55 protein-coding genes (1 of these 55 cut by a window edge) are annotated in these 55,504 nt (G+C 71.3%); 34 read left to right on the top strand and 21 right to left on the bottom strand.

From position 1 onward, the window contains the following. Nucleotides 1-41 precede the first annotated feature (41 nt). The 4 genes from ISP_RS41415 to manA all read left to right on the top strand — a co-directional run bounded on the left by ISP_RS41415 (nucleotide 42) and on the right by manA (nucleotide 4,065). A complete protein-coding gene (locus ISP_RS41415) occupies nucleotides 42-1,397 on the top strand; it encodes a phosphomannomutase/phosphoglucomutase (protein ID WP_013229751.1) in 1,356 nt (451 codons plus the stop codon). An 81-nt stretch (nucleotides 1,398-1,478) separates the two neighbouring features. After that, nucleotides 1,479-1,700 (top strand): Trm112 family protein, encoded by a 222-nt coding sequence (locus ISP_RS41410; protein WP_013229750.1) that lies wholly within the window; start codon nucleotides 1,479-1,481, stop codon nucleotides 1,698-1,700. Beyond that, nucleotides 1,684-2,781 carry a hypothetical protein gene (locus ISP_RS41405; RefSeq protein WP_034283989.1) on the top strand — a complete coding sequence of 366 codons (1,098 nt, stop codon included), beginning with the start codon at nucleotides 1,684-1,686 and terminating at the stop codon, nucleotides 2,779-2,781. Before ISP_RS41410 ends, ISP_RS41405 begins: the two co-directional genes overlap by 17 nt. A 54-nt stretch (nucleotides 2,782-2,835) precedes the next feature. Continuing rightward, entirely contained in the window at nucleotides 2,836-4,065 is a 1,230-nt protein-coding gene (gene manA / locus ISP_RS41400) for a mannose-6-phosphate isomerase, class I (protein WP_013229748.1), read from the top strand. Nucleotides 4,066-4,776: 711 nt separating this feature from the next. Here manA and ISP_RS41395 read toward each other — a convergent pair. Beyond that, nucleotides 4,777-7,704, bottom strand: coding sequence for an AfsR/SARP family transcriptional regulator (locus tag ISP_RS41395; RefSeq protein WP_013229747.1), 2,928 nt, complete (start codon nucleotides 7,702-7,704; stop codon nucleotides 4,777-4,779). Nucleotides 7,705-7,857: 153 nt separating this feature from the next. On the opposite strand from ISP_RS41395, the gene ISP_RS41390 reads away from it, so the two are divergent. From ISP_RS41390 to ISP_RS41380, 3 genes are all read left to right on the top strand, one after another. Then, nucleotides 7,858-8,775 carry a cation diffusion facilitator family transporter gene (locus ISP_RS41390; RefSeq protein ID WP_013229746.1) on the top strand — a complete coding sequence of 306 codons (918 nt, stop codon included), beginning with the start codon at nucleotides 7,858-7,860 and terminating at the stop codon, nucleotides 8,773-8,775. 97 nt (nucleotides 8,776-8,872) lie between these two features. Beyond that, nucleotides 8,873-10,399: an amino acid permease gene (locus ISP_RS41385; protein ID WP_013229745.1), complete on the top strand. Its 1,527-nt coding sequence runs from the start codon at nucleotides 8,873-8,875 to the stop codon at nucleotides 10,397-10,399. A gap of 269 nt (nucleotides 10,400-10,668) precedes the next feature. Then, nucleotides 10,669-11,355: an LPXTG cell wall anchor domain-containing protein gene (locus ISP_RS41380; protein ID WP_176742216.1), complete on the top strand. Its 687-nt coding sequence runs from the start codon at nucleotides 10,669-10,671 to the stop codon at nucleotides 11,353-11,355. 50 nt (nucleotides 11,356-11,405) lie between these two features. Here ISP_RS41380 and ISP_RS41375 read toward each other — a convergent pair whose 3' ends face one another. Further along, nucleotides 11,406-13,676 (bottom strand): membrane protein, encoded by a 2,271-nt coding sequence (locus ISP_RS41375; RefSeq protein ID WP_013229743.1) that lies wholly within the window; start codon nucleotides 13,674-13,676, stop codon nucleotides 11,406-11,408. A 94-nt stretch (nucleotides 13,677-13,770) separates the two neighbouring features. Between ISP_RS41375 and ahcY the strand changes: the two genes are divergently transcribed. The 4 genes from ahcY to ISP_RS41355 all read left to right on the top strand — a co-directional run bounded on the left by ahcY (nucleotide 13,771) and on the right by ISP_RS41355 (nucleotide 16,653). After that, complete coding sequence (ahcY, locus tag ISP_RS41370; RefSeq protein WP_013229742.1) at nucleotides 13,771-15,243, top strand: adenosylhomocysteinase; 1,473 nt, start codon at nucleotides 13,771-13,773, stop codon at nucleotides 15,241-15,243. Between the two features lie 110 nt (nucleotides 15,244-15,353). Further along, on the top strand, nucleotides 15,354-15,641 hold the full coding sequence (locus ISP_RS41365) for a toxin-antitoxin system HicB family antitoxin (protein WP_013229741.1): 288 nt from the start codon (nucleotides 15,354-15,356) through the stop codon (nucleotides 15,639-15,641). Next, on the top strand, nucleotides 15,635-16,078 hold the full coding sequence (locus ISP_RS41360; protein WP_013229740.1) for a type II toxin-antitoxin system VapC family toxin: 444 nt from the start codon (nucleotides 15,635-15,637) through the stop codon (nucleotides 16,076-16,078). The genes ISP_RS41365 and ISP_RS41360 overlap by 7 nt, the downstream gene beginning before the upstream one ends. A 149-nt stretch (nucleotides 16,079-16,227) precedes the next feature. Further along, a complete protein-coding gene (locus ISP_RS41355) occupies nucleotides 16,228-16,653 on the top strand; it encodes a YjdF family protein (protein ID WP_013229739.1) in 426 nt (141 codons plus the stop codon). A 311-nt stretch (nucleotides 16,654-16,964) separates the two neighbouring features. Here the strand turns inward: ISP_RS41355 and ISP_RS41350 are convergent, their stop codons facing one another. Next, nucleotides 16,965-17,963 (bottom strand): hypothetical protein, encoded by a 999-nt coding sequence (locus tag ISP_RS41350; protein WP_003085563.1) that lies wholly within the window; start codon nucleotides 17,961-17,963, stop codon nucleotides 16,965-16,967. Between the two features lie 247 nt (nucleotides 17,964-18,210). Here ISP_RS41350 and ISP_RS41345 point away from each other — a divergent pair, with 247 nt between their 5' ends. The 3 genes from ISP_RS41345 to ISP_RS41335 all read left to right on the top strand — a co-directional run bounded on the left by ISP_RS41345 (nucleotide 18,211) and on the right by ISP_RS41335 (nucleotide 20,384). Then, nucleotides 18,211-18,813 (top strand): papain-like cysteine protease family protein, encoded by a 603-nt coding sequence (locus tag ISP_RS41345; RefSeq protein WP_013229738.1) that lies wholly within the window; start codon nucleotides 18,211-18,213, stop codon nucleotides 18,811-18,813. After that, nucleotides 18,810-19,565, top strand: a complete 756-nt coding sequence (locus ISP_RS41340) for a hypothetical protein (protein WP_013229737.1) — start codon at nucleotides 18,810-18,812, stop codon at nucleotides 19,563-19,565. The genes ISP_RS41345 and ISP_RS41340 overlap by 4 nt, the downstream gene beginning before the upstream one ends. Before the next feature lie 165 nt (nucleotides 19,566-19,730). Beyond that, nucleotides 19,731-20,384, top strand: coding sequence for a dTMP kinase (locus tag ISP_RS41335; RefSeq protein WP_013229736.1), 654 nt, complete (start codon nucleotides 19,731-19,733; stop codon nucleotides 20,382-20,384). Nucleotides 20,385-20,412: 28 nt separating this feature from the next. Here ISP_RS41335 and ISP_RS41330 read toward each other — a convergent pair whose 3' ends face one another. Then, nucleotides 20,413-22,464 (bottom strand): FAD-dependent oxidoreductase, encoded by a 2,052-nt coding sequence (locus tag ISP_RS41330; protein ID WP_013229735.1) that lies wholly within the window; start codon nucleotides 22,462-22,464, stop codon nucleotides 20,413-20,415. An 87-nt stretch (nucleotides 22,465-22,551) separates the two neighbouring features. Further along, nucleotides 22,552-23,001 (bottom strand): hypothetical protein, encoded by a 450-nt coding sequence (locus tag ISP_RS41325; protein ID WP_013229734.1) that lies wholly within the window; start codon nucleotides 22,999-23,001, stop codon nucleotides 22,552-22,554. Nucleotides 23,002-23,065: 64 nt separating this feature from the next. Here ISP_RS41325 and ISP_RS41320 point away from each other — a divergent pair, with 64 nt between their 5' ends. Next, nucleotides 23,066-24,034 (top strand): helix-turn-helix transcriptional regulator, encoded by a 969-nt coding sequence (locus ISP_RS41320; RefSeq protein WP_013229733.1) that lies wholly within the window; start codon nucleotides 23,066-23,068, stop codon nucleotides 24,032-24,034. Here the strand turns inward: ISP_RS41320 and ISP_RS41315 are convergent. Further along, on the bottom strand, nucleotides 24,031-24,816 hold the full coding sequence (locus ISP_RS41315; protein ID WP_013229732.1) for an IclR family transcriptional regulator: 786 nt from the start codon (nucleotides 24,814-24,816) through the stop codon (nucleotides 24,031-24,033). The two genes, ISP_RS41320 and ISP_RS41315, sit on opposite strands and share 4 nt — an antisense overlap. 165 nt (nucleotides 24,817-24,981) lie before the next feature. On the opposite strand from ISP_RS41315, the gene ISP_RS41310 reads away from it, so the two are divergent. From ISP_RS41310 to ISP_RS41275, 8 genes are all read left to right on the top strand, one after another. Then, nucleotides 24,982-25,296, top strand: coding sequence for a bifunctional 3-phenylpropionate/cinnamic acid dioxygenase ferredoxin subunit (locus ISP_RS41310; RefSeq protein WP_013229731.1), 315 nt, complete (start codon nucleotides 24,982-24,984; stop codon nucleotides 25,294-25,296). Between the two features lie 179 nt (nucleotides 25,297-25,475). After that, nucleotides 25,476-26,153, top strand: a complete 678-nt coding sequence (gene mtrA, locus ISP_RS41305) for an MtrAB system response regulator MtrA (protein WP_005150760.1) — start codon at nucleotides 25,476-25,478, stop codon at nucleotides 26,151-26,153. Nucleotides 26,154-26,160: 7 nt separating this feature from the next. Next, entirely contained in the window at nucleotides 26,161-27,885 is a 1,725-nt protein-coding gene (gene mtrB, locus ISP_RS41300; RefSeq protein ID WP_013229729.1) for an MtrAB system histidine kinase MtrB, read from the top strand. Further along, the gene (locus ISP_RS41295) at nucleotides 27,882-29,618 is read left to right on the top strand and encodes an LpqB family beta-propeller domain-containing protein (RefSeq protein ID WP_013229728.1); all 1,737 of its coding nucleotides are present in this window, start codon (nucleotides 27,882-27,884) and stop codon (nucleotides 29,616-29,618) included. Before mtrB ends, ISP_RS41295 begins: the two co-directional genes overlap by 4 nt. Before the next feature lie 713 nt (nucleotides 29,619-30,331). Continuing rightward, nucleotides 30,332-30,637, top strand: a complete 306-nt coding sequence (locus ISP_RS41290) for a hypothetical protein (RefSeq protein ID WP_014467715.1) — start codon at nucleotides 30,332-30,334, stop codon at nucleotides 30,635-30,637. A 907-nt stretch (nucleotides 30,638-31,544) separates the two neighbouring features. Beyond that, a complete protein-coding gene (gene hpf / locus ISP_RS41285; RefSeq protein WP_013229726.1) occupies nucleotides 31,545-32,231 on the top strand; it encodes a ribosome hibernation-promoting factor, HPF/YfiA family in 687 nt (228 codons plus the stop codon). A 206-nt stretch (nucleotides 32,232-32,437) separates the two neighbouring features. Beyond that, nucleotides 32,438-35,332 (top strand): preprotein translocase subunit SecA, encoded by a 2,895-nt coding sequence (gene secA, locus ISP_RS41280; RefSeq protein WP_013229725.1) that lies wholly within the window; start codon nucleotides 32,438-32,440, stop codon nucleotides 35,330-35,332. Between the two features lie 82 nt (nucleotides 35,333-35,414). Next, nucleotides 35,415-36,626: a cytochrome P450 gene (locus ISP_RS41275; RefSeq protein WP_013229724.1), complete on the top strand. Its 1,212-nt coding sequence runs from the start codon at nucleotides 35,415-35,417 to the stop codon at nucleotides 36,624-36,626. A 239-nt stretch (nucleotides 36,627-36,865) separates the two neighbouring features. On the opposite strand, the gene ISP_RS41270 is transcribed toward ISP_RS41275, so the two are convergent. After that, a complete protein-coding gene (locus tag ISP_RS41270; protein ID WP_013229723.1) occupies nucleotides 36,866-37,324 on the bottom strand; it encodes an Rv3235 family protein in 459 nt (152 codons plus the stop codon). A 188-nt stretch (nucleotides 37,325-37,512) separates the two neighbouring features. On the opposite strand from ISP_RS41270, the gene ISP_RS41265 reads away from it, so the two are divergent. Then, nucleotides 37,513-37,884, top strand: a complete 372-nt coding sequence (locus ISP_RS41265) for an HAD-IA family hydrolase (protein ID WP_013229722.1) — start codon at nucleotides 37,513-37,515, stop codon at nucleotides 37,882-37,884. Between the two features lie 3 nt (nucleotides 37,885-37,887). Here ISP_RS41265 and ISP_RS41260 read toward each other — a convergent pair whose 3' ends face one another. Beyond that, complete coding sequence (locus tag ISP_RS41260; RefSeq protein ID WP_013229721.1) at nucleotides 37,888-38,649, bottom strand: TrmH family RNA methyltransferase; 762 nt, start codon at nucleotides 38,647-38,649, stop codon at nucleotides 37,888-37,890. A gap of 34 nt (nucleotides 38,650-38,683) precedes the next feature. Between ISP_RS41260 and ISP_RS41255 the strand changes: the two genes are divergently transcribed. Then, complete coding sequence (locus ISP_RS41255; RefSeq protein ID WP_013229720.1) at nucleotides 38,684-40,090, top strand: WS/DGAT/MGAT family O-acyltransferase; 1,407 nt, start codon at nucleotides 38,684-38,686, stop codon at nucleotides 40,088-40,090. Further along, on the top strand, nucleotides 40,087-40,578 hold the full coding sequence (locus ISP_RS41250) for a DUF6912 family protein (RefSeq protein ID WP_013229719.1): 492 nt from the start codon (nucleotides 40,087-40,089) through the stop codon (nucleotides 40,576-40,578). The genes ISP_RS41255 and ISP_RS41250 overlap by 4 nt, the downstream gene beginning before the upstream one ends. On the opposite strand, the gene ISP_RS41245 is transcribed toward ISP_RS41250, so the two are convergent. The 3 genes from ISP_RS41245 to rsgA form a co-directional block, all read right to left on the bottom strand. After that, a complete protein-coding gene (locus tag ISP_RS41245; protein ID WP_013229718.1) occupies nucleotides 40,579-41,328 on the bottom strand; it encodes an SCO4651 family lipoprotein in 750 nt (249 codons plus the stop codon). 70 nt (nucleotides 41,329-41,398) lie between these two features. Then, complete coding sequence (locus tag ISP_RS41240) at nucleotides 41,399-42,283, bottom strand: SCO4651 family lipoprotein (RefSeq protein ID WP_013229717.1); 885 nt, start codon at nucleotides 42,281-42,283, stop codon at nucleotides 41,399-41,401. Nucleotides 42,284-42,384: 101 nt separating this feature from the next. Then, nucleotides 42,385-43,407: a ribosome small subunit-dependent GTPase A gene (gene rsgA, locus ISP_RS41235; protein WP_013229716.1), complete on the bottom strand. Its 1,023-nt coding sequence runs from the start codon at nucleotides 43,405-43,407 to the stop codon at nucleotides 42,385-42,387. 177 nt (nucleotides 43,408-43,584) lie between these two features. Between rsgA and ISP_RS41230 the strand changes: the two genes are divergently transcribed. Together ISP_RS41230 and ISP_RS41225 are read left to right on the top strand one after the other, a co-directional pair. Next, a complete protein-coding gene (locus tag ISP_RS41230; RefSeq protein WP_013229715.1) occupies nucleotides 43,585-44,343 on the top strand; it encodes an SOS response-associated peptidase in 759 nt (252 codons plus the stop codon). Next, nucleotides 44,340-44,948 (top strand): alpha/beta hydrolase family protein, encoded by a 609-nt coding sequence (locus ISP_RS41225; RefSeq protein WP_013229714.1) that lies wholly within the window; start codon nucleotides 44,340-44,342, stop codon nucleotides 44,946-44,948. Before ISP_RS41230 ends, ISP_RS41225 begins: the two co-directional genes overlap by 4 nt. Before the next feature lie 141 nt (nucleotides 44,949-45,089). On the opposite strand, the gene ybaK is transcribed toward ISP_RS41225, so the two are convergent. Continuing rightward, nucleotides 45,090-45,566, bottom strand: a complete 477-nt coding sequence (ybaK, locus tag ISP_RS41220) for a Cys-tRNA(Pro) deacylase (protein WP_013229713.1) — start codon at nucleotides 45,564-45,566, stop codon at nucleotides 45,090-45,092. A 192-nt stretch (nucleotides 45,567-45,758) separates the two neighbouring features. On the opposite strand from ybaK, the gene ISP_RS41215 reads away from it, so the two are divergent. Then, on the top strand, nucleotides 45,759-46,382 hold the full coding sequence (locus ISP_RS41215; protein WP_013229712.1) for a sigma-70 family RNA polymerase sigma factor: 624 nt from the start codon (nucleotides 45,759-45,761) through the stop codon (nucleotides 46,380-46,382). Continuing rightward, on the top strand, nucleotides 46,379-46,699 hold the full coding sequence (gene rsrA / locus ISP_RS41210) for a mycothiol system anti-sigma-R factor (RefSeq protein ID WP_013229711.1): 321 nt from the start codon (nucleotides 46,379-46,381) through the stop codon (nucleotides 46,697-46,699). The genes ISP_RS41215 and rsrA overlap by 4 nt, the downstream gene beginning before the upstream one ends. Nucleotides 46,700-46,766: 67 nt before the next feature. Here the strand turns inward: rsrA and ISP_RS48450 are convergent, their stop codons facing one another. Then, complete coding sequence (locus ISP_RS48450) at nucleotides 46,767-46,841, bottom strand: 50S ribosomal protein bL37 (RefSeq protein ID WP_098515123.1); 75 nt, start codon at nucleotides 46,839-46,841, stop codon at nucleotides 46,767-46,769. Between the two features lie 74 nt (nucleotides 46,842-46,915). Here ISP_RS48450 and ISP_RS41205 point away from each other — a divergent pair, with 74 nt between their 5' ends. Further along, the gene (locus ISP_RS41205) at nucleotides 46,916-48,436 is read left to right on the top strand and encodes a sensor histidine kinase (protein WP_013229710.1); all 1,521 of its coding nucleotides are present in this window, start codon (nucleotides 46,916-46,918) and stop codon (nucleotides 48,434-48,436) included. Nucleotides 48,437-48,791: 355 nt separating this feature from the next. On the opposite strand, the gene ISP_RS41200 is transcribed toward ISP_RS41205, so the two are convergent. Further along, nucleotides 48,792-49,046 carry a WhiB family transcriptional regulator gene (locus tag ISP_RS41200; protein WP_003059797.1) on the bottom strand — a complete coding sequence of 85 codons (255 nt, stop codon included), beginning with the start codon at nucleotides 49,044-49,046 and terminating at the stop codon, nucleotides 48,792-48,794. Between the two features lie 274 nt (nucleotides 49,047-49,320). Next, complete coding sequence (locus tag ISP_RS41195; RefSeq protein WP_013229709.1) at nucleotides 49,321-50,247, bottom strand: diacylglycerol/lipid kinase family protein; 927 nt, start codon at nucleotides 50,245-50,247, stop codon at nucleotides 49,321-49,323. Nucleotides 50,248-50,597: 350 nt separating this feature from the next. Between ISP_RS41195 and ISP_RS41190 the strand changes: the two genes are divergently transcribed. Beyond that, complete coding sequence (locus ISP_RS41190; RefSeq protein WP_013229708.1) at nucleotides 50,598-51,068, top strand: membrane protein; 471 nt, start codon at nucleotides 50,598-50,600, stop codon at nucleotides 51,066-51,068. Between the two features lies 1 nt (nucleotide 51,069). Here ISP_RS41190 and ISP_RS41185 read toward each other — a convergent pair whose 3' ends face one another. Further along, entirely contained in the window at nucleotides 51,070-51,552 is a 483-nt protein-coding gene (locus tag ISP_RS41185) for a GNAT family N-acetyltransferase (RefSeq protein ID WP_013229707.1), read from the bottom strand. A gap of 1 nt (nucleotide 51,553) precedes the next feature. Next, nucleotides 51,554-52,141, bottom strand: a complete 588-nt coding sequence (locus tag ISP_RS41180; protein ID WP_013229706.1) for an acid phosphatase — start codon at nucleotides 52,139-52,141, stop codon at nucleotides 51,554-51,556. Nucleotides 52,142-52,224: 83 nt separating this feature from the next. Between ISP_RS41180 and ISP_RS41175 the strand changes: the two genes are divergently transcribed. After that, nucleotides 52,225-52,698 (top strand): hotdog fold domain-containing protein, encoded by a 474-nt coding sequence (locus ISP_RS41175; protein WP_013229705.1) that lies wholly within the window; start codon nucleotides 52,225-52,227, stop codon nucleotides 52,696-52,698. Here the strand turns inward: ISP_RS41175 and ISP_RS41170 are convergent. The 4 genes from ISP_RS41170 to ISP_RS41155 form a co-directional block, all read right to left on the bottom strand. Next, nucleotides 52,695-53,357: a hypothetical protein gene (locus tag ISP_RS41170; RefSeq protein WP_013229704.1), complete on the bottom strand. Its 663-nt coding sequence runs from the start codon at nucleotides 53,355-53,357 to the stop codon at nucleotides 52,695-52,697. The two genes, ISP_RS41175 and ISP_RS41170, sit on opposite strands and share 4 nt — an antisense overlap. 69 nt (nucleotides 53,358-53,426) lie before the next feature. Further along, complete coding sequence (locus tag ISP_RS41165) at nucleotides 53,427-53,861, bottom strand: MarR family winged helix-turn-helix transcriptional regulator (RefSeq protein ID WP_013229703.1); 435 nt, start codon at nucleotides 53,859-53,861, stop codon at nucleotides 53,427-53,429. After that, the gene (locus ISP_RS41160) at nucleotides 53,858-54,334 is read right to left on the bottom strand and encodes an SRPBCC family protein (RefSeq protein ID WP_013229702.1); all 477 of its coding nucleotides are present in this window, start codon (nucleotides 54,332-54,334) and stop codon (nucleotides 53,858-53,860) included. The genes ISP_RS41165 and ISP_RS41160 overlap by 4 nt, the downstream gene beginning before the upstream one ends. A 59-nt stretch (nucleotides 54,335-54,393) precedes the next feature. Further along, nucleotides 54,394-54,999, bottom strand: coding sequence for a dTDP-4-dehydrorhamnose 3,5-epimerase family protein (locus tag ISP_RS41155; protein ID WP_013229701.1), 606 nt, complete (start codon nucleotides 54,997-54,999; stop codon nucleotides 54,394-54,396). A 360-nt stretch (nucleotides 55,000-55,359) separates the two neighbouring features. Between ISP_RS41155 and ISP_RS41150 the strand changes: the two genes are divergently transcribed. Continuing rightward, nucleotides 55,360-55,504 carry the start of an NAD(P)-dependent malic enzyme gene (locus tag ISP_RS41150; protein ID WP_013229700.1) on the top strand. The gene runs 1,037 nt beyond the window's last position, so only the first 145 of its 1,182 coding nucleotides appear in the window; it begins with the start codon at nucleotides 55,360-55,362; its stop codon lies beyond the right edge, outside the window.

Here is a 55,504-nt window from a genome sequence, read left to right as displayed (position 1 = left end):
GGCGCAGCGGGCGCCGGGACGACTATTCGCGGGGAGACGGCGTGCCAGACCTTTCGGGCATCGTGAAGGCCTACGACATTCGCGGCGTGGTCGGCGAGCAGCTCGACGCGGACCTCGTCCGCGACTTCGGCGCCGCGTTCGCCCTGCTCATCAAGCCGGAGGCGCCGTCGGTGGTGATCGGCCACGACATGCGCGACTCCTCACCGGCGCTGGCGGCCGCGTTCGCCGAGGGCGTCACCTCGCAGGGCCTCGACGTGGTCAGCATCGGGCTGGCCAGCACCGACCAGCTGTACTTCGCCTCGGGTTCGCTGAACATGCCGGGCGCGATGTTCACCGCCAGCCACAACCCGGCCAAGTACAACGGCATCAAGCTGTGCCGCGCCGGTGCTTCGCCGGTCGGCCAGGACACCGGGCTGGCCGAGATCCGCGACACCGTCGAGCAGGGCGTGCCCGGCTTCGAGGGCCAGCGCGGCTCGATCACCGAGCAGGACGTCCTCGCCGGCTACGCCGCCTACCTGCGCAACCTCGTCGACCTGTCCGGCAGCCGGCCGCTGAAGATCGTGGTCGACGCCGGCAACGGCATGGGCGGGCACACCGTCCCGACCGTGTTCGACGGGCTCCCGATCGACATCGTGCCGATGTACTTCGAGCTCGACGGCACCTTCCCGAACCACGAGGCCAACCCGCTCGACCCGGCGAACATCGTCGACCTGCAGGCGAAGGTGCGCGAGGTCGGCGCGGACGCCGGGGTCGCCTTCGACGGCGACGCCGACCGCTGCTTCATCGTCGACGAGCGCGGCGAGCCGGTTTCGCCGAGCGCGATCACCGCGCTGGTCGCCGTCCGCGAGCTGGCCAAGGACCCGGGCGGCACGATCATCCACAACCTGATCACGTCCAAGGGCGTCCCGGAGATCGTCGCCGAGCACGGCGGCAAGCCGGTCCGCACCCGCGTCGGGCACTCGTTCATCAAGGCCGAGATGGCCCGCACCGGCGCCATCTTCGGCGGCGAGCACTCCGCGCACTACTACTTCCGCGACTTCTGGCGCGCCGACACCGGCATGCTGGCGGCGCTGCACGTCCTCGCCGCCCTCGGCGAGCAGACCGGCCCGCTCTCCGAGCTGACCAGCGCGTATTCGCGCTACGCGGCTTCGGGGGAGATCAACTCCACGGTCGACGACCAGGTCGCCAAGATGATGGCCGTCAAGGACACCTTCGGCACCCGCTCCGGCGTCGAGATCGACGAGCTGGACGGCCTGACCGTGCAGCTGCCGGGCGGCGCCTGGTTCAACCTGCGCCCGTCGAACACCGAGCCGCTGCTCCGCCTGAACGTCGAGGCCGCGAACGCCGAGGCCGTGCAGAGCCTGGTGGACGACGTGCTCGCCATCATCCGCAACTGACCCGCCCGAAAAGGGCGCCTCGGGGCCGAACTGTGTCCTGAAGTGCTCTTCACCACAGTCCCCGCGTGGTATGGAGGAACCATGGCCATCACGCTCGACGCCCAGCTCCTCGAGATCTTGGCGTGCCCGTCGCCCGATCACGCCCCGCTCCGGCCGGGCGCGCCGGACGACCCCGAGGCCGACGCCCTGACCTGCACGGAGTGCGGTCGGGTGTACCCGGTCCGTGACGGCATCCCGGTGCTGCTCCTCGACGAGGCGACCGTGCCGGGTGACAACGGAAGCACCGATGCCGACAGTGCTTGACGACACGCTGCTCGACGACCCTGCGCGGCTGGCCGAGGCCGACAGCGCGGGGTTGCTCCGGGCCGCCGCGATGGCCGGCGCCCAAGTGCGGGCGACCGCCGAGCTCGCCGCGGAGCTGGAGCTGTCCGAGCGGCTCGACCTGGGTCGGCCGCGCGCGGTCGTGCTGATCGACCGGCCCGGGGTGAGCCGCACCCTCACGCGGCTGCTGGCCGCCCTGCTGGCGCCGTCGTGCCCGGTCCCGGTGGTCGTGGCCGAGGTGGTGCCGAGCTGGATCGGTGCGCTCGACGTCGTGTTCGCGCACACCGACGACCCCGGTGACCGCGAGCTCGCCGCGTCGCTGGAGCGGGCCGCGCGCTACGGGGCTTCGGTGGTGCTTTCGGGACCGTCGGAAGGGCCGGTGGCGGCCGCCGTGGCGGGCAAGGGCCTGCTGCTGGCGCCGCGGATCCCGGTGCCGCCGGAGCTCGCCTTCCCGCGCGGCCTGGCCGCCGGGCTGCTCACCGCGAACGCGCTGGGCCTGCTGATCTCCGACGTCCAGGTGCTCGCCGACCAGCTGGACCTCGAAGCCGAGAAGGACTACCTGGCCCGGGAGTCGTTCGCGAACCCGGCCAAGGCGCTGGCGCTGCGGGTCGCCGACCGCGTGCCGCTGCTGTGGGGGCTGGACCCGGTCGCGGTCGCCGTGGGCGAACACGCTGCGCACGCGTTCGCCGCCCACGCGGCTACGGTGTGCGACGTCGAGGACTATCGTCAGGCCCTGGCGCGCCCCGCATTGCGGCGGGCGGCGCAATCAGGTGGCGCGGAGCGTGACATCTTCGCTGATCCGGACGATCCCTCTGGTGACAACATCCCCACCCGGGTGCTGCTGCTCTCGGTGCGGACCGGTCCGGCCACGGACGCGGCGCGCTACCAGGCCGAGGATCTGCTGCCGGGTGCGGACGTCATCGCGCCGGCCGAGGAGATCGAGGCCGACGAAATCGTGCGGGCCGCGGTGCTGGCACTGCGGTTCGAACTGGCGGCGGTCTATCTCGGGCTGGCCGCGGGCAGCATCGGCGGCGCGGGCCGCTTCGCTCCCGCGACGGCGTGAGACCCGCCCAGCGCCGGCCCCGGCCGGTGCCGGAGGAGTGGAGTTGAGGTGACAGTGGAGCTGCTGCGCAACGCGGTGCGGCCCTACGCCTGGGGATCGCGGACGGCGATCCCCGAGCTGCTGGGCCGTCCGGTACCCGCGCCGCACCCCGAGGCCGAGCTGTGGATGGGTGCCCACCCGGGTGACCCGTCGCACGTCATCGGCCCCGACGGGACCGAGCGGAGCCTGCTCGGGCTGGTGGACGCCGACCCGGTGGCCCAGCTCGGCGAGCGCTGCGCGAAGCGGTGGGGCGGGCGGCTCCCGTTCCTGTTGAAGATCCTCGCGGCGGAGGAGCCGCTGTCGATGCAGGCGCACCCGTCGGCGGCCCAGGCCGCGGAGGGGCACGCCCGCGAGGAGCGGCTGGGCATCCCGCGCGACGCGGCGAACCGCAACTACCCGGACCCGACGGCGAAGCCGGAGCTGGTCTGCGCGCTGACGGAGTTCCACGCGCTGGCCGGGTTCCGTGCTCCCGACCGCACGATGAAGCTGCTGAAGGCGATCGAGACGCCGGGGCTGGCCAACTACACCGGGCTGCTGGAGGCCCAGCCGGACCCGTCCGGGCTGCGGGCGTTGTTCACGACGTGGATCACGCTGCCGCAGTCGTCGCTGGACCGGCTGCTGCCGGAGGTCCTGGACGCGTGCGTCCGGCACGTCCAGGAGCACGGCGAGTTCGCGGTGGAGTGCCGGACGATCCTGGAGCTCGGCGAGGCGCACCCGCGCGACGCGGGCGTGCTGGCGGCGTTGCTGCTGAATCGCCTGACGCTGCGCGCGGGCGAGGCGATCTACCTGCCGGCCGGCAACCTGCACCTGTACCTGCACGGCACGGCCGTGGAGATCCTGGCGAACTCGGACAACATCCTGCGGTGCGGGTTGACGCCGAAGCACGTGGACGTCCCGGAGCTGCTGCGCGTAGTGGACTTCGCGTGCGGCGAGATGCCGGTCCAGTGCGGTGATTCCGGCGGGCGCATGGCGGTGTACCGCACGGACGCGCCCGAGTTCGAGCTGTCCCGCGTGGAGTGGGCGGCGGGCCAGGACGACGAGATCGCGGTCGACAGCGTGGGCCCCCAAATCCTGCTGTGCACGGCGGGCGACCTGCTGGTGACGGCGGACGACGGCGAGAAGGTCGAGCTGCGCCGCGGCCAGTCGGTGTGGCTGCCGGCGGCGGACCCGCCGGTTCGCGTGCGGGCGCTGGGCGGGGAGCGGGCGCAGCTGTTCCGCGCCACAGCAGGCACCTGCGAGGACTGACCCCGCCGGACTCCGGTCGGCTCACGTGCCCAGCAGGTCGGCCCACGTACCTGGTGGGTCGGCCGCATACCCCAAAGGTCGGGGTGCATGTCTGGTAGGTCGGCCCGGAAACCGGCGCCCGGGTACCTGAGCTGGTGGGTCCAGGCGCGTGAACCCACCGCCGGGGTCGCGCGGGCCGACCGTCTGGGTGCGCGAACCGACCGCCGGGGCACGCAGGCCGACTGTTCAGGTGCGTAGGCCGACTGTCTGGGTGCGGGGTGGCCGGGGTTTCTGTGTGCGTTCCGTGTGGCGGCGTCCGCCACGATCGACACCAAGGGGTGACCCTGGTGCGCTGGTGCGCGCCGCCGGGTTCGCTGGGGGTGTCGCCGGTCGGATTCGCCCGGCGTCGGTGGGCGTGAGGTGGTGCCGCGAGGGGGCGGCACCACCTCGATGCCAACCCGGCCGGCCGAGGCGAGGCGGGTGGTGCGGTGAGGGGCAGCGCCATCCCGTCTTGCCCGGCAGGCCGGCTCGGCGAGGGGGGCCCTGGCAGGTCCGGCCCGAGAGGGCGGCGCCAAGCCAGGCCAGCGAGGGGTACCCGGCAGGCCAGCTCGGTGGGGGCAGTGCCCCTGGCAGGCCGGGTGGGCGCCGGGGGCCAAGCCAGGCCCGCGGAGGGGTACCCGGCAGGCCAGCTAGGTGAGGCCAGTGCCCCGGCCAAGCCAGGCGGGCGCGCCATCAGGCGGGCTCGGTGAGGGCGAGCAACGCCCGGCGAAGCGCGGCCGCGCTGGCGTCGCGCGGGTCGAGCAGCTCCGCGGCCTCGGCCTCCGCCGACTCCGCTGCTGCCCCCTCTCCCGTGGCTTCATACGCGCGCTTCAACACCAGCCACGTCAGGCCGGTTGCCGCTCTGCTGCCCATCTCGCGGCACTCGTCCAAGCACGCCCGCAGCACCGGGATCGCCTGGGCCGCCCGGCCCTCGCCGATCCATCCCGCCGCCAGTGCCCGGGTGCACGACAGCTCTCGTGGCCGCTCGTGCAGCTCCCTCGCCAGCTCGCGTGCCTCGCCGAACGCCGCCGTCGCTTCGTCGCGGGCGCCCGTTGCCGCGGAGATTGCGCCCCGGGTGCGCAACGATTTCGCCAGCGCCGAACGCGCCATCGTGCCGCGCAGCAGGTCCACCGACTCCGTGATCGCCGCCACCGCGCCCGCGTCGTCGCCCGTCAGCAGCGATGACCACGCGAACCCGTGCAACGCCTCGCCGATCACCCGGGCGTCGCCGGTTGAGCGGGCCGCTACCAGCGCTGTCCGGTCGACCTCCCGGGCGTCGTCGATGCGGCCGAGCCGCAGCAAGGCCGCCGACTCCGCCGCCCGGACCCAGCCGAGCTCGGCAGGCGAACCGTCCACAGTGAACAGTTCGCGGGCGTGGGCCGCCGTCTGCAGGGCCTCCTCCGCGCGGCCGAGGCCGATCAGGCAGTGCGCCAGGTTCGCCGAAACCCACGCGTGGGTGCGGCGGTCGCCGTGCGCCTCCAGCTCCTTGGCGCACGCGCGGTAGCGGACCGCGGCCTCCTCGTACTCGCCGCGCGCATGCCGCAACAGCGTCAGCGTGGCCTCGGCGACCGTCGCCAGCGGTGGGCCCGTGTCCAAGACCGCCTCGTACGCCGCGCGCATGTCGGCGTACTGCCCGTGCAGGTACAGGTAGACGCCGAGCCGGTCGAGCAGCAGCAGGGCGTCCCGCGCGCCGAGCGTGCCGATGAGCGACAGGAGGTTCGCGCGCTCGGCGGCGAACCAGTCGTCCGGACGCGCCAGCAGCCGCTCCACCAGCTCATCCGGCAACGGCTGCGGGGGCGGCTCGTGGGCCGGGGACGGCATCGGCACCGTGCGCGGCAACCGGGCCGCCGCCGCGTCGGCGAGGGCGAGCGTGGCCGCCAGCACCGTCCGGAGGCCTTCGCTGGGCGCCGGATCGCCGAGCTCCGCCGCGTACAGCCGGACGAGGTCGTGCATGCGGTAGCGGCCTTCGCCCGTCCCGTCCGCTCCGCGCGCCTCCAGCAGGCTCGCCTCGACGAGCTCCTCGACGGCGTCGTCCGGGTCGTCCACCAGGGTGGCGACCGCCCAGGCCGGCAGGTCGGCGAGGCGGCACCGGCCGAGCAACCGGAACGCGCGCCGCGCGGGTGGCCGCAGGCCCTCGTAGCTCAGCGCGATGCTGCTCCGGACGGCGAGGTCGCTCACCGTCAGCTCATCGAGCCGCCGGACCTCGTCCTCCAGCCGGCCCGCCAGCTCACCGAGCCGCAGGTGCGGGCGGATGGCCAGCCTGCTGCCCGCGATCCGCAGCGCCAGCGGCAGCCGCGCGCACGCGGTGATGATCCGCTCGGCGTCGGCGCGCTCCCGCGCCACCCGCGCGCCCGCGAGCCGGTGCAGCAGTTCGGCGGCGTCGGCGCCGGACAGGGGACCGACGGCGAGCCGGTGCGCGCCGGCGAGCCCGCTGAGCCGTCGGCGGCTCGTCACCAGCACCGCGCAGCCCGGCGTGCCCGGCAGCAGCGTGCGGACGTGCTCGGGGTCGACGGCGTCGTCGAGCACCACCAGCACCCGCCGGTCGGTGAGCCGGCCGCGGAACACCGCCGCGCGCGCCCGCACGTCGTCCGGCACGGCCGGGCCCGGGACACCCAGCGCCCGCAGCAGGTCGGCGAGCACCTCCCCGATTTCGCGGCCCGCCAGCGGCACGTACAGCTGGCCGTCCGGGAACCGCGCGCGCAGCCGGTGCGCGGCGCGCACGGCGAGAGTGCTCTTGCCCGCGCCCGGCTCGCCGCTGAGCACCGCGACCGGGACGCCGCTGCCCGCCCCGAGCACGCCGGTCAGCTCCGCCAGCTCGGCCTCGCGGCCGGTGAAGTCCCCGATGTCCGGCGGGAGCTGGCAGACCGGCCACACCGGCGGCGGCAGCCGCGGCACCGGGTCTTCGCCGCGCAGGACGGCCGCGTGCACCCGCCGGGCCTCCGCGCCGGGTTCGACGCCGAGCTCCTCGATCAGCGTGGTCCGCAACCGCCGGTAGACCTCCAGCGCGCTGCCCTGCTGCCCGGCCCGGTGCAGCGCGGTCATCAGCTGCGCGGCCGGCCGTTCGCGCAACGGGTGTTCGGTGATCACGGCCTGCAGCTCGCCGGCCAGCTCGCCGTGCCGCCCGGCCGCCAGCTCCGCGTCGACGCAGTCCTCGAACACGGCGAGGCGTTCGGACTCCAGCCGGGCGATGTCGGCGTCGAGCCGCGGCACGTGCAGCCCGGCCAGTACCGGCCCCCGCCACAGCGCGAGCGCCCGCCGGTAGTGCCCCGCGGCGGCCACCGGATCCGCTGTCCGCCGTCCTTCGGCGACGGCGGACCGGAAGACGAGCAGGTCGAGCTCTTCCGGTTCGACGTGCAGCCGGTAGCCGGGCGGCCCGTGCTCGACCCGCAGGCCCTCGATCCGGTCGCGCAGCCGCGAGAGGTAGGTGTGCAGGTTGGACGTGGCCGACTTGGGCGGCCCGTCCGGCCACAACGCCTCGACCAGCACGTCGACGGGGACGTGCTGGCCGGCGTTGAGCAGCAGCACGGCCAGCAGCGTGCGCTGCCGCTCACCGCGCAGGACCGCCCACCGGCCCGGCGGGCTCTCGACGGCGAGCGGACCGAGCACGGCGAAGTGCGCCATGTCACCTTCCCGGGTGTGGTCGGCAGGGAAACCCACGGTAGCGAAGGGGTACGACAAAACCGGCGGCCGCGGTTCACCCGGTCGGGACGGCCGGCGACGCGCGTTCCCATTAGGCTCCACCCGGACATTCAGGACTTCACCAGGGGAGCGGTCGTGTCAGCTGGAGGCGGAACCAAGGCGATCCTGGCGGCACTCGGGGCGAACGCCGGGATCGCGGCGGCGAAGTTCGCCGGCTTCCTGGTCACCGGGTCGTCGTCGATGCTGGCCGAGTCCGTGCACTCGCTGGCCGACACCACCAACCAGGGCCTGCTGCTGCTCGGCCAGAAGACGTCGAAGCGGGAAGCCGACCAGGAGCACCCCTTCGGCTACGGCCGCGACCGGTACTTCTACTCCTTCATCGTCGCGCTGATGCTCTTCACGCTCGGCTCCGCTTTCGCGATCTACGAGGGCATCCACAAGATCGGCCACCCGGAGCCGCTCGAATCGCCGATCGTCGCGGTGATCATCCTGCTCGTCGCGGTCGCCCTGGAGGGCTACAGCTTCTACACCGCCATCGGCGAGTCGAAGAAGATCAAGGGCAACGCGACCTGGTGGGGCTTCATCCGCCAGGCCAAGGAGCCCGAGCTGCCCGTGGTGCTGCTCGAGGACGCCGGCGCGCTGCTCGGTCTCGTCTTCGCCCTGCTGGGCGTCGGGCTGTCGGTCGTCACGGACAACCCGGTCTGGGACGGTGTCGGCACCCTCGCGATCGGCGCGCTGCTCGGCGTCATCGCGGTCATCCTCATCATCGAGATGAAGAGCCTGCTCATCGGCGAAGGCGCCACCGAAGGTGTTCTCGCGACGATCGTCGACGAGCTCGCCGCGGGCAAGGTCGAGCGCGTCATCCACATCCGCACCCAGTACCTGGGCCCGGACGAGCTGCTCGTCGCGGCGAAGCTGGCGATGGTGCCGGGGCTCGACACCGCCGAGCTGGCCGCGGCCATCGACGACGCCGAGGCCCGGGTGCGCGCCAAGGTGCCGGTGGCCAAGCTGATCTACCTCGAACCGGACCTCGACCGCAGTTACACGCGTTAGCCGAAGATCGGCTGCGGTCTTTCGGTGAGCCGTCACGGACCTGACCCGATAGGGTGACCTACTGCGATACATGCAGGCCAGCCGCAGGAGGTCAACGGTGCCCGGAACGGGATTGTGGCGCACGAAATCGATCGAACAGTCCATTGCGGACACCGACGAGCCGGACACCAGGCTCCGGCGGAACCTGAGCGCGTGGGACCTCACGGTCTTCGGCGTCGCCGTCGTCATCGGTGCCGGCATCTTCACGCTGACCGCGCGCACCGCGGGTGACTACGCCGGGCCGTCGGTATCGCTGGCCTTCGTGTTCGCCGCGATCGCCTGCGCGCTGGCGGCGCTGTGCTACGCGGAGTTCGCCTCCACCGTGCCGGTCGCGGGCAGCGCGTACACGTTCTCCTACGCCACCTTCGGCGAGTTCATGGCGTGGATCATCGGCTGGGACCTGATCCTCGAGCTCGCCGTCGGGGCGGCGGCGGTGTCCAAGGGCTGGTCGGTGTACCTCGAGACGGTGCTCGGCTACCTCTTCGGCAAGGGCACCAAGACGACCTTCGACATCGGCAGCGTGACCGTCGACTGGGGCGCTCTGCTCGTCGTGGCGATCCTGACGACGCTGCTGGCCCTCGGCACCAAGCTGTCGTCGCGGGTGTCCATGGTGATCACCGGGATCAAGGTCGCCGTGGTGCTGTTCGTGATCATCCTCGGGTTCTTCTACATCAAGGGCGCCAACTACACGCCGTACATCCCGCCGGGCGAGACGGGCGGAGCCGGCCAGACCGGCGTCGACCAGTCGCTGTTCTCCCTGATCGCGGGCGGCGCCAGCAGCTCGTTCGGCGTCTTCGGCCTGCTGGCCGGCGCTTCGCTGGTGTTCTTCGCGTTCATCGGCTTCGACATCGTGGCGACCACCGCCGAGGAGACGAAGAACCCGCAGAAGGCCGTGCCGCGGGGCATCATGGGCTCGCTGGCCATCGTCACCGTGCTCTACGTCGCGGTGTCGCTGGTGGTCGTCGGCATGACCTCCTACAAGGACCTCGCGACCAAGGCGGGCGACGGCAGCCACAAGACCCTCGCCACGGCGTTCTCCGCGAACGGCGTCGACTGGGCGGCCAACATCATCTCCTTCGGCGCGCTGGCCGGCCTGACCACCGTCGTCATGGTGCTGATGCTGGGCCAGGTCCGGATCATCTTCGCGATGTCGCGCGACGGCCTGATGCCGCGCGGCCTGGCGAAGACCGGCGAGCACGGCACGCCGAAGCGCGCGACGCTGATCGTCGGCGGCCTGGTCGCGCTCGCGGCCGGCTTCTTCCCGGCGGACAAGCTCGAAGAGATGGTCAACGTCGGCACGCTCTTCGCGTTCGTGCTCGTGTCGGCGGGCGTGCTGATCCTGCGCCGGACGCGGCCCGATCTGCCCCGCGCGTTCAAGGTGCCGCTGGTGCCGCTCATCCCGATTCTGGCCATCCTCGCCTGCCTGTGGCTGATGCTGAACCTGACCGTGCTGACCTGGTTGCGGTTCGTCGCCTGGATGCTCCTGGGCGTGGTGCTCTACTTCGGGTACAGCCGCCGGCATTCGCTGCTCGGCAAGCGGCAGGCCGAAGGGGTCGACGAACCCGTGAAGTCGCCCGAAAGCTGACTTGCACGATAAAAGCCCCGCCCGCCTGGACGCCCAGGTCGGCGGGGCTTTTTGCGTTTGGTTGCTTAATGCGAGGTTACGACTTGATCAAGACGATCTTGCGATTTGTACCCAAAGGGGGACCCCCTGTAAGCGGCTGGGTGACGTGCGATACCTTTCGATCCTTCGTGTGCCACTGACGGGTGAATTACAGCCGCGTGATTCCCACGTTCAGTGGTGCCGCGTCCCCCGATTTTGCCGTTCATCCCCCGTTCGGTACTGGAGAACTCATGCGTAGTCGTTCCTTCCGCGGCGCCGTGGCGGTCATGGCGCTCACCACCGCAGCCCTGATCGGGACCGCCGGTTCCGCTCTGGCCTGCTACAGCGACGACAACCGTCCCCACCCGACGCCGGGCAAGCCGACGCCCTGTGCCGACGGCCAGGTCCTCGACCAGAAGGACGTCGTCTCCGAGCTGACGAAGAACAACACCCGGCTGAACATCACGTCGGTCAACGAGGGTGTCACGGTCACCCGCATCGTCGTCGTCGGCGGCGACGACGGCTTCAACGACTACGCGCCGGGCAAGAAGCTCGACAAGAACGCGCCGTGGAACGACCTGCGCGCGCCGTTCAACTTCAACGGCAGCCAGCCGAAGATCGACAAGTGGTTCCTGTGCGGCTCGAAGACCACCAAGCCGACCGCGCCCGCCACGACGCCGGCCACCAAGACGTCGACGCCGCCCACCACGACGACCACGAAGCCGAGCACCCCGGCGACCTCGGCGACCTCCGTCTCGCCGACCAGCAGCACGACCGCTGCGGCCGTCGTCCCGGCGGGCAACGAGTCGGGCACCGGTGGCGGCCTGGCCAACACCGGTTTCGACAACAGCTGGCTGATCTGGGTCGGCGCCCTGCTGCTGGCCGCCGGTGGCGGCCTGCTCGCGCTGCTGAAGTTCCGCCGCAAGGCTTCCGAGTGAAGCTGAGCTAGTCCCCGGTGAAGGCCCCTCGCTCCGCGCGCGAGGGGCCTTCACCGTTTCGGGGGGCAGTCCCCGAACAGCGAACCTTGCTCGCCCCAAGACGGCTTGCCGAGGCCCGCCGCCATCGCGACGGCGTGGTCCCATTCGGCGTCGACCACGTAGTCCTGGTGCTTGAGCAGCCCCGGCGCCCAGCGGTGCCGCCCGGTCGGGCCGCGCAGCGGGTCCGGCAGCCAGTGGTCGCCGCCGAGGATCAGGACGCCGTTGGCGTCGGCCGCCGCCGACACCGGGCCGCAGCCGCCGTCCGGGAGGAACCCGACGCCGTGCAGCCGCCGGTCGGCGACCGAGTGCCGCCAGGTCGTCACGCCGCCGCCGAAGATGTCGGTGCCGCGGCACAGCGCCCGCCAGCGGCCGTCCAGGTCGGCGAAAAGCCGTTCCAGCGCTTCCTGCGGCAGCAGCGCCGGGAAAGCGCGCTGGTAGCCCCACTGCAGCGGGGACCCGGCGGTCAGCACGCCGACGCGCTCGAGGTCCGCCTCCGGCAGTTCGCCCGCCAGCCGGGCGGCGGCCATGATCGTCAGCAGGCTGCCGAGGTTGTAGCCGGAGAGCACCACGCGTGTGCCGGGCTCGGCGAGGTGTTCGCGCGCCCGCGCGGCCAGTTCCGGGACGACCTTCAGCGCGTAGCAGGGCGGAACCGTCGGGTGCGCGGCCCGCGGCCAGAAGCAGACCAGGTCGGCCAGCGCCCCGAGGTGGCGACTGCGCTGCGGGGTGCGCGCGGCCGTGTAGACCACGCGCAGCAGGCCCGCGGCCAGCGCGCCGAGCGCGACCACGCCGATCGCGGACAGCGGCCCGAACCAGCGGGGGACCAGCCCGAACCCGAACCGCAGCACCAGCAGGGCCGCGCCGCCGGCGGACATCGCGCTCGCGACCGCCAGCGCCAGGTGGTGCAGGTGCCGCCGTTCCCACGCCGAGCGCGCCCAGGCCGCCGCGGCTTGGGCCTCCTGCCGTTCGTCGTGCTCCATCAGCTCGACGATCGCGGGGATGCCCCGCCGCAGCCGTCGCAGCGGGACGGCGACCGCGAAACCCAGCACGCCGAGCACCGCGGCCAGGGCCAGTCCCGCGCCCCACAGGACGGTGACCAGCAAGTACGTGTCGGGCACTTTGAGGTGCTCCGCACCGGAAAGACGTCGGAGCGCTTCGGCGAGCCCGGCACCGAAGCCGCCGCCGAGCAGCCCGGCCAGCGCGAGCACCGGCGCGGCCGCCCAGCCGCCCATCCACGGCCGCAGCCGCTGTGGCTTGTGCTTCCAGCCGGGCCGGGCCAGCAGCGCCGCCGGGGCGAGGAAGAGGGCGAACAGCACCGTGACGGCGACCAGGGCCGCGCCGAGGCCTTCGACGACGCCGTTCGTGCCGGGCAGCGGGCCGGCGCCCGGCCCGTGCGAAACCACGAGCCGCACCGCGGCCACGACGACGAGCAGGGTCGCTAAGGCGAGCACACCGGGCCGGGCGAACCGGCCGGTGTCGACGCCGATCGCGGCGGCGACGACGGTGGCGAGCACCACCGCCAGCGTGATGATCCAGGCAACGAGGTCGGCACTGTTGCCGGGAACGCGGAACGGGCCGCCGAGCAGCAGCAGCGCGACCGAGGCCAGCGCCGCGACGGTGTGCAGGCAGCGCAGGGCCGGCGTCTCCGGGTCGGCGCGCATCCGCAGCGGGCCGCCGGTGAGGTCGCCGTCGGCGTGCACTGCCCAGGTCGCGCTGGAAATCCGGTGCAGGACGAAGATCACGGCGAGCAGCGGCAGCACGCCGACGGCGATCCGGGCGCCCGCTGTGCGCGGCACGTCGGGGACCACCGGCAGGCAGCCCGAGCCGGGCGCGAGGCACTGCGCGGCGAAGAGGTCGAGCGCGATCGCCGCGAGCTGGCCCATCAGCAGCATCGTCAGCAGCAGGGCGCCCACGCGCAGCAGCCCGCGGCACACGGCGCCCAGGAGGCGCGCGAGGCGGCGGCCCGGCGGGATCGGCGGCAGCATCCAGAAACAGACGTTGGCCAGGGAGAACGGGAACAGCAGCGCCCAGGTGGCCTTCGCGGCGCCGCCCGAGGTCATGCCGTGCCAGAGGTAGCCTTCGAGCGTCCGGGGGATCGACCGGCCCAGCGCCGGCAGCACCGGGCCGGGCGCCGGGCGGCGCAGCCGGTCCGCCGGGCGGATCACGCGGCCCAGGCCGTCACCGGCGACGTCGACGGTCGAAACCGCGTCGAGCAGCGTTTCCCCGCTGGTGCCCACGAGCCCGGCGACGCGGATTTCCACGACGCGGGTGTCCGGGCCGGGCATGGGCACGGTAAGGGCCTCCTAACACACTTGTAGGGACAGTCGAGCGGACAACGGTAGTGTTCTGGTGTCGTCGAGTCTTGGAGGAATCGCCACTATGACCCCCGAAAGCGTTGCCAAGCGGCACGAGAACCGCAACGGCATCGAGTTCGCCGTCGCCGACCTCGAGGCCGCCGAGTTCGGCCGCAAGGAGATCCGCCTCGCCGAGCACGAGATGCCGGGACTGATGGCGCTGCGGCGCGAATACGCGGAGGTCTACCCGCTGCGCGGGGCACGCGTCTCGGGCTCGCTGCACATGACCGTGCAGACCGCGGTGCTGATCGAAACGCTGGTGGCGCTGGGCGCCGAAGTGCGCTGGGCGTCCTGCAACATCTTCTCGACGCAGGACCACGCGGCCGCGGCGATCGTCGTCGGCCCGCACGGCACGCCCGAGGAGCCCAAGGGCGTCCCGGTCTTCGCGTGGAAGGGCGAGTCGCTCGAGGAGTACTGGTGGTGCACCGAGCGGATGCTCACCTGGGACGGCGAGGGTCCCAACATGATCCTCGACGACGGTGGTGACGCCACCATGCTGGTGCACAAGGGCACCGAGTACGAAAAGTCGGGCGTCGTGCCGACCCCGGACGAGAACACCTCGGACGAGTTCCGCGTGTTCCTGGAGCTGCTGCGTGCTTCGGTCGCTTCGGACACCGGCAAGTGGACGAAGATCGGTGAAGGCATCCGCGGTGTCACCGAGGAGACCACGACCGGCGTCCTGCGGCTCTACCAGCTGGCGGCGGCAGGCGAGCTGCTGTTCCCGGCGATCAACGTCAACGACGCGGTGACGAAGTCGAAGTTCGACAACCGCTACGGCATCCGCCACTCCCTGATCGACGGCATCAACCGCGGCACCGACGTGCTGATCGGCGGCAAGGTCGCGGTGGTCTGCGGCTACGGCGACGTCGGCAAGGGCGCCGCGGAGTCCCTGCGCGGCCAGGGCGCGCGGGTGATCGTCACCGAGATCGACCCGATCTGCGCGCTGCAGGCGGCGATGGACGGCTACGCGGTCCGCAAGCTCGAGAGCGTGCTGCCCGAGGCCGACATCATCATCACGACGACCGGCAACAAGGACGTCGTGCTGGTGGAGCACATGGCGAAGATGAAGCACCAGGCGATCCTGGGCAACATCGGCCACTTCGACAACGAGCTCGACATGGCGGGCCTGGCGCGCTACCCGGGTATCCGGAAGATCAACATCAAGCCGCAGGTCGACGAGTGGATCTTCCCGAACGGCAACACGATCATCGTGCTGTCCGAGGGCAGGCTGCTGAACCTGGGCAACGCGACCGGCCACCCGTCGTTCGTGATGTCGAACAGCTTCTCGAACCAGGTGATCGCGCAGATCGAGCTGTTCACCAAGCACGAGGAGTACGACAAGGAGGTCTTCCGCCTCCCGAAGAAGCTCGACGAGAAGGTGGCTCGGATTCACCTGGACGCCCTGGGTGGCGAGCTGACCAAGCTCACCAAGGAGCAGGCCGAGTACATCGACGTGGACGTCGAGGGCCCGTTCAAGCCGGAGCACTACCGGTACTGAGGTAACCGGGTTTTCGCAGGTCAGGGCCGCCCCGAAAGTGTTCGGGGCGGCCCTTTGTTTTGCGCTTGTGACAGTGATAGCACGAATGGGTGACATGTTATCATGGAGTCGTGAAACAGTTGATCACAAGGATCGACGACGAGCTGCACGCCCGGCTGAAGGCGCTGGCCGAAGCCCAAGGGCGCAGCATGAACGACCTGGTCACGGAAGCGTTGAGGGGCGTTGTGGCAAAGACGGAAACCGCACTTGAGCGGAGAAACCGCCTGGTGGCGGAAGGCAAACTGATCGCGTTCGAGCCGGAGGGCGAAGCGCCGGGGCACGACGAGCTGGAAAAGCGCTCGCGTGGGTGGGGCACGGCCGTCAGCGAGGCACTCGACTGGACCCGGGGTGAATGGTGACCGTTTTCTACGCTGACACGAGCGCCGTGGTCGGGGCCTACCTCACCGACGAGCCCGGCCACGCCGAACTGCGGAGGCTCCTGATCGACGGTGGGCACCTCGTGCTCACCAGCGAGCTGACCCGGCTGGAGTGCGCCAGCGCCTTCACCGCGGCGAAGCGGACCGGGCGCATCCCGGATGCCCGTGAGTTCTTGGCCCAGTTCGACCAGGACACGCGGACGGTGCTGGGAGTGATCCCGCTGGCACCGCATCGGATCTTCCCGGCAGCTCGGCGGCTGGTCACCGAGAACTATCCGGTACGCACGCTCGACGCGATCCACATCGCGGTCGCGATGCAGGACACCGCCGAACTCACCGGTGGCGAACCGGTCACCTTCGTCACCCGCGATGATCGGCAGGCCGAAGCCGCCAAGGCCAACGGATTCGAGGTGCTGTGACGCACTCCACCCGCGTACGATCATCGGCGTTCTTGGCTTCACGAACCTCACGGCCCGGTAGGTAGTCCGGGCGGCTCGTCCAGAGCTCGTTGTCCCGCACGGGAAACCGGTGACGCCAGGCTTGATCCGTCACGCCTGGAGGTTTCCCGATGCGCGGGGTGTTCACGCTGTACCACGACGGCCGGTTCTGGATCGGCGTCTACGAAATCCACGAAGACGGCCTGGTTCGGGCGGCGCGCCACATCTTCGGCGCCGAGCCCACCAACGCCGAGCTGTCGGCGTTCGCCGCCGGCCGCGGCTTCGCCCGCTTGGCCGACGAAGCCCGCGCGGCCCCGCCGACCCCCGCCGAGCAGCGGCCGACCGCCCGGCTCAACGCCAAGCGTCTCGCGAAGCTGGCGAAGAAGGCCCAGGACGACGAGGGCATCGGGACGGCCGCCCAGCGCGCCCTGCGCGACGCGGTCACCCAACGAGCGGCCGAGAACAAAGCGGCCCGCAAGCGCCGCGCGGCCACCGAGGCCACCCGCCGCCGGGCCTTGGCGCGGGCCAAGGCCCGCGCCAAGCACCGCGGCCACTAGCGATGCCCCGCCAGTCACGTGAGATGCCCGCCCAATCACGCGAGTCGCCCGCCCAGTCACGCGAGATGCCCGTCGAGTCGCGCCCCGGTCGCGCGAGTCACGTCCCCAATCACGCGAGTCTCGTTCCCGGTCACGCGGCCCGACCCTCCAGGTGCGGAGGCCGACCCTTCAGGTACATGAGCCGATCGTGCTCAAGCGGGCATCACCCGTGACCGGAGGGGCATCACGTGTGACCGGAGGGGCATCTCACGTGATCAGGGGGGCATCTCGTGTGATCAGCGGGGCATCGGAGTCATCGGGGTGGTGGGCGGTCAGTTCCACTCCACCGCGACGCCGGCCAAGCCGGGACCCGCGTCGCTGAAGAAGGCGCTGCTCACTCCGCCCATGTCGCAGGCCAGTTCCTCCGCCACCACCGGGAGGGCGTCGTCGCGGGCGCGGACCTGGCGGGTGCAGCGGGCCGGCAGCGCGTTGCGGTCGAACCGCAGCTGGACCAGGTAGCTCGCGCAGCGATCCCGCAGCATCCGGTAGTACCCCGGGGACGCCGAGCCGGAGTCGTCGCGGACCTCGAAGCAGAACACGTGGATGTCGCCCTCGGCCAGCTTGCGGTCGAACAGCAGCTCCGTTGCCATCGTGTCCGCGTCCGGGTTGCGGCGCATCCGGCCCACGCGGCAGCCCTCGTCCGTGATCAGCTCGACGTCGTCGATGCGGCAGCCCGGGTCGCCGTTGTACACCGTCAGGTACCGGTCCGGGCCGTGGCGGCGGGCGCGCGTCACCAAGCGCGTGCGCAGGCTGACCTGGCGGTGCTCCGCGTCGAACGTGATCGTGTCGTGGACCGACAGCAGCTCCAGGTCCGCGTTGTAGTGGTTCGACGACGGGTACGCGCCCAGCTCGGCCAGGAGGTCCTCGACGATCGACCCCATGTCACCGGAACGCAGGTCGTGGAACGACGCCGCCGGCTGGTGGCCGCGGCGGACCAGTCGCGGCCCGATCAGCACCACCAGGGCGTCCGCGGGCAGCTGGAGGACCGATTCCAGGGCCCGGACCGCCGGCAGCGCCTTCGGCACCTCGGGCTGACGCAGCCCGCGTTGCCAGTAACTCAGCGTCGACTGTCCGATTTGGACCCCGCGCAGCGCGAGGTGGGCGCGCAGCCGGGCCAGCGACAGCCCGCGGTAGGCGATCGCCAGCCGGAGGGCGTGGTGGAACTCGCCGGTGCGGAGTGCCTCGGTCAGCTCTTTGGGCAGTTCGGCGACCGATGCCCGGGTCGTGCGGGCGCCATCGATGATCAGTGGGAGGTTCCCGTCTTGTGCCACCGCTCGTCCCTTCACCCGACCAGTGTGTGCGCTGGGCGTGAACACCGCGGAACGTTCACGGTAGCAGCGTAGAGTGGCCGTGCCGACCCCCGTTCAGGGTGGTTGGCCTCGTTGAGGTGAGCGTTCCGCGTTCCGGCTGTGCCCCGGAACGGTCCGTTCCTCCGGATGGCGTTCTTGCTCCTTGTGACCGCGTTGTTCACCGTTGTGACCACCGCTGGTTCGCCCACTCCTCCACAGGAGGCCATCTGTGCTGGTGAAGTCGAGCCAGGTCCACGCCGTACTGGCCGTGAGCCTGCTGTTGTGCCTGGTCGCGCCGGCCGCTGCCGGAGCCGCGCCCGGAGTGCCGTCGACCTACCGGAACCAGATCGTCCTGCAGCTCCAGCAGAAGAACCAGTGGTGCTGGGCCGGCGCGGGCAACACCATCGCCGCCTACCACGGCGCGGTCGTCAGCCAGACGCGGTTCTGCCAGCTCGCCCACGGCGAGACCGGCGTGATCGATGTCACCGGCGCGACCGGCTCGGACTGCGCGAACCTCCCCGGCACCCTCGCCGACCCGCAGCGCGCCTTCGCCCGGCTCGGCTTCAGCTCGCCGGGCCGCTACCTCGACCGCCGCATCTCCTACGCCGACGTCCGGACGCAGACCGCCGCGAACCAGCCGGTCGAGACCCGGATCGGCTGGAACTCGGGCGGCGGCCACGTGCACGTCCTCTACGGCTACGACACCCGCGGCGACTGGGTGTTCTGGGGCGACCCCGGCCCGGCCAAGCGCTACAACTGGTCGACCTACGGCTACTACACGCAGAATTCGTCCTTCACCTGGACGCACACGCTCACCGGGATCGCCCGATGAGCAGGCGGGCGCTCGTGCTCGCCGTGCTGACCGGCGCGGCGCTGCTGATGACGGCTCCGGTGTCAGGCGCGGCCCAGGCCGCCGGCATCAGCAGCGCCGATGCCTCCGCGGCGCACGACGCGGCCGCGGGGTTCCAGGACGTCCTCGTCCGGTTCTTCGCCCAGGCGCCGGGCGCCCAGGGGCCGGTTTCGGTCCGGATCGCGCCGGACGCCTACGCCGTGTACGAGCTTTCGCCGGACTTCGTCGCGGGCAAGCCCGACGCGGCGCCAGGTGACTTCGCTTACTTCGCGATCCCCGCGCGCGCCTCCGACGGCCGGACCGCGACGCTCTGGTCGGTCCGCGCCGCGGACGGCACCTGGCAGGTCGGCAACATCGCCTCGGGTGACGTCGAAGGCGAGTACGCCCGCAAGCTGCCCGCGGGCGCCCAGCTGTTGCACGAACCGCAGGTCGACGCCTGGTACGCGGTCCGCGACGGCCGGGTCACGTCGCTGACCGAGAACACGGCCGTCACCGTCGCCGGCTACCAGCAGACCGTCGGAAACCGCTACGCCGACAAGCTCCCCGGTTCGGTCTACGCCCGAGACGGCGAGGCCGGCGGCTTCGACGCGACGTCCCAGGTGATGCCCCGCGGCGACGGCGGCCCGGCGCCGTCCGGCCACGACACCGGCTGGGTGCCGCTGCTGATCCTCGTCGGCGTGCTCGCGGTCAGCGGCGCCGGCTACGTGCTCCACCTGCGGCGGCACGCCGCCTAGACGAACCGGCGGGCTCGGCGTCGATCCCCTTCCACCGAGCCCGCCGGTCCACCACCGTTACTGTGCTGATCGGTACTGATCCGACCACAGTCACGGCCGAATGACTTCGTAGCAACGGTTGCGTGCGGCGCGGGGGATCGGCCTACCTTTGGCCGGATCAGTACTGTGACGCTCGTGGGTCGACTGGTGGTCATCGAAGGGCTCGACGGCGCGGGCAAGCGCACGCTGACCGACGGGCTGACGGCGGCGCTCGGCGCCAAGGGTGCGAGCGTGACGTCGCTGGCGTTCCCGCGCTACGGCGAGAGCGTGCACGCGGACCTCGTCCGCGAGGCGCTGCACCGCGGGCACGGCGACCTCGCCGATTCGGTGTACGGCATGGCGATGCTCTACGCGCTGGACCGCAGCGGCGCCGCGGACCGCATCCGCGAGCTGCGGGACGCGCACGACGTCGTCCTGCTCGACCGGTACGTCGCCTCCAACGCCGCGTACGCGGCCGCGCGCCTGCGGCAGGACGCGGCCGGCGAAGTCGTGAAGTGGGTGTGGGAGCTCGAGGTCGACCGCTTCGGCCTGCCCCGCCCGGACGCGCACCTGCTGCTGCGCGTCGCTCCGGCGGTCGCGGCCGAGCGCGCCGAACGCCGTGCGGAGACCGAGACCGGCCGGGAGCGCGACGCCTTCGAAACCGACGACGGCCTGCAGCGGCGGTGCGCGGCCGTCTACGACGAGCTGGCCGCGACGGGCTGGCTCGCGCCGTGGCACGTCCTGGACGGCGTTGCGGGCGTGGACCTCGAAGCGCTGGCGACGACGCTGCTGGGCCAGTAGCCGCGCCGCGTCGAACTGCCCCAGTGCGTCAGGCCACCCTCCCCGGGACGCGCGTGCCGAAGTGCCCGACCTGCACCGGTGTCCCCGGCCGGCTGTACTCCACGGGAAGCCAGCCGTAGGCGATGGCTCGGCCCGCGGTGTGGCCGTACCCGGCGCTGGTGACGTACCCGGCCGGGCGGCCGTCGATGTAGACGGGATCGCCGCTTCCGACGACCGCGCCGGTCGTCAGCCGGGTCAGCCGCCGGCTCACCGTTGCCGCCGACCGGCCCGCCAGCGCGTCGCGGCCGAGGAAGTAGCCCTTGTCCAGCCGGACCGCGGAATCCAGCCCGGCTTCGTAGGGATCGTGCTCGGTGGTGAAGTCGACGCCGGGTGTCGTGACGCCGGCCTCGAGCCGCAGGCCGGCGAGGGCCTGGTGGCCGGCGACGGCCACGCCGCGGTCCCGGAGCGTGTCCCACAGGCGGCGCCCGAAATCCGCCGTCGTGTGCAGTTCCCAGCCCGGTTCGCCCACTGTGGACAGTCGCAAGGCGACAATCGGGACGTCCCCGGCGTAGGTCTCTTCAGCGGATAAGTCCGTTGTGGACAGTCCAGGGAGGACTTCGCCGGCCAGCGGTCCCCACAGGCCCAGGCAGCACGTGCCGGAGGTGGTCTCGTGGATCTGCACCGTGCCGTCGCGCGGGAGATGCCTTCGCAGCCAGGCGAAATCGACGCGGCCGCCGGCGCCGACGTGGAACCGCTCGTCGCCGAGGCGGGCCACGGTCAGCCGGCCGCGGACGCCGCCGTCCTCGCCGAGCAGCAGCGTGGTGGTCACCGTGCCCGGCGCCGCGGCGAGGTCGCTCGTCGTCATGGCCTGCAGGAACGGCAGCGCCCCGGGGCCGGTGACGGCCAGCCGGGGCTCGGACGTCAGGTCGAACATCGCGACGCGTTCGCGGGTGACGGCCGCTTCGGCGGCGACCTCGGTCGAATAGCGTTCCGGCCGCGCCCAGCCGTCCGCCGAACCGAAGTGCGCACCCAGCGCGATCTGCCGTTCGTGGAAGGGGCTGGTGCGCACCGGCTCCGAAGAGAACCGAGAGAACCGCGCGAACCGGGCGAGGTCGCAGCCGTGCAGAGCGAGCGACGGCTGCCCGTCGACGAGCCAGCGCGCCAGTTCGCGCGCGACACCGGCGGAGTGCTCGGGCCGGACGGCTTCGGCGACCCAGAATCCGTCGATGTCCGGGTGTTCGCCCAGCAGCGGCCGCCCGTCCGGGGTGCCGGGCAGCGTCACCGTCGTGGTGGTTCCGGCCTCGGCGCCGCGGAGTGCGGGCAGGAGGCCGCCGTCCGCGGTCACGCCGATGCCGAGCCGGTCGACGTGCTCGCGGACGTACATCCCGGTGTCGAGGTGGCGCAGCACGGGCTTGCCGGCCTGCACGTGTTCGTCGTTGTGCCCGGCCAGCTCCGGCAACGGCGACGTCAGCAGGTACTCGTGGGTCAGCGGCACTCGCGGAAGGTCCAGGCCGGTGAGCTCGCCGGCGCACGACACGACGACGTCGGCGCGGAACCGCCCGGCCGCGGTGGCGACGCCGGTGACGCGCCCGCCGCTGCGCTCGATCGCCGTGACCTCCCCGGCGGCGAACCGGGCTCCCCGGGCCTTGGCCCGCCGCGCCTGGGCCTGCGCCGCGCGTGGCGCGTGCAGCAGCCCGTCGCCGGGGACGTGGAAGCCGCCGAGAACCCGGGCTTCGTCGAGCAGCGGGTGCAGGTCGGCGCACTCGTGGGGCGTGCGCAGGTAGCCGCGCACGCCCCACGACGTCGCCCAGCCGTGGTGTTGCTTCAGGTCCTCGAGCCGCTCCGGCGACGTCGCGATTTCGAGGCTGCCGACCGGGTTGAAGCACCACTGGCCGTCGAGCCCGCTGTACTTCTCGACGGTGTACTCGGCCAACGCCGTCAGCGTGCGGTCGGCGTGGGTGCGGAACACCAGGCCCGGGTGGTCGTCCTCGTCGTCGCCGAGGACGGTGACGTCGGTCCAGCCGCGCTCGGTCAGCTCGTCGGCGAGCGCGCAGCCGAGCAGGCCGGCGCCGACGACGACCACCCGGGGGCGTGCTGCCATTCGCGGGTCCCTCCGGGCGAGGTTGCGTCTTCGGCAACAACGTGCGCCATACGCGACGCAGTGTCAAGCACCCGAAACGGTGTCCCCTCAGGCGCGGGCGAACTCCATGACCCAGTTGGTTTCCCAGGTCCGCCCGTCGTCGGCCGAGAACGCCTGCTGCCACCGCGGGGTCGCGGTGGTCGTGCCCGTCCAGGCGTAGTGGACCTTGATCGGGGCTCCTTCGTAGGTGTCGTCGCCGTAGAAGTCGCCGCGGTCGCCGTCGAAGGTGCCGACGATCGGCGGCTGGAGCAGCCCGTTCCGGCTGCTGGCCCAGTACAGCGACCACTCCTCGCGCTCGACGTCGAAGAGCCGGAGGGTGCAGCCGCGGAAGCCCAGGGTCGGGAAGACGATTTCGTCCAGGTTGCCGCCGCCCTCGAAGAGGGACTGGCAGGTGCTCGTGCCGGGGAAGACGGCCCAGTCGTCGCTGCCGGTGAGCGGCTCGGCGAGCCGCCGGTTGGTCACGGTCCAGGAGCCGATGAAGAAGTCGAAGTCGTTCATGGCGGTGATCCTGGGGTGCTACCACTGACATCTTTTGTCAGTGGTAGCTGGCAGACTTCGCCGGGTGCGCGCGAGCCGGCTGGTGTCCCTGCTGCTGTTGCTGCAGAACCGGGGGAGGATGAGCGCCGCCCGGCTGGCTGCGGAGCTCGGCGTCACCGCGCGGACGGTGTACCGGGACGTCGAAGCGCTCGCCGCTTCCGGTGTCCCGATCTACGCCGAAGGCGGCCCGAACGGCGGCTACCAGCTGATGGACGGCTACCGGACCCGGCTGACCGGGCTGACCGAGGGCGAAGCCGGGTCCCTGTTCCTCACCGGGCTGCCGCAACCGGCGGCCGAGCTGGGGCTGGGTGCCCAGGTGGCGGCCGCCGAGCTCAAGCTGATGGCCGCGCTGCCGACGCCGTACCGCGCCGCGTCGGTGCGGATCCGGCAGCGGTTCCACCTCGACGCACCCGGCTGGTACCGCGAAGCGGATCCGGTGCCGCAGCTGCTCGCGGCCGCGGAGGCGCTGTGGCAGGACCAGGTCGTCGAGGTCCGGTACCGCCGCTGGTCGCCGTCGCCCGGTGTCGTGACGCGGCGGCTGCACCCGCTCGGCCTGGTCCTCAAGGCCGGCGTCTGGTACCTGGTCGCCGGGCCGCGGCCGCGGACCTACCGCGTCGGCAACATCGAGGAGTTCCGGGCGCTCGACGAGCACTTCACCCGGCCGGACGGCTTCGACCTGGCGGATTTCTGGCGCGCGCACGTCGAACGGTACGAGAAGAGCGAAGAAGGGGAGACCGCCGTCGTGCGCCTGTCGCCCGCCGGGATCGCCGCCCTGCCGGACATCCTCGGCCCGCGAGCGGCGCGGCTTGCGGAACGCACTCTCGAACCCGCGGACGCCGAAGGCTGGCAGCGCGCGGAAGTCCCGCTGGAAAGCGTGGCCCACGCGGCGGCCGGGCTGCTGCGGCTCGGCGCGGACGCACAGGTGCTGGCGCCCGCGGAACTGGTGGCGCACATGGGAAAGACGATCCGCGAAATGGTGCGGCTATACCCCTAGTCTCGAAAGTAGCCCAGCTGCGCGGAAAGTTCCTCCGCCGCCTCCGTCATCGGCTTCACGATCTGCTTCACGCGCTGCTTCGAAAGCCGGTACGACGGCCCGGAAGCGCTCATCGCGGCGACGACGTCCCCGCCAGGGCCGTGGATCGGCACGGCGACGGCGTGCATGCCGAGTTCGAGTTCTTCGTAGCAGGCCGCGTACCCGTCTTCGAGGACCCGTTCCAGCTCGGTCATCAGCTCGTCCGGCTCGACCGTCGTGCGCGGGGTGTACTGCTCCAGCTTCCGCTTCAGCACCCGCTTGCGCTCGGCTTCGCCCATGTACGCCAGGAGGACCTTGCCGCTCGAGGTCGCGTGCAGCGGCGTCCGCTGGCCCGTCCAGTTCTGCGTGGTGATCGCGGCCGAGCCGCGAGCCTGGCTGATGTTGATGGCGACGCCGTCGTCGGCGATGGCGATGTTCACCGTCTCGCCCAGCTCCTCGGCGAGCACCAGGCAGCTGGCCCGGCCCAGTTTCGCGAGGTCCATGCGGCCGGTCGCGGCACCCGCCAGCCGGACGATGCCGAAGCCGATCGCGTACTTCCCGCGTTCGCCGAGCTGCTCGACCAGGCCTCTGGTCTCCAGGACGCTGAGCAGGCGCGACGCCGTCGACTTGTGGACGCCCAGCTCGCCCGCGATCTCGGTGATGCCGGTTTCGCCGTTGCGCGCGAGCAGTTCCAGCACGCTGATGGCCCGGTCGACCGATTGCACCTGGCTCTGAGTTGCGTTGCCCGAGTCCTGGTTTCGCATGGCGCAACAGTATCCGTTTTGCGGGGTTGCTATCGGCTGAGTGGGCGAATCCCTTGACGAGGACGTCCTCCAAGCCGGATTGTTGCGCACGGGGCGCATCGTCTCGTAATGCGCAACTTTCACGTACCGTCCCGGCACCCTGCCAGTCGTTCTCCGGAGGCCCCGATGATCCGAGCCTGCGCGGTCGCCGACCTGCCCCAGGGGGAAGCGCTCCGCCTCGACGGTCCCGCTCCGATCGCGGTGTTCCACACCGACGACGGCTTCTTCGCCGTCGACGACACCTGCACGCACCAGGACGCTTCGCTCGCCGACGGCTGGCTCGAAGGCTGCTTCGTCGAGTGCCCGCTGCACGCCGCGCAGTTCGACCTGCGCACCGGCGCGGCGACCTGCCTGCCGGCGAAGGAGCCCGTGCGGACCCACCGCGTGGTCGTCACCGACGGCGTCGTGTACGTCGACGCGCCCGTGCCGGCCGTTCCCTGAGCCCTCCTCACAGGTCCGTGGAGGCCGCACCGGGGTTCCGGCGCGGCCTTCACGGACCGTCCAAAGCTGCCGGTACCGGCACCCGGATGGAGCAGGGCGCTCCGGCGATCTTGATCTTTCTGGTGGTCAAACACGCGGGTCGTGCGTGCGGGCGCCGGAACTAGTGCGAATATGTGGACATGAAGGCACGTGTTCTCGTGGTCGACGACGACCCCGCCCTCGCGGAGATGCTCACCATCGTGCTCCGTGGGGAGGGGTTCGACACGGCGGTGGTCGCCGACGGCTCACGCGCGCTTCCCGCGCTGCGTGAGCTGAAACCCGACCTCGTCCTGCTCGACCTGATGCTGCCCGGGATGAACGGGATCGACGTCTGCAAGGCGATCCGCGCCGAGTCCGGGGTGCCGATCGTCATGCTCACCGCCAAGAGCGACACCGTCGACATAGTCCTCGGCCTGGAGTCCGGCGCCGACGACTACGTCGTCAAGCCGTTCAAGCCGAAGGAGCTGGTCGCGCGGGTCCGGGCCCGCATGCGCCGCACCGAGGCCGAGCCGGCGGAATCGCTCACCATCGGCGACCTGGCGATCGACGTGCCGGGCCACGAGGTCACGCGCGAAGGCAAGGCCATCCCGCTGACCCCGCTGGAGTTCGACCTGCTGGTGGCCCTGGCCCGCAAGCCGCGCCAGGTGTTCACCCGCGAGGTGCTGCTCGAGCAGGTGTGGGGCTACCGCCACGCGGCCGACACCCGGCTGGTGAACGTGCACGTCCAGCGGCTGCGCTCGAAGGTGGAGAAGGACCCGGAACACCCCGAGGTGGTGTTGACCGTTCGCGGCGTCGGGTACAAGGCCGGCCCGCCGTGATGAGTCGATGACCCTCGCGGACGGCAGACGGCTCCCGGCGTTCGCGCGTTCGACGGCACGCCTGGTGCGGCGTGTCGTCGTTTTCGCGCGCCGCCGCGCGGTCGCGTTCAACGAGCTGTGGAAGCACTCGCTGCAGTTCCGCGTCACCGTCTCGACGCTCGCGCTGTCCTCGGCCGTGGTCTTCGTGCTGGGCATGGTGCTGCAGAACCAGATCACCGAACGGCTGCTGGACACCAAGCGCACGGCGGCGATCGCGCAGACCCGCGCGGCGGCGGAGACGGCCGCCGGTGAGCTCGTCGGTCTCGGCTCCGAAAACGACGAAGCGCTGACGAACCGGCTCGAGAACGCGCTGAAGAAGATCGCGATCACGCCGACCAGCCAGGACGCGGCCGGGTCGGCGGCGGGCACGTTCGTCCCGGTGCTCGCCAGCGGCGGTCACGACCAGTCCGGCTCCAACCCGTCGTTCGCGGGCCCGTACGGCAACGTGCCGCCGCGGCTGCGCCAGTTCGTCGAAGCCGATCAGATGAGCTTCCTCGAGCACACCGTCCCCGAGGCCGCCGGCGGCCGCACGACGTACTTGATCGTCGGGACGCCGCTGAGCACCGTGGCCACCCCGCTCCAGCTGTACTTGCTGTTCCCGCTGACGACCGAACAGAACACCGTCTCGACGGTGCAGAACACGCTGCTGGTCGGCGGGCTGGTGCTGTTGCTCCTGCTGGCGGGCATCACGAACCTGGTGACGCGGCAGGTGGTCCGGCCGGTCCGGCAGGCCGCCGCGGCGGCCGAGCAGTTCGCCGGCGGCGACCTCGACCAGCGGCTCGCCGTGCTCGGCGAAGACGACCTGGCGAAGCTCGCGGTGTCCTACAACGGGATGGCCGCGAGCATCCAGCGCCAGATCCGCCAGCTCGAGGAGTTCGGCGGCCTGCAGCGCCGGTTCACCTCCGACGTCTCGCACGAGCTGCGCACCCCGCTGACCACTGTCCGGATGGCCGCCGACGTGCTGCACGCGTCCCGCGAGCAGTTCCCGGCCGGCCTCGCGCGCTCGACGGAACTGCTGGTCGACGAGCTCGACCGGTTCGAGGCGCTGCTCGGCGACCTGCTGGAGATCAGCAGGCTCGACGCCGGTGTGGAGGAGCTGTCCGCGGAGTACATCGACGTCCGCCCGATCGCCACCCGCGCGGTCGAGCAGGTGCGGGTGATCGCCGGCAACGCGGGCAGCTCGGTCGAGCTCGTGCTGCCCGGCGAAGAGGTGATCGCCGAGGTCGACGCCCGGCGCGTCGAGCGGATCCTGCGCAACCTGCTCGCCAACGCCGTCGACCACAGCGAGGGCAAGCCGGTGGTGCTGACGGTCGGGGCGAACGACACCGCCGTCGCCATCACGGTCCGGGACCACGGCGTCGGCCTGCGGCCCGGCGAAGCGGACCTGGTGTTCAACCGGTTCTGGCGCGCCGACCCGTCGCGCAACCGCCGCACCGGCGGGACGGGGCTGGGCCTGGCGATCAGCCAGGAGGACGCGCGTCTGCACGGTGGCGAGCTCGACGCGTGGGGCGAGCCCGGCAACGGCGCTTGCTTCCGGCTCCTGCTGCCGCGTCGCCAGGACGTGCCCGCCGGGGACTCGCCGCTGGTCCTGCCGCCGCCCGACCGGTTCGCCACCGAGGTGCCGCTCGGGGTCATCGACGTCACGCCGGCGCCGGAGGCGATCTTCGCCGAACGTGAGGGAATCGGTCAGTGAAACCACACGCTCTCCGGGGCGCCGGGGCGAAGCTCCTGCTTTCGGTCCTGTGCGCGGTGCTGCTCGCGGGCTGCGCGAACGTGCCGCTGGAATCGCAGCCCCAGGTGGTGTCCGGCGAGCGGCAGGGCCAGAACTCCGGGGACGTGGTGCCGGATCCGCCGCCGGGCATCGACCCGCTGTCGCTGGTCCGCGCCTTCGTCGGGGCAACGCTCAAGCAGGGGCAGAACAACGCCGCCGCCCGCGCGTACCTGGACGAGCAGGGCCGGGCGGCCTGGCGGCCGAGCCGCAGCTTGACGATCATCCAGGACACTTTCGGCACGGTCTACGACACCGGCCCGCCGCCGGACCCGAACACGCAGGTCGTCAACGTCCGCGGGATCGACATCGGCACGCTGGACCAGAACAGCGCGTTCGTGCCGGACTACAGCTCGGCGCTGCTGCAGGTGAAGGTGCGCAAGCAGGCGAACGGCCAGTGGCGGATCGTCGACCCGCCGGCCGACCTGTACGCGACCGAGTCCGACTTCAGCGAGAACTACACGCCGGTGCCGGTGAGCTTCTACTCGGAGTCGTCGGCCACCTTCGTCCCCGACCGGCGCTACGTCCTCGCGAAGCCGCAGTCGGGGTTGCCGGGCCGGGTGATGGACCTGCTGGTCAGCGGGCCGTCGACGAGCCTGGCCGGCGCGGTGAAGAACCTGCTCGGCGAACCCATCGAGATCGACACGAACGTCAAGAGCCTCGACGACGGGACGCTGGTGGTGCCGCTGACCGGGCTCTCCGGGGTGCCCGACGACATCCGGAACCTGATCGCGGCGCAGATCGTGCTGTCCCTGCAGTACGTCACGTCGGCCCGGATCCGCATCCTCGGTGACGGCGCCCCGCTCGTGCCGAACCACCCGGACTGGCGGCAGAACGACCTGCCCGCGTACGGCGCGTCGCTGTCGATCAGCTTGCAGCTGCCGGGCTTGATGACGGTCGGCGGCCGGGTCCGCTCCCTCGGCGACGGCGCCCCGGTGCCGGGCCCCGCGGGCAACGGCGGGTACGACGTCGTGAGCGCGGCCCAGTCGATCGACGGCAAGCGCCTGGCGGTGGTGGAGCGCAACGGCGGCGGCGTGCGCCTGCGGATCGGCGACCTCGGCCGCGACCTGGCGCTGACCACCCTCGGCGGCAGCTCCCTGACCCGCCCGACGTGGCGCCCCGGCACCGGCGAGCTGTGGACGGTGGTCGACGGGCCGTCGGTGGGCCGGATGGTGCTCGACCAGAACGGCCAGTGGACGGCGCTGAGCGTCAACGCCACGGACCTGACCCAGCAGGGCGACCTCACAGAACTCCGGTTTTCCCGCGACGGCGCCCGCGTCGCGGCGGTGATCAAGGGCCAGCTGTGGGTGGCATCGGTGGTCGTCATCGGCGACTCGGTGTCCCTGCGCGAACCACGCCACCTTCAGCCGCACGACCTCGAGGACGTCGTCGACGTCGACTGGGTCGCTCCGGACAGCCTGGTGGCGGTGACGAAGTCGCCGTCACAGCCGGTGGTCAAGGTGACGGTGGACGGCCAGCGCATGGACGCGTTCAACAGCAGCAACCTGACCCCGACGGTCCACGGCGTGACGGCGGCCCCGGGCCGCCCGATCGTCGTCGCGGACGCCAACGGCCTGTGGACCGCGTCGGTGCTGGGCGAGGTGTGGCGGCCGCAGAACCACACGATGAAGGACGCGGACCCCTTCTACCCGGGCTGATCTTTTTCACTCGGGTGGGTGACGTCCGAGCGTTCGAAACTGTCGGTGCCTGTCGGGACACTGTCGGTGTGCTGAAGAGACTGCTCGATCTGCTGATCCCCAGCCGCTGCGCCGCGTGCGGAGCCCGGGGCGAGCCGTGCTGCGCCCGCTGCGAGGACGTGTGGGGCGCGGCGCGGGAACTGGTGCGCGCGCCCACGGCGGGGTTGGTGCGGGTGTTCGCCCTGGCCGGGTACCGCGGGGTGGGCCGGAAGCTGTTGATCGCGTACAAGGAGCGCGGCCGTCGTGACCTGGCGCCGTCGTTGGGGCGGGCCGTGGCGGAGGCGGTGGCGGTGCTGCCGTTGGGGCAGGCCGCGCCTGGGGGATCGGGTAAGGCTTCGGCGGGGTTCGGGGGAGCTTCGGCTCGGTCGGGTGCGGTCTCGGTTGGGGCCGGTGGAGTTCCGACTTGGTCGGGTGGCGGTCCTGCTGGGTTCAGGGGAGCTTCGACTTGGCCGGGTGCTCGTCCGGCTGGGGCCGGTGGAGCTTCGACCTGGCCGGGTGCCGGTCCGGGGCGACCGGGCGGCGCTCATCCTGCTCCGACGCCTCCCTCAGGCGGGGCCGATCCGGCCTCGGCGCGCGCCGCACCCCCGAACCCGGCGGCACCGCCGGCCCGGGCGATCTGCCTGGTCCCGGCCCCGAGCCGGCCTTCGGCGGCACGGGTGCGAGGGGGCCCGCACGTGGAGCGCCTGGCCCACGCCGCGGCGAGCGTCCTTGCGGCGCGGGGCGTGGAAGTCGTCGTCGCGCCGGCGTTGGAGCTGGCGGGTGCAGCCCGCGATGCCGTCGGCTTGAGCCGCGAGCAGCGCATGGCCAACCTGGCCGGCCGCCTGCGGTTCCGGGAGGCCGGGCGGCCGCCGCCGGGATGCAGCATCGTGGTCCTGGACGACGTGATCACCACCGGGGCCACGGCGGCCGCCTGCACCAGAGCCCTTGCGGCGGCGGGAGTTACGGTCTCCGCCGTCCTGACCCTGCTGGCAGCCGGCTGAACCGGCCGGGCTCGCCGCCGTGCGCTGAAAACCGACCCATGGGCACCACTGTGGACCTTCCTGGGAAAGCGCGCACGTCGGCAAAGCAAACCGAAGGTCGAGGCGCGGCCCGTTCAGCCCGGCGCTCCCGGCCGACCTGCGGCGGCCTCGTCCGGGTCGGTCAGGTCCTGGCCGTCGAACCCGGGAGAACGCCGGAAACAACCCTCGGAACTCACCGGAAACAAACCCCGCAACACGCCGGAAACAACCGTGGTACCGGTTCCGCAGCTCACCTCGAACTCACGCCCGCGACCCGCTCCGCAACCAACTTCTCCCCAGCTCAAGCGGAAAAAAGCCGCACCGGGAAGCACTTCTCGCGCTCGGGTGAACCTCGCATCACCTACACGAGTGACAGTCGGCGGGAACGCGAGCGGACCGGCGCCCGTTGTCCGGGCATGAGGGTGTCGATCACGATCACTCGGCCGCCACACCACTCCACCGGAGTGGCGGCTGCGGGAGACCGGGCTGTCACCCTCGGCGTCCACCAGCAGGCAGCGATGCGCCGTCCGTGTGAAAGCACGGTCACCGCGCCGCGTCCGACCAGCGGGTGTTTTGCGGTGCCCACTTCGCGATCACTGCGCGGGGTGACCGAGTCCCATCCCCTGACATCCCCCGGCTCGGGGGCTGTTGTAACGGGCGTGGGGAAGCTAACGTGCTCCGCAATCAGCAATCCCCGCAGGCAGGGAGGTGACGAGCCCATGTCCCTGGCGCCGGAGGTGCGCTGAGTCCGCGCTCGGTCACCGGAACGAGACGTCGTCCACCGTTTCCGAGTTCCTTCTCAGCCCGCGATCCGGGCTCACGTCCCCGCAATACCGGCGCCGTGTGTGAACACATCAGCTCGCAGTCATCTCAGCGAGGGAGGTCGTGTATGGACATCGTCGTTAAGGGCCGCAACGTGGAGGTGCCCGACCACTATCGGGCACTTGTCAGCGAAAAGCTGGCCCGCCTCGAGCGCTACGACAGGAAAGTCATCCGGTACGACGTGGAACTGTTCCACGAACCCAACCGGCGCCAGGCCAAGAGTTGCCAGCGCGTCGAAATCACCGGAAAGGGGCGAGGCCCGGCCGTACGCGCTGAAGCGTGTGCCGCCGACTTCTACGCGGCGCTCGATTCCGCAGTCACCAAGCTGGAAAACCGGCTGCGGAGGACGCACGACCGGCGGCGCGTGCACTACGGCCGCAGCCGTCCGGAATCGGTCGCCGAAGCGACCTCGGCACTGCCGGGTGGTGGATCCCCTGCCGCAGCCAGTCCCGCCGCGCGTACCGCGGTGTTGGACGCACCCGAAGCCGAACCTCAGCCGAACGGCTTCGCGAGTGCCGAAGAATTCCACCTGCCCCAGCAGCAGAGCTGGGCCGACGACGACCTGGGTCACCAGCCCGGCCGCGTCGTCCGCGAGAAGCAGCACACCGCCGACCCCATGACGGTGGACCAGGCTCTCTACGAGATGGAACTGGTCGGCCACGACTTCTACCTCTTCAACGACTCCGACGCGGGCCGGCCCAGCGTGGTCTACCGGCGGAAAGGCTTCGACTACGGCGTGATCCGGCTCGGCTGAGCCGGGCTCGAAGGAGGCCTGCCGGAGGGTCCGCACGCGCTCGCGTGCGGGCCCTCCGCATGTCAGGACGTACGGCGTGTGCACACGACGGCCACCGTTCCCTACGATGGGGGTGGGAAGGTGGCGCCGAACTCGGCCGCCACCGCGGGAGAACCTGCCCGGGACCGGCCTGGGCGTGCTCATATTCAGCTAGTGAGGTCGACCGGATGGTGCTGAACCGCCTGCTCCGCGCGGGTGAGGGCAAGATGGTGAAGCGGCTGCGCAACATCGCCGATCACATCAACACCCTCGAAGACGACGTCAAGGACCTGACCGACGCCGAGCTGCGGGCCAAGACCGAGGAGTTCCGCAAGCGGAACGGCGACGGCGAATCCCTCGACGACCTGCTCCCGGAGGCCTTCGCGGTCGTCCGGGAGGCGGCCAAGCGGGTGCTGGGCCAGCGTCACTTCGACGTCCAGCTGATGGGCGGCGCGGCGCTGCACCTCGGCCAGGTCGCCGAAATGAAGACCGGCGAGGGCAAGACGCTCACCTGCGTCCTCCCCGCCTACCTCAACGCCATCCCCGGCAAGGGTGTCCACGTCGTCACGACGAACGACTACCTGGCCAAGCGCGACTCGGAGTGGATGGGCCGCATCCACCGCTTCCTCGGACTCGAGGTCGGCGTCATCCTTTCGGAGCAGCAGCCGGACGTGCGGCGCGCTCAGTACAACGCCGACATCACCTACGGCACGAACAACGAGTTCGGCTTCGACTACCTGCGCGACAACATGGCGTGGAGCCTCGACGACTGCGTGCAGCGCGGGCACAACTACGCCATCGTCGACGAGGTGGACTCGATCCTCATCGACGAGGCCCGGACGCCGCTGATCATCTCGGGCCCGGCGGACCAGTCCTCGCGCTGGTACGTCGAGTTCGCGCGGCTCGTCCCGTTGATGAACGGCATCGACACCACCACGATGGGGTCGCGTGAGCGGGTCGAGAAGACGAATCTGATCAACTCGAAGTACCACTACGAGATCGACGTCCGGAAGCGCACGGTGGCCGTCACCGAGAAGGGCGTCCGGTTCGTCGAGGACCAGCTCGGCATCGACAACCTGTACGAGGCCGCGAACACCCCGCTGGTCGGCTACCTGAACAACGCGCTGAAGGTCCAGGAGCTCTTCCACCGCGACAAGGACTACATCGTCCGCAACGGCGAAGTCATGATCGTCGACGAGTTCACCGGGCGCATCCTGCACGGCCGCCGCTACAACGAGGGCATGCACCAGGCGATCGAGGCCAAGGAAAAGGTCGAGATCAAGGCCGAGAACCAGACCCTCGCGACGATCACGCTGCAGAACTACTTCCGGCTCTACGAAAAGCTGGCCGGCATGACCGGTACGGCCGAGACCGAGGCCGCGGAGTTCCACCAGACCTACAAGCTGGGTGTGGTGCCGATCCCGACGAACCGGCCGATGATCCGCGTCGACCAGGCGGACCTGATCTACAAGACCGAGCAGGCCAAGTTCGAGGCCGTCGCCGAGGACATCGCCGAGCGGCACGAGAAGGGCCAGCCGGTCCTCGTCGGCACCACGAGCGTCGAGAAGTCCGAGCACCTGTCGAAGCTGCTGGTCAAGCTGAGCGTCCCGCACGAGGTGCTGAACGCGAAGCACCACGACCGCGAGGCGCTGATCGTCGCGCGCGCCGGCCAGAAGGGCGCCGTCACGGTCGCCACGAACATGGCAGGCCGCGGTACCGACATCGTGCTCGGCGGCAACCCCGACCTGATCGCGGACCAGGTGCTGCGCGAGCGCGGCCTGGACCCGGTCGAGCACTCCGAGGAGTACGAGGCCGCCTGGCCCGAGGTCCTCGAGCAGGTCAAGGCGGAGTCGAAGGCCGAGGGCGAAGAGGTCCGCGAGGCGGGCGGCCTCTACGTCCTGGGCACCGAGCGGCACGAGTCGCGCCGCATCGACAACCAGCTCCGCGGTCGTTCCGGCCGGCAGGGCGACCCGGGCGAGTCCCGCTTCTACCTGTCGCTCGGTGACGAGCTCATGCGCCGCTTCAACGCGACGATGGTCGAGCGCGTCATGACGACCATGCGCCTGCCCGACGACGTGCCGATCGAGCACAAGATGGTCTCCAAGGCCATCAAGAGCGCGCAGACCCAGGTCGAGCAGATCAACATGGAGCAGCGCAAGGACGTCCTCAAGTACGACGAGGTCATGAACGAGCAGCGCAAGGTGATCTACGCCGAGCGCCACCGCGTCCTGGCCGGCGAGAACCTGCGCGACCAGATCGAGGGCATGCTCGTCGACGTCGTCAACGCCTATGTGGACGGTGCGACGGCCAGCGGTTACGCCGAGGACTGGGACCACGAGAAGCTGTGGACGGCGCTGAAGACGCTGTACCCGGTGAGCATCGAGTGGGACGACCTCATGGAGGACGGCGACCTCGATGAGAACTCCCTGCGCGAGGCGCTGGTCCAGGACGCCCGCAACGCCTACGACAAGCGCGAAGCGGAGATCAACGCGCTCGTCGGCCCCGAGGGCATGCGGACCCTGGAGCACCAGGTGATGCTGACGGTCCTCGACCGCAAGTGGCGCGAGCACCTCTACGAGATGGACTACCTCAAGCAGGGCATCGGCATGCGGGCGCTGGCGCAGCGCGACCCGCTGATCGAGTACCAGCGCGAGGGCTTCGACATGTTCCGCGCGATGCTCGACTCGCTGAAGGAGGAGGCCGTCGGCTTCCTGTTCAACCTGCAGGTCGAGCGCGCCGAAGCGCCGCCGGCCGAGGAAGCCGCGGCGTTGCCGACGGGCGTCCCGACGGGCAACGGCCAGACAGCTGCGTCCTCGGAAGGCCGGCACGCGCGTCCGGCGCCGCCGCAGCCGCCGACGACCGACACCGAGTCCGTCCCGGCCGCCCTGCGCGGCAAGGGCCTCGGCGGCGGTGGCCAGCAGCCGGGCATGACGCTGTCCGGCCCGGGTGAGGACGGCGAGGTCGAGTCCCACGCCGAGGGCGCGGCGCAGGCCGCGAGCGGTGGCGCCGGCGGTACCCGCCGGGACCGCCGTGCCGCCCAGCGCGACGCCGCCAAGAAGGGCAAGAAGGGCCCGCGTCGCTGACACTGTGTGACCGGTGACTATGTAACAACCGGGGCGCGCGGCTGGTCCGCGCGTCCCGGTGTCATGAACGGGGGAGGGCTTGGTGACGTCGGCGGATCCGCAGGAGTTCTTCGCGTTGTTCGCGCCCGAGCGGCGGCCGGACCCGTACCCGGCGTACCGGCGGTGGCGCGAGCGGTGGCCGGTCGCGGCGCTGAACGAGCGGATGTTCGTGGTGAGCGGCCTCGCCGAGGCGACGCAGGTGCTGCGCGACCCGGCGTTCGGGCACCCCGAGCCCGAGTACCTGGATCCGGCGGACCGCCTCCCGGACCAGCCGGTCGACGAATCAGGTCGCGTGGTCCGGGCGTTCCTCTCGCTGAACCCGCCGGACCACACACGCCTGCGGCGGCTGGTGGCGAAGGCGTTCACCCCGCGGATGGTCGAGCAGCTCACGCCGCGCATCGAGGAGATCGCGGCCGCACTGGTCGCCCGCGCGCCGGCAGAATTCGACGTGATGGCGGCGCTCGCGAAGCCGTTGCCGGTCGAGGTGATCGCGGAACTCCTCGGCGTACCGCTGGACGACCGCGAGCGGTTCGCCGAGTGGTCGCACGCGATGGCGCGGGCGCTGGACCCGCCGTTCCTGCAGCGCCCGGAGACGTTCGAACCCGCGGTCAGGGCACGGCAGTCGTTCGTGGGCTACTTCCGCGAGCTGGCGGCCCGACGCCGGCGCGAGCCGGGTGACGACCTGCTGTCGGCCCTGGTCGCGGTGTCCGACGCGGGCGACGTGCTCACCGAGGGCGAGCTGCTGGTGACGCTCACGCTCCTGCTGATCGCCGGCCACGAGACGACGACGAACCTGATCGGCAACGGGGTCCTGGCGCTGCTGCGCGGCCCGGACGGCCTGAAGCCGCTGGGCACGGACGGCGAGAACGCGGCGCGGGTGGTGGAGGAGGTGCTGCGCTACGACTCACCGGTCCAGCTGACGGCTCGCACGGCCCTGCGCGACGCGGAGCTGGGCGAACTGGCGGTCCCGGCGGACAGCCAGCTGATCATCGTGCTCGGCGCGGCCAACCGCGACCCGGCCACGGGCCCGTCCCCGGAATCCTTCGACCCGGCGCGGGAGCCGGGCCGGCATTTGGCGTTCGGCCAGGGCATCCACTTCTGCTTGGGTGCGCCATTGGCGCGGTTGGAGGCCCGAATCGCATTCCGCGAACTGGCTCGCCACCGCCCGGGCCTGACATTGACGGGCACGCCGGAGTGGAACCCGACGACAACCTTGCGCGGCTTGTCGGCCCTTTCCGTGGCGAGCGGCGGTTAGGTTCCGGCGCGCTGATCCGACCGGCCGCGACGACAAGGTCGCCCCGGCGGACCGCGCCGGGGCGGCGCGGCGCGGTCCCGTGGGCGGTGGATGTGGCGCGCCCCTCCGCAAGCCGTCGGGAGCGGTCGGCGCCTCTGTGCCTCACCTCGCCGCTCGTTCGGCCGGTGGCGAGCGGCTCCGCCTCTCCGCCTGAGCTCGCCGCTTTTCGACCGGCGGTGAGCGGCCGCCACCTCGCCGCCTCATGCGGCTCGCCGGATCGGCTTGGCCGGCTGCTGCGGTTTCAACAGTGCGAACCGGACACACCGCCAGCCCGTGGGGGTGCGGGTGAAACGGGCCGCCAGCGCGAACGACCGGCCGTCCGCCTCCACGCGTGCGCACGCCTCGACCACCTCCGGGGCCGGGGTGCACGTGTGGACCGTCTGCGTCCGGTGCCGTGGCCTTGTCCTGCGTGGACCGATGAAACCCGCGTACACCTCCGGCGCTACCAAGGCGCGGACCTGCGCCGCCGGGCGGCGGCCGTCGTAGGCCTCCAGCAGCATGTTCAGCAGGTGGCCCACCTCGCCCGCATCGAGCTGCCTCGGCGCCGGGGACCGCGCGTCGCCGCGGTGGTGCTCCCGCGATGCCGCCCATTCCGGACGGTCCGCCCGGCGAGGCGCCTCGCAGTGGATCAGCGTTCGCAACCGATGTTCCTCGATCATTTCCTTCCCTCCCTGACTCGGCTATTCGCTTAGAGGGGGAACGGACCGGAAAGGACACCGGAATCGCACGATCCGGGCGAGAACCGCCGAAGCCGTGGATTACCGGCGACCGTTGCGGTAAGCCGACCGCGGCGGCGAGACACCGCCTCGCCGCCCCGGCTATGGTGTGCCGGGTGTTGAAAGGGCTATTGGTCGATTTCGCCGGAGTTCTCACCGATCCCGACGCCGGCCGGTTCTACGACTACCTGGCGGCCGCACGCGAGCGCGGCGTCCGCACTGCGCTGCTGTCCAACGCCCCCGGGGCGTCGGACGAGGTCAAGAACACGATGTTCGACTATTTCGACGCGCTGGTGTTTTCCGGTGAGGTCGGCGTGGCCAAGCCGGACCCGGCGGTCTACCTGATCGCGGCCGACCGGCTCGGGCTGCCCGCCACGCGCTGCGCGTTCGTCGACGACTCCGCCACGAACATCCGCGGCGCCGTCGAGGCGGGCATGGTCGGGGTGCACCACCGGTCGGTCAGCGAGACGCTGGGCGAACTCGCCGTGCTGTTCGCGGGGTGAGGGTCAGCGCGCGCGGCGGACCAGCTCGAACGACAGCACCGCGGCGGCGGCCGAGACGTTCAGCGACTCGACGTCACCCGGCATCGGGATCGACAGCCATTCCGTGACGAGCTCGCCGACCTCCGCCCCGACCCCGGCCGTCTCGCCGCCGAGGACGAACGCGGCGCGCTGCGGCAGGTCGACGTCGAACACCGTCGTGCGAGCCGACGCGCCCAGCGCGTAGAGCCCGAAGCCGGCTTCGGCCAGCATCTCCGCGGCCTCGCGGGCCGAGCCGCAGCGCAGCACCGGCGCGCGGAACGCCACCCCGGCCGACGCCTTGACCACCAGCGGGTCGAGCGCCGCGACGCCGCGCCGGGGCACGATCACCCCGTCCAAGCCGGCCGCGGTCGCCGTCCGCAGGATCATGCCGACGTTCGCGGGCGTGGTGATGCCGTCCAGCAGCAGCACCCGCGACGGCGGGCGCCGGTCGGCCAGTGCCGCGGAAAGCGCTCGCATCCGCGGGGCCAGGACGTCGGCGAGCACCCCCTGGTCCTGCTTGCCGTTCCCGGCGAGCACCTTGACCCGGTGGGCGCTGGCGCGCTGCACCGGCACGCCGGCCGCCTTCGCCGCGCGCTGGATCTCCGCCGCGCCGGGCCCACGGGCGGTGTCGGCGAGGATCACCTTGTCCACCCGCAGGCCGTCGTCCGCCAGTGCCTCGAGCACCGGCTTCCGGCCGTACACGGTCAGGAAGCGGTCCTTCGGCGAGATAGTCGACTCATCACCCACACCCAGCAGTCTCGCACTGTGTAAGGATCGCCCCATGCCCGACCGCCTTTCCGCGCTGGACGCCTCGTTCCTCTACCTCGAGGACCACGCGACCCCGATGCACGTCGGCGGCGTGGCGATCTTCGAGCGGCCGCGCTCCGGGTTCGGCTACGCCCAGCTCGTCGACCTCATCGGCGGACGGCTGGCCTACCTGCCGCGGTACCGGCAGCGCGTACTGGACGTGCCGGGCCACCTGGCGCGTCCGGTGTGGGTGGACGACGTCGACTTCGACCTGAACTACCACATCCGGCGCTCGGCGCTGCCCCAGCCGGGCAGTGACGAGCAGCTGTTCGACCTGGTCGCGCGCCTGATGTCGCGGCGGCTGGCGCCGGAGCGGCCGCTCTGGGAGGCGTACTTCATCGAGGGGCTGGCCGGCGACCGGGTGGCACTGGTGACGAAGACCCACCAGTCCGTTGTGGACGGTGTCGGCACGATCGACCTCGGCCAGATCGTCCTCGACCCGGCGCCGGCCGAGCCGGAGCCGTTCGAGGACATCTGGACGCCGCGCCGCGAGCCGAGCCGCACCCAGCTGGTGCTGGACGCGATCAGCGAGGGCGTCCAGCGGCCGGGCGAGGTGGTGGAGAACGTCCGGTCGGCGGCGAACGACGCGTTCGCGGCGGCGGGCAAGTTCGCCGAGACCGTCGGCGGGGTGGCGTCGACGCTGCGCACCCTGGTGAGTCCGGCGCCGCCGGGGCCGCTGAACGTCCGGGTGTCCGGCGGTCGCGTGTTCGGCGTGGTCCGCACGCGGCTGGAGGACTTCCGCAAGATCCGCGCGGCGCACGGCGGCACGGTCAACGACGTCGTCCTCGCGGCCATCACGGGGGCGCTGCGCGAATGGCTGCTTTCGCGCGAGGTCCAGCTGACGCCCGACACGACGATCCGCGCGCTGGTGCCGCTGGCGGTCCGCGACGCGGAGACCCCCGCGTACTCGACGCCGGGGCTGGTCGGCAACCAGGTGGCGGCGTACCTGGTGGACCTGCCGGTCGGCGAGCCGAACCCGGTCCTGCGGCTGCAGCACATCGGGCACGCGATGGCCGAGCACCTCGATTCGGGCCGTTCGGTGGCGGCGCGCGGCCTGCTCAAGGTCGGCGGCTTCGCCCCGGCTACCCTGCACTCCCTCGGCGCGCGAGCGGCGGGGTCGCTGTCCGGGCGCATCTTCAACGTCATGGTGACCAATTCACCGGGCCCCCAGGTGCCGATGTACGCGGGAGAGGCCAGACTGGTCGAGATGTTCCCGGTGATGCCGTTGATGCGCACCCAGGCGCTGGCGATCGGGGTGACCTCCTACCACGGCGGCGTCTACTTCGGACTGAACGGCGACCGCAAGGCCGCGTTCGACGTCGATCTGGTCGCCGGGATGATCGAAGAGTCCTTGGAAGAGCTGAAGGGTGCGCACTGGTGAGGGTTTATCTGCCTGCGACCATCGCGATGCTTCGCGACCTCGAGACATCGGGGGAGTTCCGCGCCCGCAGCGGAACGGCGTTCGCGCTGACGCCGGCGTTGCGTGAGGCGTACGTGAGCGGGTCCGACGAGGAGCTGGAGTACGCGGCGTTGCTGGACGCGGCCCGCGCGTCGCTGCGCCTGATCGCGGCCGAGGAGAAGGGCGAGCCACGCCGGGTGGTGGTCTCGGCGGACGTCGAGGGCCTGACTTTGCGCCCGGACCTGGACGCACCGGTGGTGCGGATCGGCGGCCCGATCCCGTTGTCGGCCGTGGCGGCGATCCACGTGGACGCCCCCGAGGCGGCCGAGGCGGTGGCCGCCGCGGCGGCGGTGATCGACGCGGCGGACCTGGGGGATCCGGACGCGGAGTTCACGTTGGGGGACGCGGAGGACCACGAGCTGGCTTGGTACGCGCCGCAGGAGCTGCCGTTCCTGCTCGAGCTGCTCTGACTAGCCGACCTCGTCCGCCGGCGGTGGCTGGACATCCACCGGGGTGCCCCAGTCCGTGTACCGGGTCGTGATGCGGGCCTCGCCCTGCAGGATCGGCGACAGGTCGAGCACGATCTGCAACGGCCGGTGCGTCTCGTCGAGCCACAGCTCCACCGGGAACTTGCCGCCCACCCGGCCCGCCGCGTCCGCGGGCAGCCCCGCCGGCAGGTCGGTGCCCAGGCGGGCCAGGTCCAGGTCGACGCGGTAGTGCTCCGCGGCCACTCCGCTCAAGTCCGTGCGCTCGGCCGCGACGATCGTGCCGGCCGTCCGGATCTCGCCGAGGGTGTGCGCCGGGTCGTTCTGCGCCGCCAGCTGCGTCAGGCTGGCTCCGAGGACCTGGGAAAACGGGTCCGTGCCGTCCGCCGCGACCGCCACCCACGGCTTGCCGGTGCCGACCTCGTCGCGCGCGCCTTCCGGCACCTTCGCGTACAGCTTCCCGGCCACCAGCCGCAGCTCCACCGGCTCGCCGAGGAAGTCCGTCGTCATCACCTGGGCCGTCCCGGCGGCGCCGAACCGCGCCTGGCCCTGGCCCTTCGAACGGACCGAGCCGACCGCGACGTCCGTGCCGAACTTCGCCGAGCCGCCGCTCGTCGTGGCCGTCGTCGCGGCGTCGGCCAGCGCTCGCGCGTCGTCGAACGCCGGACGTCGCGGCGGGTCGGAGCACGCACCGGCGAGCAGGACGAACAGCAGCACCACGGCGGCTTTGCGCATGGCGCCAACAAAAACACAGCGGCTCCCCCGATCTCGTTCGGGGGAGCCGCCGCTACTCAGCGTCGTCCGGTCAGCGACCGGCCTTCTTCAACAGCTCGCCGAAGTCGACCACCTGGTCGGCGGGCGGGGCCGTCACGTCGACCTTGGTGCCCCAGTCGCTGTACTTCATCGTGAACTTCGCGTCGCCGGCCGGCACGCCCATCGCCTGCATCATCGGGCCCTGGTCCATGGTGACCTGCACCGGCAGGTTGTCCTTGTTCAGCCACAGCTCGGCCGGGAGCTTGACGTCCTTGCCCTTGAGCAGGTCGGTGACCTTGTCGCGCGTCGCGGCCGGGAGCTGGCCGGTGAACTGGTCGACGGCCTTGGCGACGTCGAGCTCGACTTTGTAGTGGTTGACCTTCTCGCCGTTCAGCTCGGTCTGGTCGGACGAGATGATCCGGCCCGCCTTGGAGATCTGGTCGAGCATCTTGCTCGGGTCGCTCTGCTCCGCCGACTGCGACAGCGCGCCGCCCATCGCCTGCGACAGCGGGTCGGTGCCGTCGGCCGAGATCTTTGCCCACGCCTTGTCCGTGCCCAGCTGCTTCTGCTGCTCGGCGGGCAGCTTGATGTACATGACCTTGTCGACCAGGCGCATCTCGGTGGTCTGCCCGGCCTCGGTGCTCGTCATCGAGAACCGGGTGTCCGTCTCGTCCATGGCCATCGCGCCGGTGGCGCTCAGCGTCTGGCCGGCGGCCGAGCCCTCCATGGTGAACTTCGCCGACTTCGACTTCACGGTGTTCTGCTTGGACGCCGACGCCAGCTGGACCGCGTCGGTGAACGGCGAAGCGAGGCCGGCGGACTGGTTCTGGCCGCCCGCGGCGGCCGGTTCGGCGGTGCCGGTGGCGGAATTGCCGCTGCACGCGGTCAGCGTGAGCACCAGCGCGGCGCCCGCGGCGACCAGAGTGGTCTTGCGCATCGAGTTCCCCTCAGAATCGGATCTTCCGCTCGGCATATCGCCTGATCGGGTGGTTGGTTACCGATACGACGGTGACGATCGGCGATCGGTTCCCGGTTGTCTCAGGACTCAGTGGCGCGGGTCACATCGTGGCCGCCACGTGAGGCCAGCAGGCGCCGCAGCGACGCGAGCCGCTCCGGGCTCGCCTTCCCTTCGGTGACGACGTCGTCGAGCGCGCAATCCGGGTCCTCGGGCGCGCCAAGGTGCCCGCAGCCGGACGGGCACTCCTCGGCGGCCGCGGCGAACTCCTCGAAGGCGTCCACGATGTGGTCCGCGGTGACGTGGGCCAGCCCGAACGACCGCACGCCGGGGGTGTCGATCACCCAGCCGCCGTCCGGCAGCGGCAGCGCCACGGCCGCGACGGACGTGTGCCGCCCCTTGCCGACGCCGCTCACCACGCCGACGGCCAGGTCGGCGTCCGGGACCAGACGGTTGACCAATGTCGACTTGCCGACACCGGAGTGGCCGACCAGCGCCGTCAGGCGGTCTTTCAGCAGCTCGTCGAGGCCTTCGGGCTGTTCGTCGTACCGGCTGACGATCACCGGGATGTCGAGACCCGCGTAGCCGGCCAAGAGCTCGTCCGGGCTGGCCAGGTCGGCCTTCGTCAGGCACAGGACTGGCTCGACGCCCCCCGCGTAGCAGGCGACGAGGCAGCGGTCGATGAAGCCGGTGCGCGGCGGCGGGTCGGCCAGCGCGGTGACGATCAGCAGGCGCTCGGCGTTCGCGACGACCAGCCGCTCGTACGGGTCGGTGTCGTCGGCCGTGCGCAGGAGCGAACTGGTGCGCTCGTCGACGCGGATGATCCGCGCGAGGGTGTCCGGCTTGCCGGAGACGTCCCCGACGATGCCGACCCGGTCGCCGACGACCACCGGTGTCCGGCCCATTTCGCGGGCCCGCATGGCCGTGATGACCTGGCCCGGATCGGCGTCGATCGCGCAGGTCCAGCGGCCGCGGTCCTTGCCGATGACCATGGCCGTGACGGCGTCGGCGTGCTCGGGACGGCGCTTGCTGCGGGGCCGGGTGCCCTTGCCTGGACGCACCCGGACGTCGGACTCGTCCAGCTTGCTCCAGTCGTTGCGCGCCAAACCCGTCGTCCTCTCGTGTGCCGGTGCCCACCCGAATGATCCCACGCCGCTCGCCACGGCCCTGGCCTGCGTGTAACGATGGCGTCCCGGACGATTCGGCATCCCGCTTCGGGGGTCCGGGTGGCGGAGCCCCCGGCACGGGGCGAAGCCCCGGTTGGCACAGAGAGGAGGTTGGCCATGTGCGGGCGCTACGCCGCCACGAAGGACCCGGCGAAGCTGATCGAGGAGTTCGACGCGATCGACCTCACCGAAGGCCACGCGCGCGCCGACCACAACGTGGCGCCGACGAAGAACGTGGTCACGGTCGTGCAGCGGCACCCGCGTGACGAAGACGGCCAGGTCCTCGAGGACGAGCCCGCCGAGCGCTCGCTGCGGATGATGAAGTGGGGCCTGGTGCCGTTCTGGGCCAAGGACCCGTCGGTCGGCTCGCGGATGATCAACACGCGCGCCGAGACGGCCGCCGAGAAGCCCGCCTTCCGCCGCGCGCTGGTGTCGCGCCGCTGCCTGGTGCCCGCCGACGGCTGGTACGAGTGGCGCCGCACGGGCAAGGAGAAGGAGCCGTTCTACATGACGGAGCCGGACGGTTCCTCGATCGCGTTCGGCGGGATCTGGGAGAGCTGGCGGCCCAAGGACGACGACAAGGCGGCGCCGCTGATCACCTTCTCGATCATCACGACCGACGCGGCAGGCCAGCTCACCGACGTCCACCACCGGATGCCGCTGATCGTGCCTCGCTCCCATTGGGACGGCTGGCTGGACCCGGACCGCGAAGACGTCACCGACCTGCTGGTGCCGACGCCGGACGACATCGTGGCGTCGCTGGAGCTGCGGCCGATCTCGAGCAAGGTGAACAACGTCCGCAACAACGGGCCCGAGCTGCTGGAACGGGTCGACCCGGCGCAAGAGGGCGCCCTGTTCGACGCGCCGAAGTCATGACGGCCATCCCGATCGAAACCGCCTACGGCCCGGCGCGGGTCTACCTGCACTGCGCCGAGGAGGGCGAGGCGGTGCTCATGCTCGGCCACGGCGCGGGCGGCGGCCTCGCGGCGAAGGATCTGGTGGCGGTGACGCGCGCGGCGCAGGCCGCGGACGTGCACGTGGCGCTGGTCGAGCAGCCGTACAAGGTGGCGGGCCGCCGCGCGCCGGCCCCGGCGAACCAGCTGGACACGGCGTGGCTGACGGTGGCCGACGACCTGTCGGAGCGCTTCGACGGCCTGCCGTTCGTGTTCGGGGGCCGCTCGTCGGGCGCGCGGGTGGCCTGCCGGACGGCGTCGGCCGGGCAGGCGGTGGCGGTGCTGTGCCTGGCGTTCCCGGAACACCCGCCGGGCCGGCCGGAGAAGACGCGCCAGCCGGAGTTCGACGCGGTCGAGGTCCCCACCCTGGTGATCCAGGGCGAGCGCGACCCCTTCGGGCGCCCGAAGCCGGGACCGCACCAGGAGCTGGTCCTGGTCGACGGCGACCACAGCCTGGGCAAGGACCTGGAGACGGTCTCGCGCGCGGCGACCGAGTGGCTGTCGCGGGTGCTGCGGCCGCTGGCCTGAGTTGTCCACAATGGCGTCGGTTGTCCACAGATTTGCCGAGGGCCGGGTTTTGCGCCCCTGCCGCCGATAGGCTGGACAGGGGCCGCCCCCCAGGGACGGGCGGGGGCTGTCCGGTTGCTCCCTGGGTGGTATTTCTGCAGGTCAGGCCCCGATCGGCGCCACCACGGCGCCGGTCAGCCGGATGAGCTCAGCAGGTGCCAATTCCACTTCCAGCCCCCGCCGGCCGGCCGAGCAGAACACCGTCTCGAACCCCTCCGCCGAGGCGTCGATCACCACCGGGAGCCGGCTCCGGTGGCCCAGCGGTGAGATCCCGCCCAGCACGTACCCGGTCGCCCGCTGGGCCGCCGCCGGGTCCGCCATCTTCGCCTTCTTGCCGCCCGCCGCGGCCGCCAGCGCCTTCAAATCCAGCTGTCCCGTGACCGGGACCACGCCCACCACGAGCCGGCCGTCCACCTCCGCGACCAGCGTCTTGAACACGCGGGCGCGGTCCAGGCCCAGCGCTTCCACCGCCTCCAGCCCGTACGACTCCGCCCGCGGGTCGTGGTCGTAGGCGTGCAGCGTGTGCGCCACTTTTTGCTTCACCAGCAACGCCGTCGCCGGGGTGCCCTTGCCAGCCATGGCGGAAGTCTAGGGAATGCCCGATCACCCCGATCGGTTGTACCGGACGTGACAACAACGCTCGCCACCACACGCTCACGCAGCCGCCGCAGTTCCCAGGCACCGGCGAACCGCGGCGTGCCCGGTCCCCGCGTAAACTCGGGTCCGCCGTATGCGCGCACGCGCATCGACGCCGAGCGGGAAGGGAACGGTTTGCCGAGCACGCAGAACTCAGCGCCGGAAGAAGCGACCGAGGCCGAGCGCGCCGAGCGTTTCGAGCGGGACGCGATGCCGCTGCTCGACCAGCTGTACTCGGCCGCGATGCGGATGACCCGCAACCCCGCCGATGCCGAGGACCTGGTCCAGGAGACCTACCTCAAGGCGTACGCGGCTTTCGCCTCCTTCAAGGCGGGGACGAACCTGAAGGCCTGGATGTACCGCATCCTGACCAACACCTACATCAACGGCTACCGCAAGCGCCAGCGGCAGCCGGTGCAGGCGCCCACCGAGGAGATCACCGACTGGCAGATCGCCAAGGCGGAGAACCACACCTCGAGCGGGCTGCGGTCGGCCGAGGTCGAGGCGATGGACAACCTGCCCGACACCGACGTCAAGGCCGCCCTGCAGAAGCTGCCCGAGGAGTTCCGACTGGCCGTCTACCTGGCCGACGTCGAGGGCTTCGCGTACAAGGAGATCGCCGAAATCATGGACACCCCCATCGGCACCGTGATGTCCCGCCTGCACCGCGGCCGCGCCCAGCTGCGCGACCTGCTCGCCGACGTGGCGCGGGAACGCGGTTTCATCCGGGGTGCCCAGGAGGAGGTGGCGGGGCGATGAACGACATGTGCGAGGGCGCGTCCGACAAGGTCCGCTGCGAAGAGGCGCTCGCCGACATCTACCTGCTGCTCGACCGCGAGTGCAGCCCCGAGCGTGACGCCGCGCTGCGCTCGCACATCGAGGACTGCCCGCCGTGCCTCGAGGAGTACGGCATCGACGAGCACCTCAAGCAGCTGCTGGCCCGCAAGTGCGGCGGCGACCACGCCCCGGCCGAGCTGAAGAGCCGGCTGCGCGCGTCGATCCGCCAGACCGTCGCCACGCGCGGCGGCGTCACCGTGGAACGCACCGAGATCACCGTCGAGCAGCGCTCCGAATAGCGCGCCTGAGCACGACGAAGGCCCCCACGCTGATGTGTGGGGGCCTTCGTCATGCCGACGCCGGGAATCAGGCGTTGGGCTTCTTGCCGTGGTTCGCGCCGTTCTTCTTCCGGTCGCGACGCTTGCGGGCGCGCTTCGACATGTTCACTCCTCGTCGTCAAAGCTGGTCAACCTCTCAAGTGTGTCATGACGTCCCGCTCTGGTTGGATGGGGTGCGTGTCCACGCTCGCCGAACTGCTCGCCGACAACACCGGCCTCCCCGGAGAGGCCGCGGACCACCTGCAGACCGTCGTCGCGGAGTGGCAGCTGCTGGCCGACCTGTCCTTCGCCGACTTTCTGCTCTGGGTCCCGGTGACCGAGGACCTGCAGCCCGACGGCGGCGACTTCGTCTGCGTCGCGCACGCGCGGCCGACGACGGCGCCGACGGCGCACCCCGAAGACGTCGTCGGCACGCGGTTCACGGTCCAGGAGCACCCGCAGCTGGCGAAGGCCATGCGCGAGGTGCGGATCTGCCGCGAGGAGGACCCGCACTGGTACCGCGACCTGCCGATGCGGCGTGAGGCGATCCCGGTGCGGTTCCACGACGAGGTCGTCGCCGTGATGAGCCGGGAGACGAACCTGGCCGCGCCGCGCGTGCCGTCGCCGTTGGAGATCGCGTACCTGGGCAGCGCCGGCGACCTGTGCCAGATGATCGTCGACGGTACGTTCCCGCCGAACGGGACGAATGCGACGGACACCCACACTTCGCCGCGGGTGGGGGACGGGCTGATCCGGCTCGACTCGAGTGGCACGGTCGTGTTCGCCAGCCCGAACGGCCTGTCCGCCTACCACCGGATGGGGCACGAGTCCGACCTGGTCGGCACCCGGCTGGCGCCGCTGACGCGGTCGCTGATCCGCGACCCGTTCGACGCCACCGAGGTGTCCCACCGGATCATCGAGGCCCTCGACGGGAAGCCGTCGAGCCGCACGGAGGCCGACTCGCGACGCGGCGCCGTGGTGCTGTTCCGCGCGCTGCCGCTGCGGCCGGCCGGGCAGGCGGCGGGCGCGCTGGTGCTGGTCCGCGACGTCACCGAGGTGAAACGGCGTGACCGCGCGCTGCTGTCGAAGGACGCGACGATCCGGGAGATCCACCACCGGGTGAAGAACAACCTGCAGACGGTGGCCGCGTTGCTGCGGCTGCAGTCCCGGCGGACGTCGTCGGAGGAGGCGCGGCTCGCTCTGGCGGAGTCCGTGCGCCGGGTGACGTCGATCGCGCTGGTGCACGAGGCGCTGTCGATTTCGGTGGACGAGCGCGTCGACCTCGACAAGCTGCTGGACAACGTGCTGCCGATGGTCGGCGAGGTCGCCACGGCGGAGTCGCAGGTCGGGCTGTCGCGGAAGGGCTCGTTCGGGGTGGTGGTCGCGGAGATCGCGACGCCGCTGGTGATGGTGCTGGCCGAGCTGGTGCAGAACGCGATCGAGCACGCGTTCCCGGCGGGCCGGTCGGGCAAGGTCGAGCTGATCGTGGAGCGTTCGGCCCGCTGGCTGGACGTCGTGATCCGCGACAACGGCCGCGGCCTGCCGGCGGGGTTCTCGCTGGAGCGGTCCGACGGGCTCGGGTTGCAGATCGTCCGGACGCTGGTGGAGTCCGAGCTGCGGGGCTCGCTGTCGCTGCGGAAGGTGCGGCCGGAGACGTCGGCGACCCGCGTGACGGGGACGGAAGCCGCGCTGCGCATCCCGCTTTCCCGCCGCCTCTGACTCGTGTCGTCCCTTCAATCACGCGTGTCGACTCCCTGAACACGCGAGTTGGCTTCTCAATCACGCTGGTGCCTTTCGGCCGTGTGATTGAAAGGTCATCGCGTGTGATGGGGAGGTCGACACGGGTGATTGGGGGGACGACACGATGAAGGCCCGGCACCAGGTGCGTGGTGCCGGGCCGTTCAACGTTTTGCGGGAGACTTGAAGTCCCGGTGAGGTTTTACCGCACCCGTCGCCAGGTGGTTTCGCCTCGGTTGTTAAGCTCAGACCGGGTAGGTATCACCCCAGACGGCGTGGGCACGACAAATGCCCGCCGGGTGAAATTCCTGCTCGGCCTGGGTGGATCTCGAGAAACTTAGGCGTTGGTCCGCGTGCCGATGTGCGTACGGCGGCGCTTGAGCGCGCGTCGCTCATCCTCGCTCATGCCGCCCCACACGCCCGCGTCCTGGCCGCTGGCCAAAGCCCAGGCCAAGCAGTCGGAAGCGACGGTGCAGCGGTGGCACACGGCCTTCGCCTGCGTAACCTGCGACAGAGCCGGACCGCTGGTTCCCACCGGGAAGAACAGCTCGGGGTCCTCGTCTCGGCAGGCCGCGTCGTGGCGCCAGTCCATGTTCGTGAGCTCCTTCATATGGCGCGGGAGGGCCGCGCCACAGTCGTCAATGGCGGTCGTGTTCTTGGGTGCTTGTGAATGCTTTCACGAAGCACCGCTTTCGACAAGGGTTTCCGGAAGATCGGTGAGTCAGGTCACCCGGCCGAGCGACCCCTCTGACCTGCGGTTTCTCTCCGAAACAGCCGCCCGAAGGGAAGGCTGATGCGCTGAGTGGAGCTTCTCCGTCGACGAACGGCACCTGGCACTTATCCGCAGGCGATCAGGTGTCCCGCCGTCACACGATCACCGTGAGTGCGTTCGGGACGCTGAAGAATTCCACTCGGGTCCGCTGGCCGACGAGGTCGCCGTCCACCTGGAAGTTTACCGGTTCAGCTGCGTCGATGCGGATCATCGGCAGGTCATCGTGACGCACGAGACGTCGGCCGCGCTGGTTGCTCTTCGTAGTCAAAGCTTGGCGTACATGCTTGAACACCGTGGGCAACCCCAGACCGTTCAACGCGAACAAACCCAATCCCGTCTCGAACGAGCAACCCGGGTTGAGGTGGATGGCTCGCTCACCCAGGTAGCTCCACGGATCGGTGTTCGACACGAAAGCGGTCAACGCCTCGGCGGGTTCCGCGCCCGGGATGCGGATCGTGAGGGCGGGCCGTCCCAGCGGCGGCCGGAAGTAGGAGCGGACGGCGGCCCGCATGTAGAGGCCGGCCGTCGTCTGCTTGCCGCGGCGCTTGGCGACCCGGCCGACGACGTCGGCGTCCCAGCCGAGGCCGGAGTTGAAGGTGAACCAGTGGCCGTCGGCCAGGCCGAGCCCGACCCGGCGCGAGCGGTCGTTCTCCAGCGCGTTGAGCAGCTGGTGGGTGGCCTCGAACGAGTCCGCGGAGATGCCGAGGGCGCGGGCGAACACGTTGGCCGAGCCGCCGGGGACGACGCCCAAGGCCGGTACGTGCCCGATTTCGGCGGGGTCGCCGTCGGCGTCGGCGAGCAGGCCGTTGACGACCTCGTTGACCGTGCCGTCGCCGCCGTGCGCCACGACCAGGTCGATGCCGTCCCGCGCGGCCGAGCGCGCGACGGCCATCGCGTGGCCGCGGTAGTCCGTCTCGACCACGTCGAGCTTCACCTGGCTGGCGAGCGCGTGCGCCAGGACGTCCCGGCCACCAGCGGTGGTCGAGGTGGCCTGGGGGTTCACGACGAGGATTGCGCGCATTACCGCAGAGTAAGTGACTTCCGGCGGCCCGAGAACCTTCCGGCGCCGCATGGTGACGGGCGCAACCCCGGGGAACAGCACCTTCGAGACCCTGTGCCGGGCGGTCCTCCTTCGCACGCGAGTGTCCGCTCGTCGTGACAAGTGCACCCGGGCCGACCGCCCGCTCATCGACGACACCTGAATCTTCGGTGCCCGGGCGGTCCCGCGAAAACGGCCGACCGGGTGGCATACGATCGAATTGGCTCACGCACGGTGACTCGCCCTGGTCGAGTCCACTGTGCTCCCGCAAACCTGTGCTCCCGCAAAGCACCCCGCCCCGCACCCGCCAGTCCGTCCGGAAGGCCGCCGCAGTGAAGTTCTCGCCCGCTCCCCGCGAGGTCCGGCTGGCCGGTGCCGTGACCGCGGTGCCGTCGCTCGCCCTGCTGGTGTTCGGGGTGATCGTGCTGGTGAACGGCCTGCGGTCGCCGGCCCAGCCGGGCAACAACGTCTTCGTCGAGTCGGGCACGTTCATCGTGGTGGCGCTGGCGTTCCTGGCGGCGTCGGCCGGGCTGGTGCTCGGCCAGACGTGGGCGCGCTCGCCGGGTGTGGTGATCGCGCTGATCGTGGTCGGCCTCGGCTGGTACCTGCTGGGCCCGTCCGGTGAGCCGGCGTGGGGCGTGCCGGTCGCCCTGCTGGGCATCGCGGCCCTGGTCCTGCTGTTCCGCCGGCCGGCCCGGGCCTGGGCGCTGGGCCTGCGCGAAGGCGAGTCCGAGACGGAAGCCGCCGAACGCGGTGGCCTCGCCGGCCGCCGCGCCGAGCGCGAAGGCCACGAAGAAGACTGAGTTACGCCTGGGCGGCCAGGGCGCGCAGCGGGGCGTCGGTGAGGCGGTTGACCGTCCACTCGTCCATCGGGAGCGCGCCGAGGGCCTTGTAGAACTCCGTCGCCGGGTTCCAGTCCAGTACCGACCACTCGAGCCGCGCGTAGCCGTTGGCGACGCACTCGGCCGCCAGTGCCGCCAGCAGGGCCTTGCCCAGGCCGGAACCGCGGTGGGACGCCCGCACGTACAGGTCCTCGAGGTAGATCCCGTGCACCCCGCGCCAGGTCGAGAAGTTGAGGAACCAGACCGCGAAGCCGACGATCTCGCCGTCCACTTCGGCCACGTGCCCGAACAGCTTCGGCGCCTCGCCGAACAGCGCTTCGTGCAGCTGCGCTGGCGTCAGGTGGCACTCGCCGGGTGCGCGCTCGTACTCCGCCAGGTCGTACACCAGGCCGACGGCCGCCTCGACGTCGTCGGGGCGGATCCGGCGGATGCGGTCGTCGGGCACGTCAGTCCTCCGCGGGCAGCAGGTTGAGGTGTTCGATCTGGGGTTCGCCGCGCTCGTCGCCGAGCACCGCGATGCCGGCCGCGTCGAGTCCGAAGTGGACGCCGGCGGTGGCGGGCAGGCCGAGCCAGCGGGCCACCAGCACGCGGCTGAAGTGGCCGTGGCCCACCAGGATCACGTCGCCGGCTTCGCAGGCACGCCGGGCGCGCTCCAGCACGCGATCCGCGCGGGCGGAAACGTCCGAAGCGCTTTCGCCGCCGGGGCTCGGGTGCGTCCACACCGTCCAGCCCGGCACGGTTTCCCGGATCTTCGGCGTGGTGACGCCTTCGTAGTCGCCGTAGTCCCACTCGGCGAGGTCCTCGGTGACTTCGTCGACGCGCAGCCCGGCCAGCGCGGCCGTGCGCAGCGCCCGGGCGCGCGGGCTCGACAGCACCAGCGACGGGCCGCCCACCAGGCTGCGGAGGGTGCCGCCCGCGGCGCGCGCCTGGCCTTCGCCCGCCGGTGTCAGCGGGATGTCCGTGCGGCCGGTGTGCCGCCCGTTCAGCGACCATTCGGTCTGCCCGTGCCGGAGGAGGAAGAGACGGTTGGTCACGCGGCCGAATATATCCGGCGGTTTGCGCGGCGGCTGGCCGTCTGGTTGTCTACTGAGCGGTAGCTTAGCTCGAGGAGACCTGCATGTCCGAGACACCGACGTTCGCGATGTGGCACAAGCTGGCCGGGAAGCCGGGCGGGAAACAGCTGTTCAGCGCGGCGATGTGCCTCCGCGTGCCGTACTTCCGCACGGTGCTGCCCTCGGTGCGCGAGCTGCGTCCGGGCCACTGCGAGGTCACCGCGCCGAAGTGGTGGGGTGTTTACAACCACATCCGCACGTTCCACGCGATCGCCGCCTGCAACCTCGCCGAAATCGCGATGGGCATGCTCGCCGAGGCGACGGTCCCCACCACCCACCGCTGGCTGCCGAAGGGCATGACCGTCCGATATGTCGCCAAGGCCGAGACGGGCCTGCGCGCGGTGGCGGCGCTGCCCGAGCTGCCGGAATTCGGCGAGGACGGCTTCGACCTCGACGTCCCGGTGACCATTTCGGACACGAACGGCCGGCCCGTGGTCACCGGGACGATCACCATCTGGGTGACGCCGAAGAAGCGTTAGAGCTGCTTGTACTGCACGTACGTCGTCTGGTGGAACGTGTTCTGCCCAGCCGGCGACGGCAGTCCCAGTTTCCGGTCGACGAGCTTGCCGAGCGGGCCGCAGCCCTGCGTGGCCGGGAGGGCCAACGCCGGGTCGACGACGCCGAAGTGGAAAGTCGGCGGGTTCTTGGAGAGCACCGTCGGCGGCAGCGCCGGGTCGTCGTGGACGACGGTGTGCATCGGCGCGGCCGCCGTGCCGATGCTGCATTCCTTGCGCAGCAACGGGTGCCGCAGCACCGCGTAGACGTCGAGCTCGCCGCGGCGCTCATCGTTGCTCTGGAAGTCCGAGTGACCGCCGTAGCGCAGCTGGAGCGTGGTGCCGGCCAGGCCGGGCACGCGCACCGGTTCATGCCGCAGCGTGCCGAACGCCTGCGCGTACTGGCCGCTCACCCGCCCTTCGCTGAACGTCAGCCGCATCTCCCCCAGCGGGATCTCCTGGTCGCCGATCGTCAGCTTTCCCTGCGAGACGAAGGCTTCACAGCGCCACGTGCCCGGGTCGGCGTTCGCGGGCGGCGCCGGGCAATCGGTGAAGTCGAACGACGGCAGCTCATCGGCCGACGCGGTCCCGGCTGTCAATGCCAAACCGGCGACCGCGGCCGCCCCCAGTGCGAGAAGTTTCATGGCGGTGAGCCTGCTCGCGCCGCGACGCCGAGGCATCCGGGATGGCCCCCAGGGGAGACCCGAGTTTCGTCAGGGGCCGAGCCGGGCGAGCGCGTCGACGAAACCGTCATCGGTGGCCGCGAAGAACTCGGCGTCCGCGGCCTCGACGTCCTTCAGCGCCTTCGCGACCAGCTCCAGACCGGCCGGGGTCATCTCCAGGCGCTTCGCGCGGGCGTCGGCCGGGTCGTCGGCGCGGGCCAGCAGGCCGCGATCGGCGAGCTTGCGGACGACCTGGCTGGTCATCATCGTGTCGGTGCCGGCCTGGTCGGCGAGCTGCCGCTGGGTCGGTGGCTCGCCCAAGCGGGTGAGCCACCACGTCGTCGTCAGCAGCACGAACTGGACGTGCGTGAGGTCGTGCGGGGCCAGCGCGGCCCGCATCGCCCGCTGCCAGGCCAGTGTCACGCGCCACAGCAGGAAGCCGGGGCTGCGCTCGGGGCCGGGCAGACGGGACTCCGGGGCGGTCATACCGGCGAGCTTGCTGTGACATCCGGGCCTCCGCCCCGGGCCGGGGGCTCCGCCACCCGGAACCCCCGAACCGATGCCTCAGCAAGCCGAGCCAACGCGCGCATCGCGTCCGGAGTGTCCGACGTGACCTGCGGGCCGAACCCCTCCGGGCCGTCGATCGTGACGCGGTAGGTGATCCGCGTGCCGCCGTCGACGTCGGTCAGCTCGTGCTCGAACCGCAGGTGCGCGTCCGGCAGCCGGGTCTCGTCGGTGAAGCTCCGGCCCTCGGTGACCTCGGTGAGGGTGAACGGGATCGGCGGCATGCCGTCCATCGTCATCGTGCCGCCGGATCCGACCGCGAAGGGGCCGTCGAGGACCACCGACCGGACGCCCGCGTCCCACTCCGGCCAGCGGCCGGTGTCGGCCCAGAGCGGCCAGATCGCGGCGGCGGAGGCGGTGGAGGTCTCGCTGTGCTCGTACTCGTAAAGTGCCATGCGAGCAGACTATATGCGCGCATACTAAATGCGCAAGCGGCCTGGTGGCCGAGGAACGGTCAGTGGGCCGAGCGGAGCTTGTCGTAGTAGGCGACGCAGTCCGCGTACACCGGGAGAAGGCCCTGTTCCCGGGCTTCGGCCAAGGTCGGCGCGATGCGGTCCTTGTCCGACAGGACCTGCGCGATGTCCGCGGGCCACGGCAGGTCCAGCACCGGGTCGAGCGGGGTGATGCCGTGCTCGCCCGCCGGGTTGTACGGCTCCGAGCAGATGTAGGTCATCACGGTGTCGTCCTCCAGGGCGACGAAGCCGTGGCCGAGCCCTTCGGCGAGGTACATGGCGCGGAACTCGCGCGAGTCGAGCACGACCGCGTCCCACCGGCCGAACGTCGGCGAACCGACGCGGATGTCGACGACGACGTCGAGCAGCGACCCGCGCGGGCAGTAGACGTACTTGGCCTGGCCCGGCGGGGTGTCGGCGAAGTGGATGCCGCGGATGGTGCCGCGGCGGGACACGCTGTGGTTCGCCTGGCCGAGCCGCAGCGAGTGGCCGACCGCGTCGCGGAAGACGTCCTCCTGGAAGGGGGCGACGAACAGCCCTCGGTCGTCGGGGAACGCCCGGGGGGAGAACTCGTAGGCGTCCGGGACGCTCAGCCGGCGGAATTGCATGGCGTCACCTTATCGGGCGCCCAACAAAACCGGACGGACGTCTTGGGAATTGACGGTGAATCGGCTTCGGTGTGACATCAACCGCACCGAGGGGTCACCGGCGGCGGAGGACCTGTCACAATGAACGAACCGCCGCGTCCGCGGCCATCGCCAGACCCACGGCACCGATGGCCGACGTGACGCCTCGCCGACAGGCCGGCGCTACCGCGCTGGGCTGCCGTGCCGGGATCCCCCACGGTTTCCCCCTGCGGACCGTGGTCCCAGCCCGCATGCCCAGGAGAAATTCCAGTGACCCGAGTCAGAACCGCGAGTTCCGTCATTCCCACTGGGGGAATGACGGAAACGACGACAGGAAACCCCATGACCGACCCCACCGGCGCCGTCGCGCCGGTCACCGACGAAGAGATCTTCACCGGGCACGAGGGCGGCAAGCTCTCGGTGGCGGCCACCCGCCCGATTTCCAGCCCGCGTGACCTTTCGATCGCGTACACCCCGGGTGTGGCGA

The organism is Amycolatopsis mediterranei (genome assembly GCF_026017845.1).
GTDB classification, from domain to species: Bacteria; Actinomycetota; Actinomycetes; order Mycobacteriales; family Pseudonocardiaceae; genus Amycolatopsis; species Amycolatopsis mediterranei.
Note: the sequence above shows the minus strand (reverse complement) of the source record. Positions and strands in the feature narration are given on the sequence as shown.

Coding starts and splice junctions, on each gene's coding strand:
- ISP_RS41410 (WP_013229750.1), top strand. CDS start 1,479: ATGGCCATCACGCTCGACGCCCAGCTCCTCGAGATCTTGGCGTGCCCG.
- ISP_RS41405 (WP_034283989.1), top strand. CDS start 1,684: ATGCCGACAGTGCTTGACGACACGCTGCTCGACGACCCTGCGCGGCTG.
- ISP_RS41395 (WP_013229747.1), bottom strand. CDS start 7,704: ATGGCGCACTTCGCCGTGCTCGGTCCGCTCGCCGTCGAGAGCCCGCCG.
- ISP_RS41380 (WP_176742216.1), top strand. CDS start 10,669: ATGCGTAGTCGTTCCTTCCGCGGCGCCGTGGCGGTCATGGCGCTCACC.
- ISP_RS41375 (WP_013229743.1), bottom strand. CDS start 13,676: ATGCCCGGCCCGGACACCCGCGTCGTGGAAATCCGCGTCGCCGGGCTC.
- ahcY (WP_013229742.1), top strand. CDS start 13,771: ATGACCCCCGAAAGCGTTGCCAAGCGGCACGAGAACCGCAACGGCATC.
- ISP_RS41360 (WP_013229740.1), top strand. CDS start 15,635: ATGGTGACCGTTTTCTACGCTGACACGAGCGCCGTGGTCGGGGCCTAC.
- ISP_RS41355 (WP_013229739.1), top strand. CDS start 16,228: ATGCGCGGGGTGTTCACGCTGTACCACGACGGCCGGTTCTGGATCGGC.
- ISP_RS41340 (WP_013229737.1), top strand. CDS start 18,810: ATGAGCAGGCGGGCGCTCGTGCTCGCCGTGCTGACCGGCGCGGCGCTG.
- ISP_RS41330 (WP_013229735.1), bottom strand. CDS start 22,464: ATGGCAGCACGCCCCCGGGTGGTCGTCGTCGGCGCCGGCCTGCTCGGC.
- ISP_RS41325 (WP_013229734.1), bottom strand. CDS start 23,001: ATGAACGACTTCGACTTCTTCATCGGCTCCTGGACCGTGACCAACCGG.
- ISP_RS41315 (WP_013229732.1), bottom strand. CDS start 24,816: ATGCGAAACCAGGACTCGGGCAACGCAACTCAGAGCCAGGTGCAATCG.
- ISP_RS41310 (WP_013229731.1), top strand. CDS start 24,982: ATGATCCGAGCCTGCGCGGTCGCCGACCTGCCCCAGGGGGAAGCGCTC.
- mtrA (WP_005150760.1), top strand. CDS start 25,476: ATGAAGGCACGTGTTCTCGTGGTCGACGACGACCCCGCCCTCGCGGAG.
- mtrB (WP_013229729.1), top strand. CDS start 26,161: ATGACCCTCGCGGACGGCAGACGGCTCCCGGCGTTCGCGCGTTCGACG.
- hpf (WP_013229726.1), top strand. CDS start 31,545: ATGGACATCGTCGTTAAGGGCCGCAACGTGGAGGTGCCCGACCACTAT.
- secA (WP_013229725.1), top strand. CDS start 32,438: ATGGTGCTGAACCGCCTGCTCCGCGCGGGTGAGGGCAAGATGGTGAAG.
- ISP_RS41270 (WP_013229723.1), bottom strand. CDS start 37,324: ATGATCGAGGAACATCGGTTGCGAACGCTGATCCACTGCGAGGCGCCT.
- ISP_RS41255 (WP_013229720.1), top strand. CDS start 38,684: ATGCCCGACCGCCTTTCCGCGCTGGACGCCTCGTTCCTCTACCTCGAG.
- ISP_RS41245 (WP_013229718.1), bottom strand. CDS start 41,328: ATGCGCAAAGCCGCCGTGGTGCTGCTGTTCGTCCTGCTCGCCGGTGCG.
- ISP_RS41240 (WP_013229717.1), bottom strand. CDS start 42,283: ATGCGCAAGACCACTCTGGTCGCCGCGGGCGCCGCGCTGGTGCTCACG.
- ISP_RS41230 (WP_013229715.1), top strand. CDS start 43,585: ATGTGCGGGCGCTACGCCGCCACGAAGGACCCGGCGAAGCTGATCGAG.
- ISP_RS41225 (WP_013229714.1), top strand. CDS start 44,340: ATGACGGCCATCCCGATCGAAACCGCCTACGGCCCGGCGCGGGTCTAC.
- ybaK (WP_013229713.1), bottom strand. CDS start 45,566: ATGGCTGGCAAGGGCACCCCGGCGACGGCGTTGCTGGTGAAGCAAAAA.
- rsrA (WP_013229711.1), top strand. CDS start 46,379: ATGAACGACATGTGCGAGGGCGCGTCCGACAAGGTCCGCTGCGAAGAG.
- ISP_RS41200 (WP_003059797.1), bottom strand. CDS start 49,046: ATGGACTGGCGCCACGACGCGGCCTGCCGAGACGAGGACCCCGAGCTG.
- ISP_RS41195 (WP_013229709.1), bottom strand. CDS start 50,247: ATGCGCGCAATCCTCGTCGTGAACCCCCAGGCCACCTCGACCACCGCT.
- ISP_RS41175 (WP_013229705.1), top strand. CDS start 52,225: ATGTCCGAGACACCGACGTTCGCGATGTGGCACAAGCTGGCCGGGAAG.
- ISP_RS41170 (WP_013229704.1), bottom strand. CDS start 53,357: ATGAAACTTCTCGCACTGGGGGCGGCCGCGGTCGCCGGTTTGGCATTG.
- ISP_RS41165 (WP_013229703.1), bottom strand. CDS start 53,861: ATGACCGCCCCGGAGTCCCGTCTGCCCGGCCCCGAGCGCAGCCCCGGC.
- ISP_RS41160 (WP_013229702.1), bottom strand. CDS start 54,334: ATGGCACTTTACGAGTACGAGCACAGCGAGACCTCCACCGCCTCCGCC.
- ISP_RS41155 (WP_013229701.1), bottom strand. CDS start 54,999: ATGCAATTCCGCCGGCTGAGCGTCCCGGACGCCTACGAGTTCTCCCCC.